At 74.3% G+C, this 55,524-nt stretch carries 53 protein-coding genes and 1 pseudogene (1 of these 54 only partly in view); 43 read left to right on the forward strand and 11 right to left on the reverse strand.

The features are described 5' to 3' along the window. The first annotated feature begins 130 nt into the window (after positions 1 to 130). The 13 genes from fbaA (at position 131) to ACZ6ZN_RS22200 (ending at position 14,239) form a co-directional block, all read left to right on the forward strand. Positions 131 to 1,153: a class II fructose-bisphosphate aldolase gene (gene fbaA / locus ACZ6ZN_RS22140; protein WP_469648664.1), complete on the forward strand. Its 1,023-nt coding sequence runs from the start codon at positions 131 to 133 to the stop codon at positions 1,151 to 1,153. A gap of 67 nt (positions 1,154 to 1,220) precedes the next feature. Further along, a complete protein-coding gene (locus ACZ6ZN_RS22145; RefSeq protein WP_469648666.1) occupies positions 1,221 to 2,717 on the forward strand; it encodes an MFS transporter in 1,497 nt (498 codons plus the stop codon). Positions 2,718 to 2,823: 106 nt separating this feature from the next. Further along, positions 2,824 to 3,237, forward strand: a complete 414-nt coding sequence (locus tag ACZ6ZN_RS22150; RefSeq protein ID WP_369196665.1) for a DUF3151 domain-containing protein — start codon at positions 2,824 to 2,826, stop codon at positions 3,235 to 3,237. Between the two features lie 152 nt (positions 3,238 to 3,389). Further along, entirely contained in the window at positions 3,390 to 4,220 is an 831-nt protein-coding gene (locus ACZ6ZN_RS22155; protein WP_398108999.1) for a tryptophan 2,3-dioxygenase family protein, read from the forward strand. Continuing rightward, the gene (gene kynU / locus ACZ6ZN_RS22160) at positions 4,213 to 5,397 is read left to right on the forward strand and encodes a kynureninase (protein ID WP_451875821.1); all 1,185 of its coding nucleotides are present in this window, start codon (positions 4,213 to 4,215) and stop codon (positions 5,395 to 5,397) included. Before ACZ6ZN_RS22155 ends, kynU begins: the two co-directional genes overlap by 8 nt. Before the next feature lie 187 nt (positions 5,398 to 5,584). After that, positions 5,585 to 6,451 carry an alpha/beta hydrolase gene (locus ACZ6ZN_RS22165; protein WP_469648669.1) on the forward strand — a complete coding sequence of 289 codons (867 nt, stop codon included), beginning with the start codon at positions 5,585 to 5,587 and terminating at the stop codon, positions 6,449 to 6,451. Between the two features lie 245 nt (positions 6,452 to 6,696). Further along, entirely contained in the window at positions 6,697 to 7,614 is a 918-nt protein-coding gene (locus ACZ6ZN_RS22170; RefSeq protein WP_469648944.1) for an alpha/beta hydrolase, read from the forward strand. A gap of 49 nt (positions 7,615 to 7,663) precedes the next feature. Continuing rightward, positions 7,664 to 8,815, forward strand: coding sequence for an acyltransferase family protein (locus ACZ6ZN_RS22175; RefSeq protein ID WP_469648947.1), 1,152 nt, complete (start codon positions 7,664 to 7,666; stop codon positions 8,813 to 8,815). Then, positions 8,808 to 10,184: a sensor histidine kinase gene (locus ACZ6ZN_RS22180; protein ID WP_469648672.1), complete on the forward strand. Its 1,377-nt coding sequence runs from the start codon at positions 8,808 to 8,810 to the stop codon at positions 10,182 to 10,184. The genes ACZ6ZN_RS22175 and ACZ6ZN_RS22180 overlap by 8 nt, the downstream gene beginning before the upstream one ends. Next, complete coding sequence (locus ACZ6ZN_RS22185) at positions 10,181 to 10,864, forward strand: response regulator (protein ID WP_469648674.1); 684 nt, start codon at positions 10,181 to 10,183, stop codon at positions 10,862 to 10,864. Before ACZ6ZN_RS22180 ends, ACZ6ZN_RS22185 begins: the two co-directional genes overlap by 4 nt. 95 nt (positions 10,865 to 10,959) lie before the next feature. Further along, positions 10,960 to 12,294, forward strand: a complete 1,335-nt coding sequence (locus ACZ6ZN_RS22190) for a sensor histidine kinase (RefSeq protein ID WP_398108993.1) — start codon at positions 10,960 to 10,962, stop codon at positions 12,292 to 12,294. Further along, complete coding sequence (locus ACZ6ZN_RS22195; RefSeq protein ID WP_398108992.1) at positions 12,291 to 12,956, forward strand: response regulator; 666 nt, start codon at positions 12,291 to 12,293, stop codon at positions 12,954 to 12,956. The genes ACZ6ZN_RS22190 and ACZ6ZN_RS22195 overlap by 4 nt, the downstream gene beginning before the upstream one ends. A gap of 62 nt (positions 12,957 to 13,018) precedes the next feature. Continuing rightward, on the forward strand, positions 13,019 to 14,239 hold the full coding sequence (locus ACZ6ZN_RS22200) for a cytochrome P450 (protein WP_398108991.1): 1,221 nt from the start codon (positions 13,019 to 13,021) through the stop codon (positions 14,237 to 14,239). A 286-nt stretch (positions 14,240 to 14,525) separates the two neighbouring features. On the opposite strand, the gene ACZ6ZN_RS22205 is transcribed toward ACZ6ZN_RS22200, so the two are convergent. Next, positions 14,526 to 15,410, reverse strand: a complete 885-nt coding sequence (locus tag ACZ6ZN_RS22205) for a diacylglycerol kinase (RefSeq protein ID WP_469648677.1) — start codon at positions 15,408 to 15,410, stop codon at positions 14,526 to 14,528. 184 nt (positions 15,411 to 15,594) lie between these two features. On the opposite strand from ACZ6ZN_RS22205, the gene ACZ6ZN_RS22210 reads away from it, so the two are divergent. Together ACZ6ZN_RS22210 and ACZ6ZN_RS22215 are read left to right on the forward strand one after the other, a co-directional pair. After that, positions 15,595 to 16,878, forward strand: coding sequence for an adenylosuccinate synthase (locus ACZ6ZN_RS22210; RefSeq protein ID WP_376326734.1), 1,284 nt, complete (start codon positions 15,595 to 15,597; stop codon positions 16,876 to 16,878). Positions 16,879 to 17,014: 136 nt separating this feature from the next. Continuing rightward, a complete protein-coding gene (locus ACZ6ZN_RS22215; RefSeq protein WP_398108989.1) occupies positions 17,015 to 17,308 on the forward strand; it encodes a hypothetical protein in 294 nt (97 codons plus the stop codon). A gap of 9 nt (positions 17,309 to 17,317) precedes the next feature. Here the strand turns inward: ACZ6ZN_RS22215 and ACZ6ZN_RS22220 are convergent, their stop codons facing one another. The 3 genes from ACZ6ZN_RS22220 to ACZ6ZN_RS22230 form a co-directional block, all read right to left on the reverse strand. Beyond that, the gene (locus ACZ6ZN_RS22220) at positions 17,318 to 17,968 is read right to left on the reverse strand and encodes a hypothetical protein (protein WP_398108988.1); all 651 of its coding nucleotides are present in this window, start codon (positions 17,966 to 17,968) and stop codon (positions 17,318 to 17,320) included. A 121-nt stretch (positions 17,969 to 18,089) separates the two neighbouring features. Continuing rightward, entirely contained in the window at positions 18,090 to 18,791 is a 702-nt protein-coding gene (locus ACZ6ZN_RS22225; RefSeq protein WP_451875815.1) for a GntR family transcriptional regulator, read from the reverse strand. Between the two features lie 114 nt (positions 18,792 to 18,905). Then, complete coding sequence (locus tag ACZ6ZN_RS22230) at positions 18,906 to 20,261, reverse strand: aminotransferase class III-fold pyridoxal phosphate-dependent enzyme (RefSeq protein ID WP_469648680.1); 1,356 nt, start codon at positions 20,259 to 20,261, stop codon at positions 18,906 to 18,908. A 187-nt stretch (positions 20,262 to 20,448) separates the two neighbouring features. Between ACZ6ZN_RS22230 and ACZ6ZN_RS22235 the strand changes: the two genes are divergently transcribed. The 3 genes from ACZ6ZN_RS22235 (at position 20,449) to ACZ6ZN_RS22245 (ending at position 23,556) form a co-directional block, all read left to right on the forward strand. Beyond that, positions 20,449 to 21,066: a DJ-1/PfpI family protein gene (locus tag ACZ6ZN_RS22235; RefSeq protein WP_469648683.1), complete on the forward strand. Its 618-nt coding sequence runs from the start codon at positions 20,449 to 20,451 to the stop codon at positions 21,064 to 21,066. Continuing rightward, positions 21,063 to 21,542, forward strand: a complete 480-nt coding sequence (locus tag ACZ6ZN_RS22240; RefSeq protein WP_469648684.1) for a MarR family winged helix-turn-helix transcriptional regulator — start codon at positions 21,063 to 21,065, stop codon at positions 21,540 to 21,542. The genes ACZ6ZN_RS22235 and ACZ6ZN_RS22240 overlap by 4 nt, the downstream gene beginning before the upstream one ends. A gap of 79 nt (positions 21,543 to 21,621) precedes the next feature. Next, on the forward strand, positions 21,622 to 23,556 hold the full coding sequence (locus ACZ6ZN_RS22245) for a serine/threonine-protein kinase (RefSeq protein WP_469648687.1): 1,935 nt from the start codon (positions 21,622 to 21,624) through the stop codon (positions 23,554 to 23,556). Between the two features lie 84 nt (positions 23,557 to 23,640). Here the strand turns inward: ACZ6ZN_RS22245 and ACZ6ZN_RS22250 are convergent, their stop codons facing one another. Next, entirely contained in the window at positions 23,641 to 24,402 is a 762-nt protein-coding gene (locus ACZ6ZN_RS22250; protein ID WP_469648689.1) for an SLATT domain-containing protein, read from the reverse strand. A gap of 274 nt (positions 24,403 to 24,676) precedes the next feature. Here ACZ6ZN_RS22250 and ACZ6ZN_RS22255 point away from each other — a divergent pair, with 274 nt between their 5' ends. The 3 genes from ACZ6ZN_RS22255 (at position 24,677) to ACZ6ZN_RS22265 (ending at position 26,364) form a co-directional block, all read left to right on the forward strand. Then, positions 24,677 to 25,018: a YbaB/EbfC family nucleoid-associated protein gene (locus ACZ6ZN_RS22255; protein ID WP_398108958.1), complete on the forward strand. Its 342-nt coding sequence runs from the start codon at positions 24,677 to 24,679 to the stop codon at positions 25,016 to 25,018. Positions 25,019 to 25,112: 94 nt separating this feature from the next. Continuing rightward, complete coding sequence (gene recR, locus ACZ6ZN_RS22260; protein WP_003991835.1) at positions 25,113 to 25,712, forward strand: recombination mediator RecR; 600 nt, start codon at positions 25,113 to 25,115, stop codon at positions 25,710 to 25,712. Further along, entirely contained in the window at positions 25,705 to 26,364 is a 660-nt protein-coding gene (locus ACZ6ZN_RS22265) for a DUF5063 domain-containing protein (protein WP_469648692.1), read from the forward strand. The genes recR and ACZ6ZN_RS22265 overlap by 8 nt, the downstream gene beginning before the upstream one ends. Before the next feature lie 72 nt (positions 26,365 to 26,436). Here the strand turns inward: ACZ6ZN_RS22265 and ACZ6ZN_RS22270 are convergent, their stop codons facing one another. Beyond that, entirely contained in the window at positions 26,437 to 27,276 is an 840-nt protein-coding gene (locus tag ACZ6ZN_RS22270; RefSeq protein ID WP_469648695.1) for a PhzF family phenazine biosynthesis protein, read from the reverse strand. A gap of 260 nt (positions 27,277 to 27,536) precedes the next feature. Between ACZ6ZN_RS22270 and ACZ6ZN_RS22275 the strand changes: the two genes are divergently transcribed. The 4 genes from ACZ6ZN_RS22275 to ACZ6ZN_RS22290 all read left to right on the forward strand — a co-directional run bounded on the left by ACZ6ZN_RS22275 (position 27,537) and on the right by ACZ6ZN_RS22290 (position 32,152). Continuing rightward, entirely contained in the window at positions 27,537 to 28,814 is a 1,278-nt protein-coding gene (locus tag ACZ6ZN_RS22275) for an aspartate kinase (protein WP_398108955.1), read from the forward strand. Beyond that, on the forward strand, positions 28,814 to 29,899 hold the full coding sequence (locus ACZ6ZN_RS22280; RefSeq protein WP_469648697.1) for an aspartate-semialdehyde dehydrogenase: 1,086 nt from the start codon (positions 28,814 to 28,816) through the stop codon (positions 29,897 to 29,899). The genes ACZ6ZN_RS22275 and ACZ6ZN_RS22280 overlap by 1 nt, the downstream gene beginning before the upstream one ends. 523 nt (positions 29,900 to 30,422) lie before the next feature. Beyond that, positions 30,423 to 30,998, forward strand: a complete 576-nt coding sequence (locus ACZ6ZN_RS22285) for a SigE family RNA polymerase sigma factor (RefSeq protein WP_398109345.1) — start codon at positions 30,423 to 30,425, stop codon at positions 30,996 to 30,998. A gap of 116 nt (positions 30,999 to 31,114) precedes the next feature. Next, on the forward strand, positions 31,115 to 32,152 hold the full coding sequence (locus ACZ6ZN_RS22290; protein ID WP_469648700.1) for a hypothetical protein: 1,038 nt from the start codon (positions 31,115 to 31,117) through the stop codon (positions 32,150 to 32,152). 22 nt (positions 32,153 to 32,174) lie between these two features. Here the strand turns inward: ACZ6ZN_RS22290 and ACZ6ZN_RS22295 are convergent, their stop codons facing one another. Beyond that, positions 32,175 to 32,975: an SURF1 family protein gene (locus tag ACZ6ZN_RS22295; RefSeq protein WP_469648701.1), complete on the reverse strand. Its 801-nt coding sequence runs from the start codon at positions 32,973 to 32,975 to the stop codon at positions 32,175 to 32,177. Between the two features lie 181 nt (positions 32,976 to 33,156). Between ACZ6ZN_RS22295 and ACZ6ZN_RS22300 the strand changes: the two genes are divergently transcribed. Then, positions 33,157 to 35,022 (forward strand): S9 family peptidase, encoded by a 1,866-nt coding sequence (locus ACZ6ZN_RS22300; protein WP_469648703.1) that lies wholly within the window; start codon positions 33,157 to 33,159, stop codon positions 35,020 to 35,022. A gap of 140 nt (positions 35,023 to 35,162) precedes the next feature. Here ACZ6ZN_RS22300 and ACZ6ZN_RS22305 read toward each other — a convergent pair whose 3' ends face one another. Further along, the gene (locus tag ACZ6ZN_RS22305) at positions 35,163 to 37,067 is read right to left on the reverse strand and encodes a potassium channel family protein (RefSeq protein ID WP_469648704.1); all 1,905 of its coding nucleotides are present in this window, start codon (positions 37,065 to 37,067) and stop codon (positions 35,163 to 35,165) included. Between the two features lie 182 nt (positions 37,068 to 37,249). Between ACZ6ZN_RS22305 and ACZ6ZN_RS22310 the strand changes: the two genes are divergently transcribed. From ACZ6ZN_RS22310 to ACZ6ZN_RS22320, 3 genes are all read left to right on the forward strand, one after another. After that, a complete protein-coding gene (locus tag ACZ6ZN_RS22310) occupies positions 37,250 to 38,278 on the forward strand; it encodes a permease (RefSeq protein ID WP_469648706.1) in 1,029 nt (342 codons plus the stop codon). Beyond that, complete coding sequence (locus ACZ6ZN_RS22315; protein WP_469648709.1) at positions 38,275 to 38,982, forward strand: TIGR03943 family putative permease subunit; 708 nt, start codon at positions 38,275 to 38,277, stop codon at positions 38,980 to 38,982. The genes ACZ6ZN_RS22310 and ACZ6ZN_RS22315 overlap by 4 nt, the downstream gene beginning before the upstream one ends. Positions 38,983 to 39,060: 78 nt before the next feature. Then, positions 39,061 to 39,420, forward strand: a complete 360-nt coding sequence (locus ACZ6ZN_RS22320; RefSeq protein WP_398108947.1) for a hypothetical protein — start codon at positions 39,061 to 39,063, stop codon at positions 39,418 to 39,420. 40 nt (positions 39,421 to 39,460) lie between these two features. On the opposite strand, the gene ACZ6ZN_RS22325 is transcribed toward ACZ6ZN_RS22320, so the two are convergent. Both ACZ6ZN_RS22325 and ACZ6ZN_RS22330 read right to left on the reverse strand, forming a co-directional pair. Then, positions 39,461 to 40,219 carry a cyclase family protein gene (locus ACZ6ZN_RS22325; RefSeq protein ID WP_469648712.1) on the reverse strand — a complete coding sequence of 253 codons (759 nt, stop codon included), beginning with the start codon at positions 40,217 to 40,219 and terminating at the stop codon, positions 39,461 to 39,463. Further along, positions 40,216 to 41,184, reverse strand: a complete 969-nt coding sequence (locus tag ACZ6ZN_RS22330) for a DMT family transporter (protein WP_469648714.1) — start codon at positions 41,182 to 41,184, stop codon at positions 40,216 to 40,218. Before ACZ6ZN_RS22330 ends, ACZ6ZN_RS22325 begins: the two co-directional genes overlap by 4 nt. A 107-nt stretch (positions 41,185 to 41,291) precedes the next feature. Here ACZ6ZN_RS22330 and ACZ6ZN_RS22335 point away from each other — a divergent pair, with 107 nt between their 5' ends. Further along, positions 41,292 to 42,275, forward strand: a complete 984-nt coding sequence (locus ACZ6ZN_RS22335; RefSeq protein ID WP_451876214.1) for a LysR family transcriptional regulator — start codon at positions 41,292 to 41,294, stop codon at positions 42,273 to 42,275. Here ACZ6ZN_RS22335 and ACZ6ZN_RS22340 read toward each other — a convergent pair. Then, entirely contained in the window at positions 42,253 to 43,197 is a 945-nt protein-coding gene (locus ACZ6ZN_RS22340) for a ScbA/BarX family gamma-butyrolactone biosynthesis protein (RefSeq protein ID WP_469648715.1), read from the reverse strand. The genes ACZ6ZN_RS22335 and ACZ6ZN_RS22340 overlap by 23 nt on opposite strands. Positions 43,198 to 43,338: 141 nt before the next feature. Here ACZ6ZN_RS22340 and ACZ6ZN_RS22345 point away from each other — a divergent pair, with 141 nt between their 5' ends. The 13 genes and pseudogenes from ACZ6ZN_RS22345 to ACZ6ZN_RS22405 all read left to right on the forward strand — a co-directional run. Continuing rightward, positions 43,339 to 44,001 carry a ScbR family autoregulator-binding transcription factor gene (locus tag ACZ6ZN_RS22345; protein WP_398108942.1) on the forward strand — a complete coding sequence of 221 codons (663 nt, stop codon included), beginning with the start codon at positions 43,339 to 43,341 and terminating at the stop codon, positions 43,999 to 44,001. Then, positions 43,998 to 44,951, forward strand: coding sequence for an NAD-dependent epimerase/dehydratase family protein (locus ACZ6ZN_RS22350; RefSeq protein WP_451876215.1), 954 nt, complete (start codon positions 43,998 to 44,000; stop codon positions 44,949 to 44,951). The genes ACZ6ZN_RS22345 and ACZ6ZN_RS22350 overlap by 4 nt, the downstream gene beginning before the upstream one ends. A gap of 540 nt (positions 44,952 to 45,491) precedes the next feature. Next, on the forward strand, positions 45,492 to 46,142 hold the full coding sequence (locus ACZ6ZN_RS22355) for a TetR family transcriptional regulator (protein ID WP_469648719.1): 651 nt from the start codon (positions 45,492 to 45,494) through the stop codon (positions 46,140 to 46,142). Positions 46,143 to 46,190: 48 nt separating this feature from the next. Then, a complete protein-coding gene (locus ACZ6ZN_RS22360; protein ID WP_469648721.1) occupies positions 46,191 to 46,952 on the forward strand; it encodes an SDR family NAD(P)-dependent oxidoreductase in 762 nt (253 codons plus the stop codon). Between the two features lie 46 nt (positions 46,953 to 46,998). After that, positions 46,999 to 47,793 (forward strand): nitrilase-related carbon-nitrogen hydrolase, encoded by a 795-nt coding sequence (locus ACZ6ZN_RS22365; protein ID WP_469648723.1) that lies wholly within the window; start codon positions 46,999 to 47,001, stop codon positions 47,791 to 47,793. Positions 47,794 to 48,091: 298 nt separating this feature from the next. Then, positions 48,092 to 48,778, forward strand: coding sequence for a hypothetical protein (locus ACZ6ZN_RS22370; protein WP_451876219.1), 687 nt, complete (start codon positions 48,092 to 48,094; stop codon positions 48,776 to 48,778). Then, on the forward strand, positions 48,775 to 48,996 hold the full coding sequence (locus ACZ6ZN_RS22375) for a hypothetical protein (protein WP_451876220.1): 222 nt from the start codon (positions 48,775 to 48,777) through the stop codon (positions 48,994 to 48,996). The genes ACZ6ZN_RS22370 and ACZ6ZN_RS22375 overlap by 4 nt, the downstream gene beginning before the upstream one ends. Before the next feature lie 241 nt (positions 48,997 to 49,237). Then, a complete protein-coding gene (locus ACZ6ZN_RS22380; RefSeq protein WP_469648725.1) occupies positions 49,238 to 50,911 on the forward strand; it encodes a GH3 family acyl-acid amido synthetase in 1,674 nt (557 codons plus the stop codon). Positions 50,912 to 50,962: 51 nt separating this feature from the next. Next, a complete protein-coding gene (locus ACZ6ZN_RS22385; protein ID WP_469648727.1) occupies positions 50,963 to 51,844 on the forward strand; it encodes an alpha/beta fold hydrolase in 882 nt (293 codons plus the stop codon). Beyond that, complete coding sequence (locus tag ACZ6ZN_RS22390; protein ID WP_469648729.1) at positions 51,834 to 52,967, forward strand: enolase C-terminal domain-like protein; 1,134 nt, start codon at positions 51,834 to 51,836, stop codon at positions 52,965 to 52,967. The genes ACZ6ZN_RS22385 and ACZ6ZN_RS22390 overlap by 11 nt, the downstream gene beginning before the upstream one ends. A 76-nt stretch (positions 52,968 to 53,043) precedes the next feature. Continuing rightward, positions 53,044 to 53,931 (forward strand): FAH family protein, encoded by an 888-nt coding sequence (locus ACZ6ZN_RS22395; protein WP_469648732.1) that lies wholly within the window; start codon positions 53,044 to 53,046, stop codon positions 53,929 to 53,931. After that, positions 53,928 to 55,208, forward strand: a complete 1,281-nt coding sequence (locus ACZ6ZN_RS22400; RefSeq protein WP_469648734.1) for a hypothetical protein — start codon at positions 53,928 to 53,930, stop codon at positions 55,206 to 55,208. The genes ACZ6ZN_RS22395 and ACZ6ZN_RS22400 overlap by 4 nt, the downstream gene beginning before the upstream one ends. 172 nt (positions 55,209 to 55,380) lie before the next feature. After that, positions 55,381 to 55,524 (forward strand): annotated as a pseudogene (locus ACZ6ZN_RS22405) (IS701 family transposase); its annotated part runs 1,047 nt beyond the window's last position; the annotation flags it as partial.

Consider the following 55,524-nt stretch of genomic DNA (forward strand, 5'->3'; position numbering starts at 1 on the left):
GTGGACAGCGACCTGGACCTCCCGGCCGAGTCTGGGAGGATGGGGCCGACGATGACGTCGCACCCCAAGGTCTAGGTCAGGGCCGTTAGACACAGCAGTACGTCAACCCGCAGATACAAGGAGCGGACGCATGCCCATCGCAACTCCCGAGGTCTACAACGAGATGCTGGACCGGGCGAAGGCAGGAAAGTTCGCCTACCCGGCCATCAACGTGACCTCCACCCAGACCCTGCACGCGGCCCTGCGCGGGTTCGCTGAGGCGGAGAGCGACGGCATCGTCCAGATCTCCACGGGTGGCGCCGAGTTCCTTGGCGGCCAGTACAGCAAGGACATGGTCACCGGCGCCGTCGCGCTGGCCGAGTTCGCGCACATCGTCGCCGAGAAGTACCCGGTGAACATCGCGCTGCACACGGACCACTGCCCCAAGGACAAGCTCGACGGGTACGTACGCCCGCTGCTGGCCCTGTCGAAGAAGCGGGTCGAGGCCGGTCTGGCCCCGCTGTTCCAGTCGCACATGTGGGACGGTTCCGCCGAGACCCTCGCCGACAACCTCTCCATCGCGCAGGAGCTGCTGGAGCAGGCCCGCGCCGCGAAGATCATCCTCGAGGTGGAGATCACCCCGACCGGTGGCGAGGAGGACGGCGTCTCGCACGAGATCAACGACTCCCTCTACACCACGGTCGACGACGCGCTCCGCACCGCCGAGGCCCTGGGCCTGGGCGAGAAGGGCCGCTACCTGCTCGCCGCGTCCTTCGGCAACGTGCACGGCGTGTACAAGCCGGGCAACGTCGTCCTGCGCCCCGAGCTGCTGAAGGAGCTGAACGAGGGCGTCGCCGCCCAGTACGGCAAGGCCGCTCCGTTCGACTTCGTCTTCCACGGCGGCTCCGGCTCCACGGAGGAGGAGATCCGCACCGCGCTGGAGAACGGCGTCGTGAAGATGAACATCGACACGGACACCCAGTACGCGTTCACGCGCCCGGTCGCGGACCACATGTTCCGCAACTACGACGGCGTGCTGAAGGTCGACGGCGAGGTCGGCAACAAGAAGACCTACGACCCGCGCACCTGGGGCAAGCTGGCCGAGGCCTCCATGGCCGCCCGCGTGGTCGAGGCCTGCGGCCACCTGCGCTCGACCGGCACGAAGATCAAGTAGTCCCCGGTCCCGCTCGCGTCGAGCCCGGCACCCGGCAGGGTGCCGGGCTCTTCCGTATGCTCCCTTCATGCCCGACGTCCGGCTGGCCTCCCCGCAGGGCAAGTGGGTCCTGCTCACCACCGTGCTCGGCTCCGGCATGGCGATGCTGGACTCGACCGTCGTCAACGTGGCCCTGCCGCGCATCGGCCGCGACCTCGACGCGGACCTGGCCGTCCTGCAGTGGACGGTCAACGCGTACATGGTCACGCTGGCCGGGCTGATCCTGCTGGGCGGGGCGCTCGGGGACCGGTTCGGGCGGCGGAAGGTGTTCGTCGTCGGCGTGGTGTGGTTCGCGGCGGCGTCGCTGCTGTGCGGGATCGCGCCGAACGCGGGCGTGCTCATCGCCGCGCGGGCCCTGCAAGGGGTGGGCGGCGCGCTCCTGACGCCCGGGTCGCTGGCGCTGATCCAGGCGTCCTTCCACCCCGACGACCGGGGGCGGGCCGTGGGGCTGTGGTCCGGGTTCGGCGGGGTCGGCGCGGCCGTCGGGCCGTTCGTCGGCGGCTGGCTGGTGGACGGGCCGGGCTGGCGCTGGGTGTTCCTGCTGAACGTGCCGCTGGCGCTGGTGTGCGTGCCGGTGGCGCTGCGGCACGTCCCCGAGTCGGGCGGCGGCCCCGCCGGGCCGGAGGCCGCCGGGGGAGGGCGGGCCCACGGGCGGTTCGACGTGGCGGGGGCGGTGCTCGGGGCGCTGGCGCTCGCGCTGGTGACGTACGCGCTGATCAAGGCCCCGGAGGGCGGCGCGGTGGTGGTGGTCTCGGGGGTGGCCGGGCTGGCCGCGGCCGTCGCGTTCGTCGTGACCGAGCGGCGGCGGCCCGACCCGATGCTGCCGCCGGACATCTTCGCGTCCCGGCAGTTCACGGCCGTCAACGTGGTGACGCTGTGCGTGTACGCGGCCCTCGGCGGCTTCTTCTTCCTCGCCGCGCTCCAGCTCCAGGTCGTCGTGGGCTACTCGGCCCTCGCCGCCGGTACGGCCCTGCTGCCCACGACCGCGCTGATGCTGCTGCTGTCCGCGCGCTCCGGGGAACTGGCCGACCGCATCGGGCCGCGGATCCCGCTGACGGTGGGGCCGCTGCTGTGCGCGGCCGGGATGCTGCTGATGCTGCGGGCCGGGCCGGGAGCGTCGTACGTGCGCGACGTGCTGCCCGCGCTGCTGGTGCTCGGGCTGGGGATGGTGACGCTGGTGGCGCCGCTGACGGCGGCGGTCCTCGCGTCGGTGAGCGTGGCCCGGGCCGGGCTGGCGTCCGGCGTCAACAACGCGGCCGCCCGCGCGGCGGGACTGGTCGCGGTGGCGGCGCTGCCGCTGCTCACGGGAATGGGCGAGGAGGCGTACCGGGAGCCGGAGGCCTTCGACGCGGCCTTCGGACGGGCGATGGGGTGGTGCGCCGGTGCGCTGGTGGCGGGCGCGGTGGTGTCCGCCGCGGTGGTCCGCAGGCCGCCGCCGGGGTGCAGGCGCCCGGAGTGCCTGCGCCACGCCGGCGTGACGGCACCGCCCCTGGAGGGCGAGCCGGCGAGGAGGAGGCTGGGGTAGGGCGGGGGCGGCAGTGTTTCTGCGGGGTGGAAGGGGGGCGCAGACGTCCGGGGGCGGTGCCGGGGGTCTTGGACCGCCCTGGTCGCGGATGCCGCAGACTTGGGGCATGTCCATTCACGAGAACCTGCTCGGGGGCCCGCCCCCCACCCATCTGCCCGACGACCCCGGGCCGCGCGAGATGCTCGCGTCGGGTGCCGCGTCCGCCGAGGTCGCCGCCGCGCACCCCACCTCCTCGCTCGCCTGGGCGCAGCTCGCCGACGAGGCGTTCGAGCGGGGCGCGGCCGTGGAGTCGTACGCGTACGCCCGGACCGGATACCACCGCGGTCTGGACGCGCTGCGCCGCAACGGCTGGAAGGGGCACGGCCCGGTGCCGTGGGAGCACGAGCCGAACCGCGGCTTCCTGCGCGCCCTGCACGCCCTCGCCCGCGCCGCGCAGGCGATCGGCGAGCAGGAGGAGTACGAGCGCTGCGCGCAGTTCCTCAAGGACTCCTCGCCCACGGCGGCGCAGGTCCTGGGCTGAACGACCCGCCGGCGGTATGAGGCCCGTCTCTCAGGAGGCGGGCCTTGCGGTTCCGGGGCACGATTGCGGAGTATTCCCCGTGGGGACCGGGGCCCCCGTGCCGGCATCGGCAGGGGCGGACCGCTACCCGGAGTTATCTGCAGGAGACAGCGATGTCCCACGAGGCTCACGAGCCCGAGACCCCGCATCTCGACTTCCACGGCACGACGCCGTACGAGGACTACGTCAAGGCGGACGTGCTCACGCACCTCCAGCACACCCTCTCCGACGATCCCGGGGAGATGGTCTTCCTGGTGACCACCCAGGTGATGGAGCTGTGGTTCACGGTCATCGTCCACGAGTGGGAGACGGCGGCCCGCGCGCTGAGGAGCGACGACGTGCCCACCGCGAGGGCCGCGCTGAAGCGGTCGGTGCGCGAGCTGGAGGCGCTCGACGCGTCCTGGAAGCCGCTCGGCCAGCTCACGCCGGCCCAGTTCAACTCGTACCGCAGTGCCCTCGGTGAGGGGTCCGGCTTCCAGTCGGCGATGTACCGGCGCATGGAGTTCCTGCTCGGGGACAAGTCGGCGTCCATGCTCGTCCCGCACCGCGGCTCCCCGCGCGTGCACGCGGAGCTGGAGAAGGCGCTGCACGAGCCGAGCCTGTACGACGAGGTCGTGCGGCTGCTCGCCCGCCGCGGGTACGACATCCCCGAGGCGGTGCTGAAGCGCGACGTCGCACGGCGCTACGAGCCGGCGCCGGAGGTGGAGGCCGCCTGGACGGCCGTCTACTCGGGGGACGAGAGCGACGAACTGGCCCGGCTGGGCGAGGCGTTGAGCGACGTCGCCGAGCTGGTGTGGCGCTGGCGCAACGACCACCTGGTCGCCACCCGCCGCGCGATGGGCGCCAAGACCGGCACGGGCGGCTCCGCCGGGGTGGCCTGGCTGGAGAAGCGCGCGCAGAAGAACGTGTTCCCCGAGCTGTGGACGGCGCGGTCGTATGTCTGAGCTGAGCATGCGCGCGGAGAAGCTGGACTCCGTCGACGAACTGGCCGCCAAGCGGGCGGAGTTCGTCACCGACGACGTCGTCTACCTCGACGGCAACTCCCTTGGCGCGCTCCCGGCCGTCGTCCCCGGCCGGGTGGCGGACGTCGTGCGCCGGCAGTGGGGCGAACTGCGCATCCGGTCCTGGGAGGAGAGCGGCTGGTGGACGGCACCGGAGCGGATCGGCGACCGGATCGCCCCGCTGGTCGGGGCCGCGCCCGGGCAGGTCGTGGTGGGCGACTCCACCAGCGTCAACGTGTTCAAGGCGCTGGTGGGCGCGGTGCGCCTGGCCGGTGAGGGCCGGGACGAGATCGTCGTGGACGCCACGACCTTCCCCACCGACGGGTACATCGCCGAGTCCGCCGCGCGGATGACCGGCTGCACCCTGCGGCCGGTGACCCCCGCGGAGGTGCCGGGCGTGCTGGGCGGGCGGACCGCCGCGGTCCTGCTCAACCACGCGGACTACCGCACCGGCCGGCTGCACGACCTGCCGGCGCTGACGGCCGCCGTGCACGCGGCCGGGGCGTACGTGGTGTGGGACCTGTGCCACACCGCCGGCGCGCTGCCCGTGGGGCTCGACGAGCACGGGGTGGACCTCGCGGTCGGCTGCACCTACAAGTACCTCAACGGCGGGCCGGGTTCACCGGCCTTCCTGTACGTGCGCGCCGAGTTGCAGGACCGCTTCGACTCGCCGCTGCCCGGCTGGAACTCGCACGCCGAGCCGTTCGGGATGCGGGCGGGGTACGAACCGGCCGCCGGTGCCCTGCGCGGCCGGGTCGGCACACCCGACATCCTCTCCATGCTCGCCCTGGAGGCGGCCCTGGAGGTGTGGGACGGGGTGTCCGTCGACGCGGTGCGGGCCAAGTCCCTCGCCCTGACGGACTTCTTCCTGGAGTGCGTCGCGGAGTACGTGCCCGAGGGACGCGTCGAGTGCCTGACGCCCCTGGCCCACGCGGAGCGCGGCAGCCAGGTCGCGCTGCGCTGCCCCGACGCCGGGGACGTGATGACGTCCCTGATCGAGCGGGGTGTGGTGGGCGACTTCCGGCCGCCGGACGTGCTGCGCTTCGGCTTCACGCCGCTGTACGTGGGCTTCGCCGACGTGGAGCGGGCGGCGGGCGTGCTGGCCCGGACCCTGGGGTGAGCGGCCGGGGCCGGGAACGCGCCGCGCGGACCCGGCCCCACCGCCCGCCGGCGGACCGCCCGTCCCGTCCTCACCGAGCGTGACATCCCCGGGTCCGCGCATGTCACGGGCCTGGTACCGTCCCGGCCAACGGCGCACCCCCCTCGACCGGTTCGCCGTGTACGGCTCATCGCTGGAAGGGTGGAGCATGACGGACGACGCCGCAGCGGCACGGGCCGCCGCCGAGGAGGAGTCGGCCCTCTCCCACGCGCCCGTCGACCCCGACGCCACCGCGGCCTACGGCGACCACCCCGACCAGGTGATCGACTTCTTCGCCCCGGGCGGCGAGGGCGGCCCTGGCGGTCCCGCCCCGGTCGTGGTGGTGCTGCACGGCGGTGCCTGGCGGGCGCCGCACGACCGGCGGCACATCAGCCCGTTCGCCCGGTTCCTGGCCCGGCACGGCTTCGCCGTGGCGAGCGTCGAGTACCGGCGGGGCACCGGCGACGCCTCCGTCGCGGGCCGCTGGCCCGACACCTTCGACGACGTGGCCGCCGCGCTGGACGCCCTGCCCGCGCTGGTGCGGGCGCATCTCCCGCAGGCCGACCCGCGCCGTACGGTCCTCACCGGCCACTCGGCGGGCGGCCACCTGGCGTTGTGGGGTGCGGCCCGGCACGTCCTGCCGGCCGGCTCGCCCTGGCGCAGCGGCACCCCGGCGGCCCTGCGCGGCGTGGTCGCCCTCGCCCCGATCGCGGACCTCGGCGTCGCCGACAAGCTCGGCGTGTGCGACGGCGCCGTACGCCAGCTCCTGGGCGGTGACGAGCACGTCGCCGAGCGGCAGCCGTACGCGGACCCGGCCCTGCTGCTGCCGACCGGCATCGCCACCACCGTCGTCCAGGGCCGCGCGGACCTCGACGTGCCGCAGGCGGTCGCCGAGTCGTACGCGGACGCGGCGGCGAAGGCCGGCGAAGTGGTCGGGCTGACGCTGCTGGAGGACGTGGGGCACTTCCCGCTGATCGACCCGGTGGCCGACGCCTGCGCGGTGGTGGTCGAGGAGATCGCCCAACTGGCCTGGTGAGCAGGGCAGGCGGCGCGCCGGTGAGCCGGCCCCGGTCAGCCCGCCCCGGTCATACCCGTAGTACCTGAGAGCCACCCCGCGGGTGAGCTCCGCGGCGGGACGCGGACGACACCGCCGCCTCCGTACCTTCCCTTCCATGCCGCCCGACCGCCGGGCGCGCGGGAGGGGGAACGAGCGTGGGACGCGCACACGAGGACCGCCGCGGGGCCGGACGGGGGCGGCGGGCGGCGCTCGCGGCGCTGGTCATGGGCGCGCTGGTGCTGCCGCTGACCGGGGCCGTCCGGCCCGAGGTACCCGCTCCGGCCCCCGCCGCCCTCCCCCCGCTCGGCGCGACGACGCTGGAGGCGGCGTACGCGGCCAACCGCGCCAACGCCGCCGAGGCGGCCCGCATGGCCGCCGCGCACCACGACCGGCACCGGGCCGCCGCCGACCGGGCCCTGGCCGCCCCGGCCCGCCGGCTCCTGGCCTTCGACGGCCGCGGCCCCGGCCGGGTGACCGAGGTGCTCGGCGACCTCCGCCGTGCCGAGCGCGTCGCCGTCCTGGTCCCCGGCTCCGACACGAGCCTGGACACCTACGGCCGGTTCCGCGCCACCGCCACCGCCCTGCACGAGCAGCTCGCCCGGCGCGGCGGGCCGGGCGGTCCGCGCACGGCGGTGGTGGCCTGGCTCGGCTACGCGACGCCCGGCACGGTCAGCACGGCGGTCGCCACCACCGGCCGGGCCGAACGGGCGGCCCCGCGGCTGCGCGCCCTGGTCGCGGACCTGCGCGCCGTGACGGGCGGCGCGGCCCGCGTCTCCCTGCTGTGCCACTCCTACGGCTCGGTGGTGTGCGGGCGGGCCGCGCCCGGCCTGGACGTGGACGACATCGCGCTGGTCGGCAGCCCCGGCACCGGCGCCGACACCGCCGCCGCTCTGGGCACGCGCGCCCGGATCTGGGCGGCGCGCGGCGGCGACGACTGGGTGGAGCACGTCCCGCACCTCGACGCCGGCCTGTTCGGCACCACCGTCGGCTTCGGCACCGACCCCGTCGCGCCGGAGTTCGGCGCCCGCGTCTTCACGGCGGGCGACGGCGGCCACAGCGACTACTTCCGGCCCGGGACCGACTCCCTGGCCAACCTGGCCCGGATCGTCCTGGGCGAGACCGGGGCGGTGACCCGTGACTGACAGGCGAGCGGGAGCGATCCGGCGGGTGCTGCACGCGCGCGCCGCGCGGATGGACGCGGCCACACCCGCGGGCCGTGACCGGGCCGTGGACGGCCTGCGCGCGGCCGCCGTCCTCGGGGTCGTCCTCGGGCACTGGCTGGTCACGGCGCTGGTGTCGGACAGCGGCACCCTGCGCGCGGCGAGCCCGCTCCAGCACCTGCCCGCCCTCGCGCCCGTCTCCTGGGTCTTCCAGACCCTCGCCGTGTTCTTCCTGGTCGGCGGGCACGTCGCCACCCGCGGGCACGCCTCGGCGCGGGCGCGCGGGGTGCCGTACCGCCGCTGGCTGGCGGCCCGGCTGGCCCGGCTGTTCACCCCCGTGGCGGCCGTCCTCACCCTGTGGACGGGCGCCGCGCTCGCCCTGCTGCTGTCGGGCGCCGAGTTCGGGACGGTCCGCACGCTGGTGAAGCTCGCCCTGTCCCCGCTGTGGTTCCTCGTGGTGTTCGCGGGCCTGACCGCGGCGACCCCGCTGCTGGCCCGGCTCTCCCCGCTGTGGCCGCTGGCCGTCGTCCTGCACGTGGACCTGCTGCGCTTCGGCCCGGGCGGGCCCTCCTGGCTGGGCTGGGCGAACGTGGCGGCGGGCTGGGCCGTGCCCTACACGCTCGGCGCCGCCTGGAGCCGGGGCGAGCTGGAGGGCCGCCGCGCGGGCTGGATCCTGCTGGTGGGCGGGGCGGTGACGACCACGGCCCTGGTCGCCCTCGCGGGCTACCCCGCGTCGATGGTGGGCGTCCCCGGCCAGGACGTGTCCAACCTGGACCCGCCGACCCTGGCAGCGGTCACCTTCGGGCTCGCCCAGTGCGGCCTCGCCCTCCTGCTGCGCGGTCCGCTGCGCCGCGCCCTGCGCCGGCCCCTGGCCTGGGCGGCCGTGGCGCTGGTGAACCTCTCGGCGATGACCGTCTTCCTGTGGCACCAGACGGCCCTCATGGCCACCACCGCCACCGGCCTGCTCGCCGGCCGCCTCCCCGGGCTGCACACCGTGCCCGACGGCCCCGGCTGGGTCGCGGCCCGGCTGCTGTGGCTGCCGGTGTTCGCCGCCGCTCTCGCCCTGTGCGCGGCCGCGTTCCGGTCCTTCGAGCGGGGCGGCGGGCCGGGCGGTGGGTCACGGGTGGTGCGCGCGCACCGGCCCGCCGACCGGGGTGCGGCGACGGGGGCCCGCCATGTCTAGGCTGAGCCGTGTGACGGACACGGGGGTGGGCCGCGCGCTGCGGGCGCGCGCCGGCGGCTGGCTGCGGGCGCTGCGCGCGGACCTGTGGACCGTCCGCCGCGATCCGCTGCCGCGCTCCCCCTGGCTGCGGTGGCTGCCGCACGGCCTGCTGTGCCTGGCCGCGTTCGGTGTCACGGTCGGGAGCGCGGCCGACCTCCAGGGCAACGGGCACCTGGACTTCGGCCCGGCCCTGCTGGTCGCGATCGGGCAGGGCGGGGCCGTCGTCCTCGGCCTGTGGCGGCCGGTTCCGGCGTGGTGGCTGTCGCTGGGCGTGTTCGTGCTGTGCGCCGCGGCGGTGCGGGCCCGGCTGGGGGACGGCCCGGAGACCTACACCTGGCCCTGGACCGCGGCGGCGATCGTCGCCGGGCTGCTCGTACTGCTGCTGCTGGCGCTGCGGGTGCCCACCCGCGCGGCGGTGGCGGCCCTGGCCGTGACCGCACTGGTCACCTGGCTCGCCCAGGGCGCCGCGGCCGGGGTGGCGCACGACGACACCGGGCCCCTGATGCTGTCCCTGGCGACCGTCGTCGTCGTCGTCGGCACCGCCCTGCGCGGCCGCCGCGTGGCCCGGGCCCAGCTCGTGGAGCAGACCACGCTCACCTCGGAGGAGCGCACCCGGCGCACCCTGCTGGAGGAGCGCACCCGCATCGCCCGCGAACTGCACGACGTGGTGGCCCACCACATGTCGGTCATCTCCATCCAGGCGCAGGTCGCCCCGCACCTCGTGCAGGACCCGCCCGAGGAGCTGAAGGAGAACCTCGCGGGCATCCGGCAGAACGCGCTGGAGGCGCTGACCGAGCTGCGCCGGGTGCTGGGCGTGCTGCGTTCGGAGCACCCCGGGCCCGGGGACGCGCCGGCCGGACCCGGCGAGGAGGCCGTCCCGCACGCCCCGCAGCCCACCCTCGACCGGCTCGGCGCGCTGGTGGAGAACACCCGGGCCGCCGGCCGCGAGGTCACCACCGAGATCAGCGGCGAGCGGCGCCCTCTGCCGCAGGGGGTGGAGCTGTCGGCGTACCGGATCGTGCAGGAGGCGCTGAGCAACGCCCTGCGGCACGCGCCCGGCGCCGCCGTCACCGTCCGGCTCGGCTACCGGCCCGACGGCCTGCGCGTGGAGGTCGTCAACGGCCGCCCCACGGCGCCCCCGCCGCCGTCCTCCGGCGCGGGCCACGGGCTGCTCGGCATGCGCGAACGCGTCGCGATGCTGGGCGGCACCCTGACCGCGCGCCCGGCGCAGGGGGGCGGGTTCGAGATCGCCGCGTTCCTGCCCGGCACCCCGCCCGCGGACACCCCGGGCACCGGCCGCACCACCACCCCCAGGAAAGGACGACCATGACGAGCCGCACCGGCGACCCCATCCGGGTCCTCATCGCCGACGACCAGGCGATGGTCCGGCAGGGCTTCACGGTGCTGCTCGGCACCCAGCCGGACATCGAGGTCGTCGGCGACGCGTGCGACGGCGCCGAGGCCGTGACCCGCACCGCCGAGACCTCCCCGGACGTCGTCCTCATGGACATCCGCATGCCGGGCATGGGCGGCATCGAGGCCACCGGGGTGATCACGGCCGCTCACCCCGGGGTGCGGGTGCTGGTCCTCACCACCTTCGACCTCGACGAGTACGTGTACGAGGCGCTGCGCGCGGGAGCCTCCGGGTTCCTGCTGAAGGACGCCTCCGCCGAGCAGCTCGCCGAGGCGGTCCGGGTGGTGGCGTCCGGGGAAGCGCTGCTCGCGCCGGTCATCACGCGCAAGCTGATCGCGGAGTTCTCCCGGCTCGACGACCGGCCCCGCGCCCCGCTCAAGGACCGCGTCGGGGAGCTGACCGGGCGGGAGACCGAGGTGCTCGCGCTGATCGCGCAGGGCCTGTCGAACGCGGAGATCGCCCGGCACCTGTGCGTCGCCGAGCAGACCGTGAAGACGCACGTGGGACGCATCCTGGTGAAGCTCGGCCTGCGGGACCGGACGCAGGCGGCGGTGTTCGCCTACGAGTCGGGGCTGGTGCGGCCGTCGGGTTACTGACGCCCCGGGGGAGCGCGTAGTACCTGAGAGGGACCCGCGGTGACCCCTCTCACTGGGGACGACCGCGACCCCGGGGTGCCCCTACCGTTCTGTACGTGACCGAGACGACTCACCTGCACAGCACCGCGCCGGGGGACGGGACGCCCTCGCGCAGCCCGGAGTACCGGGTGGCCGTGGACTCCCTGCGCGGACTGCGGCAGGACCTCTTCCACGACGCCTTCGCCTACCGGCCGCTGCCCCGCAGGAGCCCGGACGGCCGGTGGGTGCGGCGGCTGCCGCCACGGCTACGGGAGTACGCGACCTGGACCCCGCACGCGCTGATCGTCACGGCGGCCCTGTTCTGCCTGCTGCTGGGGACCGTCGACGGCCCCGTGCTGTTCATGGCGCTGCTGACCGTGCTGCCGGTGCTGGCCACCATGGTCCGGCCCGTGATGGCGTTCTGGCTGTCCATGGCCGCCACCCCCGTCGCGGGCGCCCTCGGCAGCACCTGGAGCGACTGGCCCTGGCAGGCCGGCAGCTTCCTGTGCCACCTGACGGTGCTGACGGTCGTGGCGATACGCACCCGGCCCCGCACTGCCGGGTGGATGTGGGCGCTGACCGCGCTGTACGCGCTGATCGCGGACGCCGGTATGGGCTCGAGCCACATGTACGGCACCAACTCGGCGCCCATGCTGATCCTGTCGGCCCTGATCCTGCTGTGCGTCACCGTGTGGCACACCCGCAGGAGCGCCGCGCAGGAGGTCACCGCCCAGCAGACGGTCACCGCGCACGAGCGGTCCCGGCGCACCCTGCTGGAGGAGCGCACCACGATCGCCCGCGAGCTGCACGATGTGGTGGCCCACCACATGTCGGTGGTCGCCATCCAGGCCGAGGCCGCCCCCTACCGGGTGGAGAACCCGCCGCCCGAGCTGGAGAAGGCGTTCGTCACGATCCGGGAGAACGCGGTGGCGGCCCTGACGGAGCTGCGCCGGGTCCTGGGCGTCGTCCGCGCCGAGGACTACGAGGCCCCGGACGCCCCACAGCCCACGCTCGCCGACCTCGACGCGCTGCTGGCCAATGTGCGCGAGGCCGGGACGGCCGTGGACAAGGCGGTGACCGGTGCCGTGCGGGAGCTGCCGCCGGGCGTGGAGCTGTCGGCGTACCGGATCGTCCAGGAGGCCCTGAGCAACACGCTGCGCCACGCCCCCGGCGCGACCGCCCGGGTGGAGATCGGATACGTGCTCGGGGGCCTGGGGCTGCGCGTCGTCAACGGCCCGCCGCCCGAGCCGGGCCTCATCAAGCCCTCCCCGGGCGCCGGGCACGGCATCACGGGCATGCGCGAGCGGGTGACGATGCTCAACGGTGAGATGACGACGGGCCGCACGGACGACGGAGGGTACGAGGTGACGGTGTTCCTGCCGGTCGCCCTGCCGGACGAGGACGAGGCATGACGATCCGCGTCCTGATCGCGGACGACCAGATGATGGTCCGCGAGGGCTTCTCGGTGCTGCTGAACGCGATGCCGGACATGGAGGTCGTCGGAGAGGCGGTCAACGGCCTGGAGGCCGTCGCCAAGGTCCGCGACCTCGCCCCCGACGTCGTGCTGATGGACATCCGCATGCCCGAGCTGAACGGCATCGAGGCGACCCGCGAGATCGTCGCGGCGGACAGCGCGGCGAAGGTGCTGGTGCTCACCACCTTCGACCTCGACGAGTACGTGTACCAGGCGCTGCGGGCGGGCGCCTCCGGCTTCCTGCTCAAGGACGCCTCGGCCCGCCAGCTCGCCGACGGCGTCCGCGTGGTGGCCTCGGGGGAGGCCCTGCTGGCGCCCTCGGTGACCAGGCGCCTGATCACGGAGTTCTCCAAGCTCTCCGAGACCCCGCGCCTGATGCCCTCCGCCCAGGCCGCCTACGGGGACCTCACCGAGCGGGAGACGGAGGTGCTGGTCCTGATCGCCCAGGGGCTGTCGAACGCGGAGATCGCCGGGCGGCTGGTGGTCGCCGAGTCGACGATCAAGACGCACGTCAGCCGCATCCTGGTGAAGCTGGGCCTGCGCGACCGCACCCAGGCGGCGGTGTTCGCCTACGAGGCCCGGCTGGTCACCCCGGGCTGACGAGCGGGCGGGGCGGGCGCCACCCCTGGTCACCGCGGGGTGCGCCGGGCTAGCGTCCGTGCATGGCAGCTGTCTCCGACACCGGGTTCGACCCGTGGGACCCGGCGTTCCTGGCCGACCCGTACCCCGCCCTCGCCGAGCTGCGGGCCGCCGGCCGCGTGCACCGGTTCGAGCCCACGAACCAGTGGCTGGTCCCGCACCACGCGGACGTCTCGGCCCTGCTGCGCGACCGGCGTCTGGGCCGGACGTACCAGCACCGCTTCACGCACGAGGAGTTCGGCCGCAGCGCGCCCCCGGCCGAGCACGAGCCGTTCCACACGCTCAACGACCACGGCATGCTCGACCTGGAGCCGCCGGACCACACCCGCATCCGCCGCCTGGTGTCGAAGGCGTTCACCCCGCGCACGGTCGAACGCCTCAAGCCCTACGTGCGGGCCCTGGCCGACCGGCTGGTCTCCGCCCTGGCCGACGCGGGCGGCGGCGACCTGCTCAGGGACGTCGCCGAGCCGCTGCCCGTCGCCGTCATCGCGGAGATGCTCGGCATCCCGGAGTCCGAGCGGGCCCCGCTGCGGCCCTGGTCGGCCGACATCTGCGGCATGTACGAGCTGAACCCGTCCGAGGAGACGGCGGCCAGGGCGGTCCGGGCGTCCGTGGAGTTCTCCGCCTTCCTGCGCGAACTGATCGCCACGCGTCGCAAGGAACCCGGCGACGACCTCGTCTCGGGTCTCATCGCGGCCCACGACGAGGGCGACCGGCTCACCGAGCAGGAGATGATCTCCACCTGCGTCCTGCTGCTGAACGCCGGCCACGAGGCCACCGTGAACGCCACGGTCAACGGCTGGTACGCCCTGTTCCGCAACCCCGCCCAGCTGGAGCTGCTGCGCGCCGACCCCTCGCTCGTCCCCTCCGCGGTCGAGGAACTGATGCGCTACGACACCCCGTTGCAGCTGTTCGAGCGCTGGGTCCTGGACGACATCGAGATCGCCGGCACGACGATCCCGCGCGGCGCGGAGATCGCCATGCTGTTCGGCTCCGCCAACCACGACCCGGCGGTGTTCGACGACCCCTCGGCCCTCGACCTGACCCGCCGGGACAACCCCCACATCTCCTTCAGCGCCGGGATCCACTACTGCATCGGCGCCCCGCTGGCCCGCATCGAACTGGCCGCGTCGATGGGGGCCCTGCTGGAGCGGACCCCCACGCTGCGCCTCGCGGCGGAGCCCGTCCGCAAGCCGAACTTCGTGATCAGGGGGCTGGAGGGCCTGGCCGTCGAGGTGGCGTGACCCGAGCGGGGGGCAGGCGGCTCACGCGACCAGGTCCCGCCGCCGCAGAGCCGCCAGCCCACCCGCAACCAGCACCGCCGCCAGCCCGGTCAGCGGGCGGTACCGCCCGCCGGTGCCGGTGGTTGCTCGCCCAGGGCCCCGCAGCCGGGTCTGCCTCACGCCCCCGCCGGGACCGCCTCACGCCCCCGCCGGGTACCGCCCGCCGGTGGTTGGTCGCCCAAGGGCCCGCGGCCGGGTCCGCCTCACGCCCCCGCCGGGTCCGCCTCGCGCCCCCGCCGGGTCCGCCTCACGCCCCCGCCGGGACCGTCAGGCTCCATGCCCCCTCGCGCACCACCCAGGTGCGCGTGCGCACCGGGCCCGAGACCTGGGTGTCCGCCCGGTAGCGGAAGTGCGCCCCGGAGACCGTGACGGTGCGGCCCTCGGCGAGCAGCGGTGAGGCCTCCGCGCCCACCGACACCGGCCTGACCTCCACCGCTGCCACGCCCGAGGGGGACGGGGCCACCGACACCGCCTCCACCGGCTGGTTCAGATCCACGAGGGTCTCCCCGTCCACCTCGACCCGCAGCCGCGACGGCCCGGGCTCCGGCGGGGACACCGGCCGCGCGGGGCGGGACGCCGGGACCAGGGTGCGCACGAGCGACTGGCAGGTCCGCAGCCACGGCCGCCCCGCGGCGTCCTCCGCGTCGGCCACCGGCTCCCGCTCGCCCGCCCCGCCCGGCGAGGGCGACAGCGGCGGTATGCGCAGCGCGCCCAGCACCACCCCGTCGCTGTCGTCGACCATCAGGTCCATCCGCCGCTCGACCCCGTCGAGCACCGCCCGCGCGGCCGCCACCGTCCCGGTCGGCACCCCCAGGGACCGGGCCAGGGACAGGGCACCCCCGACCGGCACCAGCGACAGTCCGCACGCCGCCAGCTCCCGCTGCCGGTGCAGCACCGACACCGCCCGCAGCAGCGCCCGGTCGTCGCCCACCACCACCGGGCGCCGGGCGCCGCGGCGGGCCAGCGCCCGGGCGAACTCCTCCGGGCCGTCCGGCAGGCACAGCTTCATGCCGGCGCCCGCGCCGAGCACGTCCTTCGCGATCCGGACGGACTCGCCGTCCGACCTTCGGGCGACCGGGTCGACCACCACCAGCAGCTGCTCGGACGTCGTGGAAGTCGCCACCTCGGCCATGCCTCGCTTCCTCGGGTAGCATCTTTGTGCAAGAGCCCCTTGCGCTATTGCGCCAGGGGCTTCGTCTATTCCGGGGCATCCGGTCCGACGGTTGGCGGCCAACGGTGGTCGCGGTGCACGCGGCGGAGACCTCCGCGTACGCCCTCGACCATGGACATGCCCCGCCCGGAAGGGGTGTACGCGCGTGCCCGCACTTGTGCTGCTCGGTGCTCAGTGGGGTGACGAAGGCAAGGGAAAGGCCACCGACCTGCTCGGTGGCTCGGTGGACTATGTGGTGCGTTACCAGGGCGGTAACAACGCCGGCCACACGGTGGTCGTGGGCGACCAGAAGTATGCCCTCCACCTCCTCCCTTCCGGAATCCTGTCCCCCGGCTGCACGCCGGTCATCGGCAACGGCGTCGTCGTCGACCCGTCGGTCCTGTTCTCCGAGCTGAACGGGCTGAACGAGCGAGGCGTCGACACGTCCAAGCTCCTCATCAGCGGTAACGCGCACATCATCACGCCGTACAACGTGACGGTGGACAAGGTGACCGAGCGCTTCCTCGGCAAGCGCAAGATCGGTACCACCGGACGCGGTATCGGCCCGACCTACGCGGACAAGATCAACCGCGTGGGCATCCGGGTGCAGGACCTCTACGACGAGTCGATCCTGACGCAGAAGGTCGAAGCGGCCCTCGACGTCAAGAACCAGATGCTCACCAAGCTCTACAACCGGCGGGCGATCGCCGTGGAGCAGGTGGTCGAGGAGCTGCTGGGCTACGCCGACAAGCTCGCGCCGTACGTCGCCGACACCGTGCTGGTCCTCAACCAGGCGCTGGACGAGGACAAGGTCGTGCTGTTCGAGGGCGGTCAGGGCACCCTGCTCGACATCGACCACGGCACGTACCCCTTCGTCACCTCGTCCAACCCGACCGCCGGCGGCGCCTGCACCGGCGCCGGCGTCGGCCCGACGAAGATCAGCCGGGTCATCGGCATCCTCAAGGCGTACACCACCCGCGTCGGCGCCGGTCCCTTCCCGACCGAGCTGTTCGACGAGGACGGCGAGGCGCTGCGGCGCATCGGCGGCGAGCGCGGTGTCACCACCGGCCGCGACCGCCGCTGCGGCTGGTTCGACGCGGTCATCGCCCGCTACGCGACCCGCGTGAACGGCCTGACCGACTTCTTCCTCACCAAGCTCGACGTCCTCACCGGCTGGGAGCAGATCCCGGTCTGCGTGGCCTACGAGATCGACGGCAGGCGCGTCGAGGAACTGCCCTACTCGCAGACCGACTTCCACCACGCGAAGCCGGTCTACGAGATGCTGCCGGGCTGGAGCGAGGACATCTCCAAGGCCAAGTCCTTCGGCGACCTGCCGAAGAACGCCCAGGCGTACGTGAAGGCGCTGGAGGAGATGTCCGGCGCCCCGATCTCCGCGATCGGCGTGGGCCCGGGCCGCGACGAGACGATCGAGATCAACTCGTTCCTCTGAGCCGCTCCGCGTCCGCCGGCCGCTCCCCTGCCCAGGGGGGCGGCCGGCGCTCTTTCCCGCCGGGTGGCCCGCCCCGAACGGGCATAGGCTGAAAGCGGCACCCCCGCGTGCGTCGACACAGAGGAAGGTGAGTGCGATGCGCGTACTGCTCAAGGCCTGCATGGACACCGAGAAGGCCAACGAGGCCATCCGGAACGGCACCATGGGCAAGCTCCTCCAGGAGTCGCTGGAGCTGATCAAGCCCGAGGCGGCCTACTTCACCTCCGAGAACGGCAGGCGCACGGCCTTCATGGTCTTCGACATGCAGGACAGCGCCCAGATGCCGGTGCTCAGCGAGCCCTTCTTCCTCAACCTCGGCGCGGAGATCACGTACACGCCTGTGATGAACGTCGAGGACGTGCAGAGGGGCCTGTCCCAGCTGGGGCGCTGAGCGCCCGGCTCAGCTGAAGACGATCATCGAGCCCTGCGCGAGGCTGCGGGTCGCGGCCGCGTGCAGGCCGAGCCACACGTGCCGCTCCCGGGCGAAGGGACTCGGGTCGTAGGGCGCCGGGACAGCGGGCTCCTCCAGCTCCGTGGGCGCGAGCGGCGGCCGGGGAGCCACCGGCGGGTTGGCCGGGTCGATGCCGATGGCCGGGCCGACCACCTCCAGCTCCCGCAGCAGCGCGTGCGAGGAGCCCAGCGGGCCGCCGCCCGCGAGGAGGTCGTCGTCGGCGAGCGGACTCGGGAAGTCGACCGGGACGTAGGCGCCCGCGTGGTCGTAGTGCCACACCAGGTGCGACTGCTGGGCCGTCGACTCGAACATCTCCAGCAGCTGCTCGTAGTCGCCGCCCAGTTCGTCCACGGGCGTCACCGGCAGCCCGCACACCTGCAACAGGTAGGCGCGGCGCAGGAAGTGCAGCGCGTCGTAGTCGAAGCCGGCGACCGGGGCCACGTCGCCGGACAGGCCCGGCATGTACTGGTACACCGGCACCGGCGGCAGCCCGGCCTCGGCGAGCACCTTGTCGTATTGCGCGAGTTCCTCGGCGAACGGGTTGTCCGGCGTGTGGCACAGGACGTCCACGAGCGGTACCAGCCACAGGTCACAGGCCAAAGAGGGCTCCTCGCTCAGCGCGGTGGTCGGGTAGCACGGTGGTCAAGAAGGGTAGCGGTGCGGCACGGTCACGGCTCCCGCCGTGCATGTCCCATACCCATACGGACCGCCTCGACGCCGGTCACCGGGGGGCGAGCCGCTCGATCAGCGCGAGCGAGTGCGTGTTGTAGGCCGTGAGGATCGCCCGGGCGGCGTCGTGGTCGCCCGCGATCAGCGCGTCGACCAGCTCGGTGTGCCCCGCCCACAGCGCGCCGCGCAGGTCGGTGAGCCGGCGCAGGTGCTGCACCGCGCACACCCAGGTCTGCACGCGCAGCCGGTTCAGGAAGTCGGCCAGGTAGGGGTTGCCGAAGCAGGCGCCCAGCTCCCGCCAGAAGCGCAGGTCGTACCCGATCAGCACGGTGAGGTCCCCGGCGGCCGCGGCCCGCTGCGCCTCCTCGCCGCGCCTGCGCACCCCGGCGACGACGGAGGCGGCCCGCGGGTCGTCGGGCCGCACGGCGTTGGGGCGGCCCTCGGACAGCGCCAGGAACATCCCCTCGATGACCAGGCCGCGAGCCTCGATCATGCCGCGGAAGTCCTCGGCCGAGTACTCGTGGACCCGGAAGCCGCGATGCTGGTCGGCGTCGAGCAGCCCCTGCGCGGAGAGGTCGACGAGCGCCTCGCGGACCGGTGTGGCGGACACCCCGTACTGCTCGGCGATCTCCTTGACCGTGAACTCCTGCCCCGGCTGGAGCCGTCCGGCCAGCACCTCGTCGCGGAGTGCTTCGGCGATCTGCTGGCGCAGGGTGCTGCGCATCACGGCGCCGTTGCCGGTGCTGCCGGGCATGGTCAGGGCGTCTCCTCGTCGCGGGGGTGGCGTGCTCGTCCTTGACTACGAGCACGCCACCTTACGCGTTCGAACGACGTCCGAGCTTGTCGCCCACTGACGGGTTGTGTCCGTCTACGCGGTGTATTCGTCCGCGACCGACAGCGCCGCGTCCAGCGCCGCGAGCCCTTCCTTCAGCTCCGCCTCGCCGATGTTGCAGGGCGGCACGACGTGCGTCCGGTTCATGTTCACGAACGGCCACAGGCCGTTGCCCTTCGCGGCGGCGGCGAAGGCGGCCATCGGCGCGTTCGCCTCACCGGCCGCGTTGTACGGCACCAGCGGCTCCCGCGTCTCGCGGTCGCGCACCAGCTCCAGCGCCCAGAACATGCCGACGCCGCGCACCTCGCCCACGCTGGGGTGCCGCTCGGCGAGCGCCCGCAGCTCCGGCTCGACGACGGACGCGCCGAGCCGGGCCGCGTGCTCCACGACGCCCTCCCGCGCCATCACGCCGATGGTCGCGACGGCGGCGGCGCACGCCAGGGGGTGCCCGGAGTACGTCAGACCGCCGGGGTAGGGGCGCTTGCCGAACGTCTCCGCGATCGCGCCGGAGATGGCCACGCCGCCGAGCGGCACGTACCCGCTGTTCACGCCCTTGGCGAAGGTCAGCAGGTCGGGCGTGACGTCGAACAGGTCCGCGGCGAACCACTCACCGGTGCGCCCGAAGCCCGCCATGACCTCGTCCAGGACGAAGACGATGCCGTACGTGTCGCACAGCTCGCGCACCCCGGCGAGGTAGCCGGGCGGCGGGACCATGATCCCGGCGGTGCCCGGGACGGTCTCCAGGATGATCGCGGCGATCGTCGCGGGGCCCTCGAAGCGGATCGTCGTCTCCAGGTGCTCCAGCGCCCGGGCGCACTCCTGCTCCTCGGTCTCGGCGTAGAAGCGGGAGCGGTAGAGGTAGGGCGCCCAGAAGTGCACGACGCCGGCCGTGCCGGTGTCGGAGGCCCAGCGGCGCGGGTCGCCGGTGAGGTTCACGGCCTGCTGGGTGCCGCCGTGGTACGAGCGGTACGCCGAGAGCACCTTGGGGCGGCCCGTGTGCAGCCGGGCCATCCGGATGGCGTGCTCGACGGCGTCGGCGCCGCCGTTGGTGAAGAAGATCTTGTCCAGGTCGCCCGGGGTCCGCTCGGCGATCAGCCGGGCCGCCTCCGAGCGCGCCTCCACCGCGAAGGCGGGCGCGAACGTCGTCATCCGCGCCGCCTGCTCCTGGATCGCGGCGACGACCGCGGGGTGCTGGTAGCCGATGTTGGTGTAGACGAGCCCGCTGGAGAAGTCCAGGTAGCGGCGGCCTTCGTAGTCCCAGAAGTACGACCCCTCGGCACCGGCGACGGCGAGCGGGTCGATCAGCTCCTGCGCGGACCAGGAGTGGAAGACGTGGTCACGGTCGGCGGCCTTGACGGCGGCACCGGCCTCGGGGTTCGGCTGAGGGGTCATGCGGGCGAGCGTAGGCGCCGGGGGGCGGGCGGTGACATCGGCGGCCTGTCTGCCGTCGGCGGCAATTGGCGACAGGTTGTCCAGGCGGACCGTCCGACGATTGACAGTGTCCTGTCTTGATGGCAGCCTGCTGTCAAGAGAGCGCGGTCGCAGGGCCGCACTCCCAGGCAGGGTCCGAGGAGGAGCCATGCAGCCCACCGCAGAGCACAAGCCCGTCCATCTCGCCGTCTACGACACCCTGGCCGACTGGGAGACGGGCCACGCCACGGCCCAGCTCGCCCGGGCGGGCCGGGAGATCCGCACGGTCGGACCGACCACCGCCCCCGTCCGCAGCACCGGCGGGCTGCGCATCCTGCCCGACCTGGCCCTCGACGACGTACGGCCCGAGGACAGCGCGCTGCTGATCCTGCCGGGCGCCGACCTCTGGGACACGGGCGACGACCTGGCGCCCTTCGCGCGCACGGCCCGGTCCTTCCTCGACGCGGGTGTGCCCGTCGCCGCGATCTGCGGCGCCACCGCCGGACTCGCCCGCGAGGGCCTGCTCGACGACCGCGCCCACACCAGCGCGGTCTCCTTCTACCTGGCCGCGACCGGCTACGCGGGCGCCGGGCGGTACGTCGAGGCGGACGCCGTCACCGACCGCGGCCTGGTCACCGCCGGACCGACCGAGCCGGTCGCGTTCGCCCGGGAGATCCTGGGCCTGCTCGGGGTCCACGAGGGCGAGGTATTGGACGCCTGGTACCGGCTGTTCCACGACTCCGACGCCGCGGCCTACGGCGTGCTGGAGAGGGCCGGGGCGCTGTGAGCGGCGAGCGGCAGGACCTGCTCAGCCGCAGTGCCCTCGGGGTGTTCCGGCTGAACGGCCAGTTCCTGGGCGTGGCGGAGGAGCTGGCCCGGCCCGCCGGGCTCACCGCCGCCTGGTGGCAGGTGCTGGGCGCGGTCCTCGGCGAGCCGCTGCCGGTCTCCGGCATCGCCCGCGCCATGGGCATCACCCGGCAGAGCGTGCAGCGCGTCGCCGACCTGCTGGTGGAGCGGGGGCTCGCCGAGTACCGGCCCAACCCGGCGCACCGCCGCGCCAAGCTCCTCGCACCCACCGGTGAGGGCCGGGCCGCGGTGGCCCGGATCGACCCCGGGCACGCGGCCTTCGCCGACCGGCTGGCCGAGGCGTTCGGGGAGGCGGAGCTGGCCCGGGCCGTGACCCTGCTGGAGCGGCTGTCCGAGGTGCTCCAGCAGGTGGGGCCGCCCCGGGGCCCGGCCACCGCGCCTGTTACGGAACCGTAGAGATCGCCCGGGCCGCCCCGGCCCGGCCCGGCACTATTCTCGATCCGTTGCTCGCGTGTGGGGGGAAGGCGGCTGAGCGATGGAGAAGCTGGGGGGCGCCGATCCGCAGCGGATCGGCGCGTACCGGTTGCTGGCGCGGCTCGGCGCGGGCGGCATGGGGCACGTCTACCTGGCCCGCTCGGAGCGCGGCCGGACCGTCGCCGTGAAACTCGTGCGCGAGGAACTGGCCGCGCAGGAGGAGTTCCGGGAGCGGTTCCGCCAGGAGGTCCGCTCCGCGCGGCGGGTCGGCGGGTACTGGACCGCGCCGGTGCTGGACGCGGACACCGAGGCCGCCGTGCCGTGGGTCGCCACCGGGTACGTCGCCGGGCCGAGCCTCCAGCAGGTCGTCGGCCACGACCACGGGGCCCTGCCCGAGCGGTCGGTCCGCATCCTCGCGGCCGGGCTCGCGCACGCGCTCGAGGACATCCACGCGGCCGGCATCGTCCACCGCGACCTCAAGCCGTCGAACGTCCTGGTCACCATCGACGGCCCGCGCGTCATCGACTTCGGCATCGCCCGCGCCCTGGAGACTGTCACGGACGGCGGGCTCACGCGGACCGGCGCGCTCGTCGGATCGCCCGGCTTCATGGCGCCCGAGCAGGTGCGGGGCGACCGCATCACCCCGGCGTGCGACGTCTTCTGCCTCGGCTCGGTCCTCGCCTACGCCGCGACCGGCGCCCTGCCCTTCGGCACCGCCAACAGCGGCGTCCACGCGCTGATGTTCCGCATCGCCCAGGAGGAGCCGGACCTGGAGGGCGTCCCGGAGGGCATCGCCGACCTGGTCCGCGACTGCCTGCGCAAGGACCCCGCCGCCCGGCCCACCCTGGACCAGGTCCTGGAACGCACCGGCGCCGACGACACCGTCGCGGACGGCCGCGCCCTGGACCCCTGGCTGCCGAGCGCGCTGGTGGCCCAACTGGGCCGCCACGCCGTGCGGTTGCTGGACGCGGAGAACCCCGAGGCCGACCCGGCGGCGGGAGGAGCCGCCGGCGCCCTTCCGCCGGCCGGCCACGGCGGCGACGCGGGGCAGTCCGGTCCCGGCGGGCACCCCGTCGCCGGCGGTCGCCCCGCGCCCGGCCCGTCCCCCGAGCACGCCGCCGTGGCCGACGAGCCGTCCCGGCCCGCCCTGCCCCCGGCCCCCGCGCTGCCCCCCGGGGCCGCGGCCGGAGCCGCCGTGCCGCCCCCGGCGGGCCGGCCCGGCGACGGGCCGGCGGTGAACCATCTGCCGACCTTGGTCGCGGGGCCGGGCACGACCCCGCCGCCGCACCCCGCCTACGGCTACCCGCAGCAGCACCCCCAGCCGGGCGCCCCGGCGCACCCCGGCTACGGCGGACCCGGCTCGACGCCGCCGTACGGGCCGCCGCCCCACGGCCCCACCCCGCCGTACGGGCCGCCCCAGCCGGCGCGCAGGGACGGCCGGTCCACCGCGCTGCTCGTCGTGATCGCCCTGGTCGTCGCGCTGGCCGCGGGCGGGTCGGTGTACGCCCTGATGCAGGGCGGCGGCCACGACACGTCCGGCGGCGACCCGTCCCCCACCCGGAGCACCGGCGCGCCCCCGACCACCCCGGGCCCCGGGCCGACGACCACCCGGCCGGACGGCTCGGCCTCCCCGCAGGACGGCACGATCCCCACCGGGTACCTGGGCACCTGGACCACGACCATCGACAACGCCGACGGGCAGCACAGCCGTTCGCTCACCATCGAGCAGGGGGAGCCGGGCGACACGGTGCTGTCCCTCGTGGCCGACGGCCCCACCCGGGGCGGCGGCTCCTACCACTGCGTGTTCGAGGGCGAACTGGTCACGGCCCCGGGAGCGGGCGGCTCCCTGAGGATCGGCCCGTCCACCGTGACCGTCGGACAGCCGCGCAGCGCCTGCACCCCGGGCGCCGCCACCGAGGTGACCCTCCTGCCGAACGGCACGCTGGAGCGCCTCAACACGAGCAGCGGCGAACGGCTGACGTACACGAAGCAGTAGCCGAACCCCGGTGCCCGGCACGCCGGTCGACCATCCGGCGGCGGTCACCGACGGCCGGGCGACGACGGGGTCGGTCCCGTCGTCTCACCTCGGCTCGGGCGGACGCTGCCGGGGCATGTTCGGCCGGGCGCCGCCCGCCGGCGGAACAGCGAAGCGGCCGTTCACGCTCCCCGCCTCCACCGGGCGGCCCGGCCCCGGGAACACCACCGTGTGCAGAGCGGCCGTCGTGGCGCCCCCGGTGCGGAACTCGCCCATCCAGTCCGCCGTCTCCACCCGCACCAGCTCGGTCACGTCCTCGGAGAACCTGCGCAGCACCCCCAGGCATCGCTCCGCGGCCTCACCGGCCGTGCCCTCCGCCGGACCCAGCACCTCCCGCACGCTCTCCGCGGCCCAGTCGAACTGGAGCGCCTGGAGCCGGCGCTGCACGGCCTGCGCGGTGGCCACGTCCCGCATCCAGCCGGACGTCACCCCGAAGTACCGGTCGACGGCCACGCACGCCACGCACAGCAGCAGCGCCAGGCACCCCCAGGACGCGATCCCGCCCGCCACGCCCGTCAGGTCCAGCAGGGGCAGCGCCAGCCCGGTGACCGCGCCGGCCAGCGCCCCGCAGCGCAGCACCCGCGCGCAGCGCCGCTTCCACATCCGGTCCGCCAGGTACCAGGCCACCGTCCGCAGCGCCCCCCGCTCCGCCCACCGGTACAGCTCGTCCAGCCGGACCGCCGGCTCGCCCCAGTCCCCGAGCGGGAAGGCCCGGCCGGTCAGGTCGCCCGGCCGCAACCGGGCCGCCGCCCCCTCGCCCCGCCCGTCCTGAGGTGGCCCCTCGGGCTGCATCTCCGGCTGACCCACCCGGCACTCCTCACCGACCACGAATGACCACGTACGGTTCACTCACCGATCACGCTGCGCGACGGACGGCCGCGGCGTGCTGCCGCGCCCGACCCTTCCTACCCCCCAACGGGTGGCGAAGATGAAGCTTTCGCCGGTTTTCCGCCCGGAAGTATTCCTTGATCGGTTATGGGGCGCGAGAGGGCATCACTCGAAAGAGTGCTGGGGCGGTGGCAGGTCGGACCACGTAGGCTCGTGCCGAGCGGGAAAACCCGTACCGAGCAAGGAGCTGATCGTGATCCCCGGTGGTGGCCAGCCCAACATGCAGCAGCTGCTCCAGCAGGCCCAGAAGATGCAGCAGGACCTGGCGAGGGCGCAGGAGGAACTGGCGCAGACGGAGGTCGACGGGCAGGCCGGCGGCGGCCTGGTGACCGCGACCGTCACCGGCGCCGGCGAGCTGCGCGCCCTGAAGATCGACCCGAAGGCGGTGGACCCGGAGGACACCGAGACCCTCGCCGACCTCGTCGTGGCGGCCGTCCAGGCGGCCAACGAGAACGCGCAGGCGCTCCAGCAGCAGAAGCTCGGCCCCCTCACCCAGGGTCTCGGCGGCGGCGGGATCCCCGGTCTGCCGTTCTGACCCGGCGCACCGCCTTCCTCCGGGAGGCGGCTGACAACTACGGTACGTACGGGTGGGTGCGTACCGACCCCGAAGACCCAGGAAGGGCAGTCCGTTGTACGAAGGCGTGGTCCAGGACCTGATCGACGAGCTGGGGCGGCTGCCCGGCGTCGGTCCGAAGAGCGCCCAGCGGATCGCCTTCCACATCCTCCAGGCGGAACCGACGGACGTACGGCGGCTCGCGCAGGCGCTGATGGAGGTCAAGGCGAAGGTCCGCTTCTGCGCGACCTGCGGCAACGTCGCGCAGGAGGAACTGTGCAACATCTGCCGCGACACCCGCCGCGACCCGGCCGTCATCTGCGTGGTCGAGGAGCCCAAGGACGTCGTGGCGATCGAGCGCACGCGTGAGTTCCGGGGCCGCTACCACGTGCTGGGCGGCGCCATCAGCCCGATCGACGGGGTGGGCCCGGACGACCTGCGCATCAGGGAGCTCCTGGCCCGTCTCGCCGACGGCACGGTCACCGAGCTCATCCTCGCCACGGACCCGAACCTGGAGGGCGAGGCGACGGCGACGTACCTCGCCCGCATGATCAAGCCCATGGGCCTGAAGGTCACCCGCCTGGCCAGCGGCCTCCCGGTGGGTGGCGACCTGGAATACGCGGACGAGGTCACCCTCGGACGCGCCTTCGAGGGGAGACGACTCCTAGATGTCTGACGCCACGCTGCACGCGACCGACCGGAACCCGGACGACTTCGCGGTCCAGATCGCGGACCAGGTCGAGAGCTTCCTCGTCGCCGTGACGGAGGTCGCCAAGGGCGACGAGCCGGAATCGGCCGTCCCCTTCCTCCTTCTGGAGGTCTCCCAGCTCCTGCTCGCCGGGGGCCGGCTCGGCGCGCACGAGGACATCGTGCCCGACGAGCGCTACGAGCCCGACTCGGGCCCCGAGGCGGACGTCGACGAACTGCGCGAGAACCTGGCGCGGATGCTCGACCCCATCGACATCTACTCCGAGGTCTTCGACCCCTACGAGCCCCGCAAGGCCCCCGTCCCGGCCCGGATCTCCGACGACCTGGCCGACGTGATGGCCGACCTGCGCCACGGCATGTCCCACTACCGCGCGGGCCGCACCACGGAGGCCCTGTGGTGGTGGCAGTTCTCCTACTTCTCCAACTGGGGCTCCACCGCGTCGGCCACCCTGCGCGCCCTGCAGTCGGTCCTCGCCCACATTCGCCTGGACCAGCCCCTCGCCGAGCTCGACGGGCTGGACACCGACCAGGGCATGGGCGACGACACGCTGGAGTTCGAGGCGGGCCGCGTGATGGTGGAGGAGATCGCCCGCCCCCTGGGCCTGCGGCAGACCAAGTGACCCGCCGTCAGGCCCGGCCCGCCGGATCCGCCGCACCGGCCGGATCCGCCGCAACCACCGGCTGACGACCCGTCAGATCCGGATGGCCTTGCCCGTCACGCCGATGCCCTCCTGCGGGCCGGCCGGCACCGACACGGTGAGGGTGCTCGGCCGCCCCAGGTCCTCGCCCTGGCGGATCGTCAGGGTCGCCGGGGGAGTGACGAGTCCGAGCTCCCGCAGGTAGCCGCCGAACGCGGCCGCCGCCGCGCCCGTGGCCGGGTCCTCCACGACACCCCCGGGCGGGAACGGGTTGCGGGCGTGGAACACGGTGGGCGACTCCCGGTGGACCAGGTCGACCGTCGTCCAGTCCCTGCGGGCCATCAGGCCGGCCAGGGCGGCCATGTCGTAGTCCAGGCGGGCCAGCCGCTCCCGGCTCGCGGCGGCGATCACGGGGTGCCAGGCCCCGGCGTAGGCGACGCGGGGCGGCAGCAGGGGGTCCAGATCCTCCGGGGACCAGCCCAGGAGCGACAGCAGCGTGTCGAGGTCGGCCTGTTCGAGCGGGACCGTGCGCGGGGCCACGCTGACCAGGGTGGCGACGAGGCCGCCGTCGGCCGTCCGGTCGGTGGTCACCGGGACCGGCCCGGCCGGTGTGCGCAGCAGCAGGCGGCCGGTGCCGTGCCGCTCCGCGTGCCCCACGGCCGTGGCGATCGTCGCGTGCCCGCAGAAGGGGACCTCGGCGAGCGGGCTGAAGTAGCGCACGGCCAGGGAGCCGTCGTCGCGGGCCTCCGTGACGAACGCGGTCTCCGAGTAGCCGACCTCGGCGGCCGCCGCCAGCATCGCCGCGTCGTCGGCCCCGGCGGCGTCCAGCACCACCCCCGCCGGGTTTCCGCCCTCGGGATCCCCGCTGAACGCCACATAGCGCAGTATCTCCATGCCCGCACGGTAGCGCCCGCCCCGCGGCCGTACGCCGGCCTCGCGTGGACTCGGCAGCGGGCCGGAGCCCTTGACCAGCGGTTGTGACGCCGGGCACTTTCCGCGTGGCCCGTGCCCAGATGGGCATGAGCCACTCTGGACGGGCGCCGGGGTCTCACCATGCGATATCGCGGAGGGGATTTTCGGACGCTCGTTAGACTGAGCCGACCGCGGTACGAATGCGTATGAGCGGACAGAGACGGATTGAGCGAGGAGCGCACGTGGGCCTTGTCGTGCAGAAGTACGGAGGCTCCTCCGTAGCCGATGCCGAGGGCATCAAGCGCGTCGCCAAGCGGATCGTGGAAGCGAAGCAGAGTGGCAACCAGGTGGTTGCCGTCGTTTCCGCGATGGGCGACACGACGGACGAGCTGATCGATCTCGCCGAGCAGGTTTCCCCGATGCCTGCCGGGCGCGAGCTCGACATGCTGCTGACCGCCGGAGAGCGGATCTCCATGGCCCTGCTGGCGATGGCGATCAAGAAACTGGGCCACGAGGCGCAGTCGTTCACCGGCAGCCAGGCAGGTGTCATCACCGACTCGGTCCACAACAAGGCCCGGATCATCGACGTCACGCCGGGCCGCATCAAGACCTCGGTGGACGAGGGCAACATCGCGATCGTCGCCGGTTTCCAGGGCGTCAGCCAGGACACCAAGGACATCACCACCCTCGGCCGCGGCGGCTCCGACACCACGGCGGTGGCCCTCGCGGCCGCGCTCGACGCCGACGTCTGCGAGATCTACACCGACGTGGACGGCGTGTTCACCGCCGACCCGCGCGTGGTGAAGAAGGCGAAGAAGATCGACTGGATCTCCTTCGAGGACATGCTCGAACTGGCGGCGTCCGGGTCCAAGGTGCTCCTCCACCGCTGCGTGGAGTACGCCCGCCGGTACAACATCCCGATCCACGTCCGGTCCAGCTTCAGCGGACTTCAGGGCACGTGGGTCAGCAGCGAGCCGATCGATCAAGGGGACAAGCAGGTGGAGCAGGCTCTCATCTCCGGTGTCGCGCACGACACCTCCGAGGCCAAGGTCACGGTCGTCGGCGTGCCGGACAAGCCGGGCGAGGCGGCCTCGATCTTCCGTACGATCGCCGACGCCGAGATCAACATCGACATGGTCGTGCAGAACGTGTCCGCCGCCTCCACGGGCCTGACGGACATCTCCTTCACGCTGCCGAAGACCGAGGGCCGCAAGGCCATCGACGCGCTCGAGAAGAACAGGGCCGGCATCGGCTTCGACTCGCTGCGCTACGACGACCAGATCGGCAAGATCTCCCTCGTCGGCGCCGGCATGAAGACCAACCCGGGCGTCACGGCCGACTTCTTCACGGCCCTGTCCCGGGCGGGCGTGAACATCGAGCTGATCTCGACCTCCGAGATCCGCATCTCGGTCGTCACCCGCGCCGACGACGTCCCCGAGGCCGTCCGCGCCGTGCACACGGCCTTCGGCCTCGACTCCGACAGCGACGAGGCCGTCGTCTACGGAGGCACCGGCCGCTGATGACCGGCCTTGGAGGGGCCGGCCGGACCGGCCGGTCCGGCCGGCCCACGCTCGCCGTGGTGGGGGCGACCGGCGCCGTCGGCACGGTCATGCTGCGGATCCTGTCCGAGCGCGCCGACGTCTGGGGCGAGATCCGGCTCGTCGCCTCCGCGCGCTCGGCCGGCCGCAAGCTGGCCGTGCGGGGCGAGGAGACCGAGGTCGTGGCGCTCACCGAGGAGGCCTTCGACGGGGTCGACGTCGCGCTGTTCGACGTCCCCGACGAGGTCGCCGAGCAGTGGGCGCCCGTCGCCGTGGCCAAGGGCGCGGTGGTGGTCGACAACTCCGGCTCGTTCCGGATGGACCCGGACGTGCCGCTCGTCGTGCCCGAGGTGAACCCGCACGCCGTGCGCATGCGCCGGCGCGGCATCATCGCCAACCCCAGTTGCACGACGCTCTCCATGATCGTGGCGCTGGGCGCGCTGCACGCCGAGTTCGGCCTGCGCGAGCTGGTCGCCTCCTCGTACCAGGCGGTCAGTGGCGCCGGGCGCGAGGGCGTGGCGACCCTGCGCCGCCAGCTGTCCCTGGTGGCCGGCACCGAGCTGGGCACCCACCCCGGGGACGTGCGGCGGGCCCTCGGCGACCGCACCGGGCCGTTCCCGGAGCCCGTCGCGCTGAACGTCGTGCCGTGGACCGGTACGGCGTGCGAGGACGGCTGGTCCTCGGAGGAGCTGAAGGTGCGGGGCGAGACCCGCAAGATCCTCGGGATGCCCGAGCTGCCGGTCGCCGTCACCTGTGTACGCGTCCCCGTGATCACCACGCACTCGCTGACCGTGCACGCCCGCTTCGAGGGCGAGGTCACCGTCGACAAGGCGCGCGAGATCCTCGCCACGGCGCCCGGGGTGGTGCTGTTCGACAACCCGGCCGCGGGGGAGTTCCCGACCCCCGCCGACGTCGTGGGCACCGACCCGACCTGGGTCGGGCGGGTGCGCCGGGCCCTGGACGATCCGACCGCGCTGGAACTCTTCGTGTGCGGGGACAACCTGCGCAAGGGATCCGCGCTCAACACCGCCCAGATCGCCGAACTGGTGGCCCGGGAACTGTCCTGAGGGCGGCCGCCACGCCCCCGTGACCGCCCGCCGGCCCGGAAACTCCCGGGCCGATGTCGGTGCCGGTTTGTAGGATCGGTGCACCCCGCATGTGATCCGGTCGATGATCCGGACCACTTGTGGCCTGGGGCTTTCGCGACGGAGGATTTATCTCCCCGCTCTCCGCAACCACGCGGAGGGCGGGGAGCGTCTTTGCGGTCGCCCTTCGGGCCGTGAGAGCGCTTGTCAGGCGTGGGGACGCCTGGAACCGGACGTGGGGACGCCCGGTCACATCTGGACATAGGGGAAGAGCGGGACGCATGAGGGCATTTGATGCACCATCGGTTGTGCTGCCTGACGCGGGTAGACCGTCGGTGGCGGCGGTCGGCACGAAAGTGACGCCCGGCACGTACAACCCTCACCGGGGTGAGCGTGTCCAACAAGCGTGGCAGAGGTACTCGACTTCAGCGCGGCACGCGGCACGGTCCTCAGACCGCCCCGTCCGGCGGCTCTCCGACCCCGCATGCCCGGCGCGCCCGGTGGCATGCCGGTGATCGCGCCCGTGCCCGCAGCGCGGCCGGCCCGCATCCCCAGTCAGCGTGACGGCGCCGAGGACTCGGTCGCGGCCGGGACGACCGTCGATCACCTCACCGAGACCTACCGCGCGCACTACCGCTCGCTGCTGGGTCTCGCCGCCCTCCTCCTCGACGACACGGCCTCCTGCGAGGACGTCGTCCAGGAGGCGTTCATCCGTGTCCACTCCGCCCGCAAGCGGGTCCGCGACCCCGAGAAGACCCTGGCGTACCTGCGCCAGACCGTCGTGAACCTCTCGCGTTCGGCGCTGCGCCGCCGCATACTCGGCCTGAAGCTGCTGTCCAAGCCCATGCCGGACATGGCCAGTGCCGAGGAGGGCGCCTACGACCAGCTGGAGCGCGACTCCCTCATCACGGCGATGAAGGGCCTGCAGCGCCGCCAGCGCGAGGTGCTCGTGCTGCGCTACTTCGCGGACATGACCGAGGCGCAGGTCGCCGAGACGCTCGGCATATCGCTGGGCTCCGTCAAGGCGTACGGCTCGCGCGGGATCGCGGCGCTGCGGGTCGCCATGGAGGCGCCGGCATGAGCGACGGCGACGGCGCGCCCCGCGACGGGCGCGACCGGCACGAGCCCTTCGAGTGGCACGAGCCGACAAGGCTGCACGGGCAAGATCCGAAGCAATCGCACGCTGGGAACGGAACTGTGAACCACGGCCCCGACGACCAGAGCCCGGACCGGCTCGACTCGGACGAGCTGGACCTGCGCAGGCTGCTGCAGCAGGCGGTGCACGAGGTGGAGCCGCGCGACGGCACCCTGGACTACCTGCGCAAGGCGGTGCCGCAGCGGCGCGCCCGCAAGCGCCAGGCCCTGGTGGGCATGGCGGCGGCCGCGCTGTTCGTGGGCACCGCCGTCCCCGCGCTGGTGCACGTCTCCAACGCCACCGGCTCCGACGCCAACCCCTCCGCCATCGGCCACGCCTCCGAGACGCCCGGCGGCTCGGGCGGGGGCAAGGACCCGGACGGCGGTGAGAACTCCTCGGGCAAGCCCTCCGACAAGGTCGAGGAGAAGGAGAAGCACGGCAAGAAGGACAAGGACAAGGGCAAGGGCTCCGGCGCCTCCAAGGGTGCCTCCACCGGCGGCACCGGCCCCTCCTCCACGACCGGCGCCGGCGTCGCGGCCTGCACCGCCGCCCAGCTCGGCCCCGCCTCCGGCAGCAGCGGCGCCCCGGACTCCACCGGCGCGGTCTCCGGCTCCTTCCGCGTCGTGAACGTCTCCGGTGCGGCCTGCACGGTCACCGGCCCCGGCTCGGTCTACGCCGCGGCGCAGGGCGGGGCGGACCCGGCGAAGGTCGGCACGCTCCGGCACGCCGCGGGTGACGCGGCCGCCGGTCTGCTGCCCGACCCGTCCCTGGAGGCGGCCGGGCTGGTGCTCCAGCCGGGCACCGGCTACGAGGTGAAGTTCGCCTGGGTCCCCTCGGAGACCTGCGGTACCCCGGGCGGCGGCACCGGCGGCCCCGACCCGAGCCCCGACCCCACCCCGTCGGGCGACCCGGCGGCCACGGCGGGCACCTCGACCGGCGGCGACACGGGCACCGGCACGCAGCTCCTCCGGGAGGACGGCACGGCCGACGGCAGCGTGGCGGTGACGTACACCCCGGGCACCGGCTCGGGCGCGGGCTCGGTCACGGTGTCGAACGCGTGCGCGGGGACCGTGTACTGGACGGGGGTCCTGGCGGGGTGATCCCTGCCGGGCCCGGCCGGGGCTACTTGGCGGCGGCGGCGGTCTCCACGGTGGCCGCTTCCCCGTCCGGCACCAGGCCCAGCTCCAGGTCGCGCGCGAGTTCGGTCTCGCGGCGCAGCAACCGGAACCACATGAAGATCACGAACCCGACGAAGGCGAACCACTCGGCGGTGTACCCGAGGTTCTGGAACGCCTTCAGGTCGAGCCCGGAGTCCGGCGGCGCGGCGGCGGGCACCGCCTTCATCCCCGCGTCGCCGTCGGTCAGCGTCACCCACGCGTCGTACACGTCGTAGGAGACCAGGTTCACCAGCGACGCCGCGCTGATCGCCGCGGTCTGCCCCGCGGGCAGCCCGCCCCGCGCGCTGACCCCGTTGTCGCCCGGGGTCTCCGACGCCTGGAGCACGCCGGTGACCGTGACCTCGCCGCGCGGCGGGGCGGGCGCCTTCGCCGCGTCGGCGGTGCCGGGCAGCCAGCCGCGCACCACCGGAAGCGCCTCACCCGCGTCGGTGCGCAGCAGCGTCAGCACGTAGAAGCCCTGCCGGTCGTCGAGCTTGCGGTCCGGGACCAGCAGCTGCTTGCCGTAGCGGCCGGTGGCGGTGACCGGCTTGCCGGACGTCGCCTTGGTCACCGGCAGCATCTCGCCGAGCGGCCGCGGCGCCTCGCTCCCCGCCCGGGAGACCTGCTCGGTCGCGGTGCGGTGGTCCTGCACACGGTCCTCGAACCGGCCCAGCTGCCAGGACCCCATGAAGATGCAGAAGGGGATGGACAACAGCACGAAGACGTTGATCCCCCACCATCGGGGCGTCAGCAGAAACCGGTACACACCCCCACGGTACGGGGCCGGGGGGCGTCCCCGGCCCGCGGGGTGGGCAACGGGGGTCCCGCCGCGGGGACGCTTCGGCGGGTGCCGCGGCCGGGCGGGCGCCGAGGGGGACCGTCGCGGGTTTTCCACAGGCTGGGGACCTCGTCGGCGAACAGGCGGCCTGTGCGTGCACTATGGGGCCATGACTGAGAGCAACGGGTCCGAAGCGCGGGATCAGCGGGACCAGCAGCGAGGGGCGGCGTCGGGGCAGCAGGAGCCGATGCCGGACTGGGAGAAGCGCTTCCGGGCACCCCGGGTGTCCCTGCCCGACTGGGCGCTGGACGCGCCGGAGCGCTCCCTGTTCGTGTCCAACGCGACGGGGACCTACGAGCTGTACGCCTGGGACCGGGCCACGGGCGAGCAGCGCCAGGTGACCGACCGGCCCAACGGCACGACGGACGGCGTGCTGACGCCCGACGGCGCCTGGATCTGGTGGTTCGACGACAAGGACGGCGACGAGTTCGGCGTCTGGCGCCGCCAGCCCTTCGAGGGCGGCGCGGACGAACCGGCCGCCGACGGCCTGGACGCCTCCTACCCGGCGGGCCTCGCCCTCGGCCGCGACGGCCGGACGGCGGTCGTGGGCCGCTCGACCGACGAGGACGGGACGACGATCCACCTCGTGCGCACCGGCGAGAGCCCCGTGGAGATCTACCGCCACCGCGAGTCGGCCGGCGTCGGCGACCTCTCCCACGACGGCTCCCTGATCGCCGTCGAGCACACCGAGCACGGCGACGCGATGCACTCCGCGCTGCGCGTGCTGCGCCCCGACGGCACGCGGGTCGCCGAGCTCGACGACACCGAGGGCGGCACCCGCGAGCTGGGCCTGGAGGTCCTCGGCTTCGCGCCCGTCGACGGTGACACGCGTCTGCTGATCGGCCACCAGCGCCGCGGCCGCTGGGAACCCCTCGTGTGGGACGTGGCCACCGGCGAGCAGACGGACCTGGCGCTGGAGCTGCCGGGCGACGTCGGCGCCGAGTGGTATCCGGACGGCAGCGGCCTGCTCATCGTCCACAGCTTCGAGGCGCGCAGCGAGCTGTTCCGCTACGACCTGGCGGGCCGCGCCCTGTCCCGGATCCCCACCCCGCCCGGCACGGTGTCCGGGGCGACGGCCCGCCCGGACGGCAGCGTCGAGTTCCTGTGGTCCTCAGCCGCCGAGCCCCCGGCCGTGCGCTCCACGACCGGCGGTGTGGTGCTCGACCCGCCCGGCATGAAGTCGCCCGGCTCGGTGCCCGTGCGGGACGTGTGGGTGGAGGGCCCCGGCGGCCGCATCCACGCCCTGGTGCAGAAGCCCGAGGGCGCCACCGGCCCGCTCCCCACGGTCTTCGAGATCCACGGCGGCCCCACCTGGCACGACAGCGACTCCTTCGCCGCGGCCCCGGCCGCCTGGGTCGACCACGGCTACGCGGTGGTCCGGGTCAACTACCGCGGCTCCACGGGCTACGGCCGGGCCTGGACGGACGCCCTGAAGCACCGCGTGGGGCTCATCGAGCTGGAGGACATCGCCGCGGTGCGCGACTGGGCCGTCGGGTCCGGCCTCGCCGACCCCGACCGCCTGATCCTCACCGGCGGCTCCTGGGGCGGCTACCTCACCCTCCTCGGCCTGGGCGTGCAGCCCGGCATGTGGGCCCTCGGCATCGCCGCGGTCCCCGTCGCCGACTACGTCACGGCGTACCACGACGAGATGGAGGCGCTGAAGGCGATGGACCGCACGCTTCTCGGCGGCACCCCGGAGGAGGTCCCCGACCGCTTCGAGGCCTCCTCACCGATCACGTACGTCGACAAGGTCACGGCCCCGGTGTACATCTCGGCCGGCGTGAACGACCCGCGCTGCCCGATCCGCCAGATCGAGAACTACGTCGCGCGCCTGGAGGCGCGGGGCGCGGTCCACGAGGTCTACCGCTACGACGCCGGCCACGGCTCGCTGGTCGTGGACGAGCGGATCAAGCAGGTGCGGCTGGAGCTGGAGTTCGCGGAGCGGCACCTCAAGGAGGTGACGGGCGCCCGGTAGCCCGGGAGGCGGGGGTGGTGCGGCGGCCGCGGGCGGGTGCCGGCCGGCCGGGCGGTGCCCCGGCCCCCTCGGATCGGTGCGCTCCCCCGGGCGTCCGGGCGAAGGGCGGGCACCGCCCGGCGTCACGCCCCCGCCCGGCGTCACGCCCCCGCCCGCTCCCGCCGTCTGCGTCCCAGCAGCTCCGCGAGGCCCCGCCGGGTCGCGGCCAGCACCACCCGGTCCCCGGCCCCCAGCACGTACGAAGGAGGCAGGTCCCACACCAGTCCCGAGGTCGCCGCACCGTCGTCCTCGGCGCCCTCCCGCTCACCCCGCCGGCCCCCGGAGGACGCGGTGTTGAGCGCCAGCACCCGCCAGGCCCCCGGCCGGAACGCCTCGCCGACCGTGCGGCCCTCCAGTTGCGGGTGCCCGCCCACCTCGATCTCCGCGAAGAGCAGCACCCGCCGCTCCACCGGGATCGCCCCGAGGATCTGCCGCCCCATCATCGCCCCGGCGAAGGCGGGCGCGGCCAGGTGGGACACGCTGCGGCTGCGCGTCAGGGCGGACGGGTGCGCGGCCCGCAGCGTGCGGTAGACGGCGGTGGCGAAGTCGTCGTCGTACAGGCGCAGGACGACGCGCAGGTCGGGCCGCAGGGACCGGGCGTACAGCGACGCCTCCAGGTTCGTGGTGTCCGCGCTGGTCAGCGCCAGCAGGGCATGGGCCCGGTGGATCTTCGCCGCCTCCAGCACGCCCTCCTGCGTGACGTCGCCGAGCACCACCGGAACCCGCAGGCGCCGGGCAGTGGCCATGCCGCGTGCCTCCGGGTCGGACTCCACGCACACCACGGGGATGTGCAGCTCCCGCAGCCGCGTCAGCACGCGGGTCCCGATCTTGCCCAGTCCGAGCAGCACCACGTGACCGCCCAGCCCCCGCGGGGGCTTGCGCAGCGCCGACGCGCTGCGGAAGGTGCCCAGGGCCTCCAGGACCGCGGCCAGCAGCACCGGCAGCAGCAGCAACCCCACCAGCCCGGACAGCAGTTGCAGCACCTGCTGCCCCGTCGGCTGGTGGAACGCGGGGTCGTTGATACCGAACAGGTCGAGCAGGGTGACGTAGGTGGCGTACAGCGGGTGCTCGCCGGTCACCAGCGTCAGCGCGACCGCGAGGGCCAGCACGCACCCGATCAGCCCGGCCAGCGACCACCGCAGCCGCCGCGAGAACAGCGAACCCAACGGCGGTACGCCGCCGCGCCCGTTGGCCAGGGCGGGGCCGGAGTACGACACCTGCTCCAGGACGACGGTCCCGCGCCCCGTCGCCGCCGCCACCGCGGCCTCGTCCGGCAGCAACTGCGGCCCCTGCTCCCCGCTGCCCTCCGAACCGTCGGCCCCGGCCGGGTCGTTGCTCGTCGCGGACAGCAGGGCCAGCGTGCACAGCCCCGGGTCGGCCACCTCGCCCGGCCGGGGCGGCTGCCGTTCGACGGCGCGCAGGACGAGCCCCTCGGTCTGCACGACCTTGCTGGTGCCGACCAGGGCGGTGGCGGCCAGGGCGGGCGCGGCCGTGTCGGCGTCCGACAGCACGGTCGTCGACGTGTCGAAGCCCGCCCCGCCGCCCGGGCCCGAGCCGGAGGCCAACGCGGCCGTCTGGTCGAGGAGTTCCTCGATGTGCTGCCCCAGCCGGCGGTTGTACAGCCGCAGGACCAGCCGCAGCCGGGGGTTGAGGCGGCGGGCGGTGAGCGCGGCACGGATGTTGGTCTCGTCGTCGTCGTACACGAGGGCCAGGGCCGCCGCCCGTTCCGCCCCGGCCTCGCCGAGCACCGCCTCGGTGACCTCCGCGGCCTCCACGACCGGTTCGTTCCCGGCCGGTTCGCCCCCGGCCCCGCCCGTCCCCGCCCGGTTGACGGCGGCGCTGACCCGGTCGAGCAGGGCGGCCGAGGCGGCCCGAGCCCGTCCGACCACCGGCTGCCGCACCCGGCGCCCGGAGGGCGGCACGACGAGGGTGACCTGTTCGCCGTACACACCCCGCAGTTCGGCGGCGAGGCGGTGTGCGAGACCGTCGTCGCCGCACACGATCATGTGCGTGGCCGGTTCACCTGGCTGACCTTGGTTCGGAACGCTCCCCACGGGGAGAAGACTGCCCCACCCGGCCGGACGGTTCCAGAAGGGGCCGCCGGTGCGTGAACGCACGGGCCCGCCGGCACGTACGCACGGGGAGGAAACGGGGAACGCCCCCGCGCACCACCGGAGGTACCGGGCCCGTGACCACCACGAAGAGCGCCCCCCGCGACGGCGGCGAGCGCGCGTCCACCGCGCCGGACGGGAGCACCCCGCCGGCGACCCGGCGGCTCGACTCCCCGCTCCTGCTGACCCTGCTGCTGATCACGGCGGTGATGTTCCAGGACCCGGTGCGCGGGGTGCTGGCCGCGCCGGTGATGCAGAGCTGGATGACGGTGTTCGTCGCGGTCCTGGTCCAGGCCCTGCCGTTCCTGGTGCTGGGGGTGCTGCTGTCCGCGGCGATCGCGGTGTTCGTGCCGCCGTCCTTCTTCGCCCGCGCCCTGCCCCGGCATCCGGTGCTGGCCGTGCCGGTGGCGGGCGCGGCCGGTGCGGTGCTCCCGGGCTGCGAGTGCGCGTCCGTGCCGGTGGCCGGTGCCCTCGTGCGCCGCGGGGTCACGCCGGCGGCGGCGCTGGCGTTCCTGCTGTCGGCGCCCGCCATCAACCCGATCGTGCTGACGGCGACGGCCGTGGCGTTCCCCTCGAACCCGGAGATGGTCCTGGCCCGTTTCGCGGCGAGCCTGCTCGTGGCCTGCGCCATGGGCTGGCTCTGGCACCGGCTCGGCCGAGCGGACTGGCTGCGGCCCCCGGCCCGGGCCTCCTACGAGGGGCAGGGCAAGGGGGCGGCTTTCTGGGGCTCGGTCCGCCACGACATTGTGCACGCGGGCGGATTCCTCGTCGTCGGCGCGATGGCCGCGGCGACGCTGAAGGCGGTGGTCCCGGCGCACTGGCTGGGGGCGGCGGCCGGCCACCCGGTGCTGTCGGTCCTGGTCCTCGCGGCGCTGGCCGTGCTGCTGTCCCTCTGCTCCGAGGCGGACGCGTTCGTCGCCGCGTCCCTCACCCAGTTCTCCCTGACGGCCCGGCTGACGTTCCTGGTCGTCGGCCCGATGATCGACCTGAAGCTCTTCGCGATGCAGGCGGGCACCTTCGGCCGGGCCTTCGCGCTGCGCTTCGCCCCCGCGACCTTCGCCCTGGCCGTGCTGGTGTCGGCCCTGACCGGAACGGTCCTGCTGTGAACCGCCTCGCCCAGTCGGCCCTGCTGTTCCTGCTCGGCGCGACGCTCCTGCACGCCGGCACGACCGACCTCTACCTCCGCTACGTCAAGGAGGGGCTGCGCCCCCTGGTGCTGCTGGCGGGCGCGGTCCTGATCGCCACGGCGGCGGCGACCCTCTGGTACGACCGCCGCCGCTCCCCGGCGGACGAGCACGGGCACCGCGAACCCCGCGTCTCCTGGCTGCTCGTCCTGCCGGTCTTCGCCCTGATCCTGGTCGCACCGCCGGCCCTCGGCTCCTACAGCGCGACCCGCACCGGCACGGCCCTGACCGAGCCCCTCGGCTTCCCGCCCCTGCCCGCCGGCGACCCCCTGCGCCTCGCCGTGGCGGACTACGCCGGCCGGGCCGTCTACGACGACGGCCGCTCCCTGCGCGACCGCGAGGTGCGGATCACCGGCTTCGTCGCCCTCGACCGCGCGGGCACCCCGTACCTGGTCCGCATGGGCCTCAACTGCTGCGCGGCGGACGCCCAGCCGGTCAAGATCGCCCTGACCGGGGACATCCCGCCGGTGCTGCGCCCGGACACCTGGCTGGAGATCACCGGCCACTACACCCCGCGCCGCACGGAGGACCCGGTCAACGGCGGCCCGATCCCCTACGTCGACGTCACGGCCTCCCGTCCCGTCCCGGCGCCGAAGGATCCCTACGACGAGACACCGAACGGCTGAACTCCGGTGTGGCGGGCCCCGATCGGGGTACTCGGACCTGCCGCACTCGGATCTGCCGCTGATCAGCGAGGGGGGCTGATGACCACACTCGAGACCCGGCGAGCGGGAAGCGGAGTCACCGCGTCGGCGAGGCGCGAGCGGGCGAGGGCCGACGGCCGGGCGAACCTGGTGCTGGCCACCCTGGGCGCGGCGCTGACCGCCCTGCTCACGGCGATCACCACCGGCGTCCTCACGCCGGCCCAGTACGCCGTGCTGCCTCAACTCCTGCTGTGGACCGGCTGCGCGGCCTGCGCCCCGTCCCTGTTCCTGCTGAACCTGGCCGCCGGCCCCGGCCCGACCGTCACGGCGAAGCACCGCCGCACACGGCACGCGATGCTCTGGGGCGCGGCCTTCCTCGCGCTCACCGCGGCGGGCACGCTGACCGGGACGCTGACCTGACCGCCGGCCGTCACACCGCCCGACGTCATACAGCCGGTCGTCACACCGCCGGATGGATGGCGAACACCCGGGCCGGGAAGCCGGAACCGCCGTGCGGCCGGGGCCAGGAGGCGACGAGCAGCGAGCCGGCCTCGGGGACCCGGTCCAGGTGGGCGAGCAGTTCCAGTTGCCAGCGGTCGCGGGCGAGCACGTACTCCTCCAGGCCGTGGTCCCCCGCGGAGGCGGCGAGCCCCGGGTCGGTGTCGGCCTGCTCGTGACCGATGGCGGTCACGCCCGCGTCCTCGAACAGGTACCGCAGGACCTCACGCGACCAGCCCGGGGTGTGGCGGACGCCGTCGCCGTCCCGGTTGTCCATCGCCTCCGGGTCCGGCCAGCGCCGGCTCCACCCGGTGCGCAGGGCGACGAACGAACCCGCCGGGACGCGCCCGTTGCGGCGCTCCCAGGACGCCACGTCGTCCAGGGTGGGGGTGGCGTCGGGGTCGGCGGAGACCCGGGCGGTGATGTCGAGCACGACCAGCGGCAGGACCATCTCCCGCACCGGGATGCGGTCCAGGGTGCGGGCCCCGGCCACGAAGTGCGAGGGCGGGTCGACATGGGTGCCCCACTGGCCGGCGAGGGTGTAGCGGTGCACGGTGAAGCCGTCGCCGCGTGCCAGGTCGAAGAGGGTCTCGCGCCGTTCGTCGCCGAAGCCGGGGAAGTGGGGCTGGCCCGGGCGGAAGGCGTGGGTGAGGTCGGTGAACACGGTGCCCTCGGTCAGCTCACGGTGCAGTGACCACAGCCGGGGCTCCTCGCCGCTCACCGCGATCCCCCCGCCGCGCCCTGCCGCTGCGCGGAGGCGGGCGCGGAGTGCGGGACGGTCCCCGGGCCGTCGCCACCGGCCCTGCCGGCGCCGGCCCGGGTCATGGCGACACCGGCCAGGACCACGGCCATGCCGAGCACCACGCGGACACCGACCTGCTCGCCCAGGACGACCACGCCGAGGAGGACGGAGACCACCGGCAGCAGGTAGCCGACCACGGCCGCGTTGGTGGCGCCCTCGTCGTTGATGATGCGGTACGTGAGGTGGAACGTGACGGCGGTGCAGAACACGCTGAGGACCACGGCGGCCACCAGCACCACCGGCGAGAGGTCCACCGGCTCCGCACCGCCCACCGGCAGGGCCACGGCGGTCAGTCCGCCGGCCGCCAGCAGCTGGGCGGACGACAGGGAGAGGGTCGGCGTGCCCCGGCGGACCAGGGTGCGGCCCATGTAGGTGAACGCCACGGCGTAGCTGGCGGCCGCGCCGAGGATGGCCAGGGCCCCCCAGCCGATGGCCCGGGAGGTGTGCCAGGGGGCGAAGATGACGATCGTGCCGGCGAAGCCGAGCAGCAGCCCGCCGAGCCGGACCGGCCGGATCCCGCGTTCCGAGCCCAGGACGAGACCGAGCAGCACCGACCACAGCGGGGTCGTGGCGTTCAGGACCCCGGCGAGTCCGGAGCCGACGGTCTGCTGGCCCAGGCTGAACAGCGCGAAGGGGAGGGCGTTGCAGAAGAAGGCCGCGACGACCAGGTGACGCCAGACGGCGGCGCCTCGCGGCAGCCTCCGGCCCGTCGCCCGGGCCGCGCCCAGGAGCACGAGCGCGCCGAGGAAGCAGCGGACGAACGTGACCTGGAGCGGGGAGAGCCCGCGCAGCGCCAGTTCGATCCACAGGAAGGTCGAGCCCCACAGCAGGGCGAGCACGGCCACCCGCACCCCGCCCCGCAGGCCCCTTGTCCCACCGTCCACCACGGCCCTCCTTCGCCGGGCCCCGGCAGGCCCGCACATTCGACGGTGCCCCAGTAATGGATTGAGCACAAGCAAATGGTTCTGCACATTCTGTTAAGCTGCACTACATGCTCGACGTGAGGCGACTCCAGGTCCTGCGCGCGGTGGTCACCAGCGGCACCGTCACCGCCGCGGCGGCCCACCTCGGCTACACCCCGTCCGCCGTCAGCCAGCAGGTCGCGGCCCTGGAGAAGCAGGCCGGCACGGCGCTGCTGGAGCGGGTCGGCCGGGGCGTGCGGCCCACGCCCGCCGGTCTGCTGCTCACCGAGCACGCGGCGCTGATCGGTTCGGCGGTCGCCCGGGCGGAGTCCGCCCTGGCCGACCTGCGGGCCGGCCGCACCGGACGCCTGGCGGTGCGCTACTTCGCCACCGCGGGCTCCACGCTGGTCGCCCCGGCCCTGGCTCGGCTGCGGGCCGAGCACCCCGGCGTCCGGGTCGACCTGCGGCTCACCGACCCGGAGGACCCGTTCGAGGACGTGGCGCGCGGCCGGGCCGACCTGGCCGTCGTCGTGCAGGCCCCGGGCCGCTCGGGCGAGGGCTTCGAGCTCGTACGCCTCCTCGACGACCCGTACGCGGCGGTGCTTCCCGCCGGCCATCCGCTCGCCGGCGAGGACGTCGTCGACCTGCACGAGCTGGCCGGCGAGCACTGGGTGGGCAGCGAGCCGCCCGGGCCGTGCCTGGAGCCGGTGACCGAGGCCTGCGCGGCGGCCGGCTTCAGCCCCGACTTCGTCATCCAGAGCGAGGACTACGCCACCGCGCAGGGCTTCGTCGCGGCCGGTCTCGGCGTCGGCCTGATGCCGCGCCTGGGGCTGCGCACCCTGCACCCCGGTGTCGTCGTGCGCCCGGTCCGCAACCCCGAGCCGGTCCGGGTGATCTCGGCCGCCGTCCGGAGCACCGCGCTCGAACAACCCGCCCTGCGCGGGCTGCTGGACGCGCTGCGGGACGCGGCCACCACCGCCGATCCGCCCCTCGACGGCCCGGACCGGGCGCGCGTGCGGGGGGAGCGGGCGGTGGCGGACCACGCCCGTGTCACGCGGCGCGGCCGGCGGTGACGGCCGGTACCGCGGCGAGGCTCACCACGCTGGAGAAGATCTCCCGGTCGTGCTGCCAGGCGCCGACGCGCACCAGCCCCGGCTCCGGCAGCCGCTCGGTCTCCAGCCGGCACGGGGCGTCCATCTCCGCGTACTTGACGAAGTCGGAGTCCATGCCGGTGACGACGGCGGAGTGCGGATGGGCCGTGGCCAGGGCCGCCTGCCGGGCGGCTTCGAGCAGCAGCATCCCCGGGGCGTGGTCCACGACATGGTCGAAGAAGAAGGGGTGGGTGGTGTCGACGCGCAGCTGCCAGCGGTCGGGCAGGTCCGTCGCGGCCAGCACCACGTCCTCGAACCGGTCGCGGCCGAACGCCGTGAGACCGGCCGGGGGCGGCAGCGGAACGGCCCGCGCGGTGGCCGCGGCGGCGTCGGCGTAGGCGCCGCGCAGCCGGTTGTAGACGGTGCGGTCCTGGATGGTGAACCGCGAGCGCGCGGTGGCCAGTCGGCGGCCGTCGCGCTCCACCTCGGCGCGCAGCGAGATGCCGGCCGCCCGCTCACGACGGTAGGTCACCTCGTCGCAGGTGATGTGCACGTCGAGCTCCGCCGGGTCGCCGTCGGCGTACGCGGCGCCGGGGTCGAGCGTCCAGTCGAAGTCCTTCCACAGCAACTGGTGCCCGAACGGCACCTGGTAGGCGCCGTGGGACAGCAGCGGCAGCGTCTGGCGGACCGTCTCGCAGAGCAGGAGCGGATCGTGCAGGCCCAGGCGGTTCCCGTAGAACGGGTGCGCGGCGGGCCAGACAGCGGTGACCGTGAAGGAGTCGGACGCGGTCCGCCGCCAGGTGCGCAGCAGCACTTCACTCTCGTTCGTCTTGTGGGTGAAAGACGGAGATATCACGTTAAAACGGCTGTCGTCGAGGCAGTGCTGGGCGATGTCGATGGACACGAGGTCCCCCCTGGATGCGGTGGCTCTGCGAATGGGCACGCGCAACTGAAGCGGCGTCGTTGGTCGTGACAGGCCGACGCCGACGTGAATAAAATAGAGGTCGTTCTTTTTGTTTGTCTACGGGTACTAGGGAGACTGCCGATGGCACGGCAACGGCAGGAACGCGCGGAACGCACCCGCGCCACACTCATCCGCGCGGCCGCCGAGGTGTTCGACCAGGCCGGTTACCGCGGTGCGGGGCTGAACACGATCCTGCAGCGAGCCGGCATGACCACCGGAGCCATGTACTTCCACTTCAAGTCGAAGGAGGAACTGGCGCGCGCCGTCATCGTCGAGCAGGCCGCCGGGCTGCGCTGGCCCACCGGGACGAAGGGCCTCCAGCAGCTGATCGACGTCTGCCGGTACCTGGCGGTGCAGATGCGCTCCGACGTCCTGTTCCGGGCCGGTGTCCGCCTCGCCGTCGAGCAGAGCGAGGTGAACCTCCTCGACTACTCGATCTACGACTGGTGGGCCGAGCGGTTCGGGATCTACCTGGCCGAGGCCCGCGAACTCGGCCAGCTGCACCCGCAGGTCGACGAGGCCGCCTTCGCCCAGGTGCTGGTCGCCTCCTACACCGGCACGCAGATCATGTCCCGCCTGGCCAACAACCGCGACGACCTGCCCGGACGCATAAACGAGATGCTGCGCTGCCTGCTCCCGGCCATCGCGCCGCCGGACGTCGTCGCCACGCTGCGGTTCCCCGCCGACGACGGCCGGCTGCCGGAAGAGGCCGCCGCCGACGTCGCGGACGGGGCCGCTTCATGAGACCGGTCCGGGTGCTGCTGACGGGCTCGACCGGCTTCGTCGGCCGGGCCGTGCTCGACCGGCTGCGGAAGGAGCGGGCGTTGGGCCGCGACCTCGAGGTGCGGGCCCTCGCCCGGACCGTGCCGGAGGGGCCGCGGGAGCCGGGGGTGGAGTGGCTGCGCGCGGACCTGTCCGACCCGGACGCGGTGGCCGGGGCGGCGAGCGGCACGGACGTCCTCGTCCACCTGGCCTGCCGGGTGGACGGCAGCGACGAGCAGTGCGAGCGGACGAACGTCGACGGCACCCGCGCGATCGTCCGTGAGGCCCGCCGCGCCGGCGTGGAGCGCATCGTCCAGCTCTCCACGGCGGCGGTGTACGGCCCCGGACCGCACCGCGGCATCCCCGTGGACGGCGTCGTGCCCGCTCCCGTGTCCGCCGCCAGCAGGACCCGGCTGGCGGCCGAGTCGATCGCCCTGGAGGCGGGCGCCGTCGTCCTGCGCCCCGGGCTCGTCCTCGGTGCGGGGGACCGCTGGGTCGTGCCCGCGATCGGCGAGCTGCTGCGGCGGGTTCCGGCCCGCTGGGACGGCGGGCGCGCGCTGTTGTCCCTGGTGGCCGTCGAGGACCTGGCCCGGCTCGTCGCGGCCCTGGCCACCGGACCGGAACCGGCCGGCCCGGGCGTCTTCCACGCGTCCCACCCGGTGCCCGTGCGCAACGGCGACCTCATGACGAGGCTCGCGGAGCTGGACGTGCTGCCCGCGGCCGGGCCCGACTGGCCCTGGGACCGGTGCGTGGAACGGCTGCGGCAGTCACCGGGCCGCATCAGCGAGCGGCAGTTCGCCCTGCTGGCCCGTGACCACTGGTACGCCAGCGAGGAGATCTGGCGACTCACCGGCTGCGCCCCGGGCCCCGGTCCGCTCTACCGCCTGGCAGCGGCGGCCCCCTGGTACCGCCGGCAGGCACCGGCGGCCTGAGGGGGCCCCGGCGGGGCTTCGGCGACACCCCGGTTCCGGCGACCGCCCGCCGAGGACCTCGGTGACGCCCCGGCTACGGCGGTGCCAGGCGGCGGAGTTCGGGAGCCCTGGTGCGACGGAGCTGGCGCGCTCCTCACGGTGCCCTGGTTCGGCGACGCGGAGCCCGGGGTCCGGCGGCGGGTCGGCGGTGGCGCGGCGGACGGTGGCAGTCGGTGCCTGTTCGCCGCGGCGCGGCGGCTTGCCGGGGTGTGGTGGTCGGCCTCGCCCGGGGTGTGGTGGCGCGGGCCGGGACGGTGCTGGCCGGGGGCGTGTGCGGGGGCCGTGGGGAAGTCGCGGAGATGGCCGTCGACTTGGTCAAGCCGTTCCGGGTTCGTGCGCGGTGGGAGTCCGCGGCGGCGCCCGGCGGTACGTTCGCAGGACCGGGCCCATGGGGCGTCCGCCGCCCCCCGTGCGGGCGGGCCGGAGCCCTCGCCGGGCCCTCCCCGGGCACGTGGAGCGCGCACCCGCGGTCCGGGCGGCCCGTGGGATTCAGTCCCCGCGATGGATACCGAGGTCAAGCCCATGGTGAAGCAGGTGAGAGCGGAACGCACCCGTCAGGCGCTGATCGCGGCGGCGGCCGAGGAGTTCGACCGGCAGGGATACGCCGGTACCTCGCTGTCCGCCGTGCACCGGGCCTGCGGCGTGACGATGGGGGCACTCACCTTCCACTTCCACGCCAAGGCCGACCTGGCGGCCGCCGTCTGCCGCGAGGCCGAGGACCTCACCCGGCGGGCCCTGGCGTGTCTCACGCCGGCCGAATCGCTCCCGCCGGTCGCCGAGTTCACCTTCGTCGTCGCCCGGCTGCTGGAGGAGGAGGTCACCGTGCGCGCCGCGGCCCGGCTCGCCCGGGAACAGGCCGTCACGCCGTGCTGGCAGACCGTCTGGCGGAGCGCCCTGCGGGAACTGGTCGCTCCGACGCGGCGGATGGCCGCGGGCGGCGGCGAGGCCCTCGCCGACCGGCTGGAGCTGCTGGCGGTCTACCTCACGGCGGGGGCCGAGGCGGCGCTGCGGGCGGGCCGCCCGGGCCGGGACGTGCAGACCGAACTGGTCCGCCTGTGGGCCCTGGTGCTCGTGCCCGGACCGCTCCCCGGCATGGACCGGCGCCCGGCCGCCGTCACACCCCGCCCCGAGCCCTCCCGGACCCCGTCGTAGGGCCCGCCCTCGCACCGCCGTTCATCCCTTCACGAAAGAGCTCACTCCATGACTCGACGCTGCGCGCTCGTCACCGGTGCCTCCCGGGGCATCGGCGCCGCCATCGCCCTCGAACTCGCCGCCGCCGGGCACCGCGTGGCGGTGCACTGCCGGGCCGACACGACCGCCGCCAAGGCCGTGCTCGACTCCCTGCCCGGGACCGGCCACGCCCTCGTCACGGGCGACATCGGCGCGCCCGGCGCGGCCCGGGAGGTCATCGGCTCCGCGGTCGAGCAACTGGGCACGGTCGACGTGCTCGTCAACAACGCCGGGCTGTACGCCGAGCAACCCGTGGCGACGACGTCGTACGAGGACTGGCAGGCCGCCTGGCGGCGCCTGGTCGACGTCAACCTGCTCGGGCCGGCCGACCTGATCTGGTGCCTGGTCGACCATCTGCGCCACCGGATCCAGGGGCCCCAGGGCGCCTGCGTCGTCAACGTCGGCTCCCGCGGCGCCTACCGGGGGGAGCCCGACGCCCCCGCCTACGGCGCGACGAAGGCCGGCCTGCACGCCCTGACCCAGTCGCTCGCCCAGTCCCTCGGGCCGCTGGGCATCGCCGTGTCCGCCGTGGCCCCGGGCGTCGTCCGCACCGACCTGACCGAGCCCATGCTCGCCGGTGACGCCGAGGAGGCGATCCGCCGGCAGAGCCCGCTCGGCAGGATCGCCGTTCCCTCCGACGTCGCCGCCGCGGTGGCCTGGCTGAGCAGCGCTCCCGCCGAGTGGTGCAGCGGCGCCGTGCTCGACGTCAACGGTGCTTCCCACCTGCGCTGACCACCGGCCCACCCGACCACGCACCCCTCGAGGAAACGGAGACACCGTGCGCGCCGCACTCCTTCAGATCGCCGTACGACCCGGGGAGCCGGCTGAGGAGCGGCGGCTCCGGGCGGCCGCCCTCGTGCGCGAACAGCGCACCGCCGACCTGGTGATGCTGCCCGAGCTCTGGACGGTCGGCGCGTTCGCCTTCGAGGCGTTCGCCGCGCACGCCGAGCCGCTGGACGGCACGACGGCCCGGGCGATGGGCGCCGCCGCCGCCGACGCGCAGGTCTGGCTGCACGCCGGCTCGATCGTGGAACGCGACCCGGCGGGCGGCCTGTTCAACACCTCGCTGGTCTTCGACCCGGCCGGCCGGCTGCACCGCACCTACCGCAAGATCCACCGCTTCGGCTTCGACCGGGGCGAGGCCGCCCTGCTGGGCCGGGGCGAGGAGGCCGTCACGACCCCGCTCGGCGCGGGCCCGACGGCCGGTCTCGCCACCTGCTACGACCTGCGTTTCCCGGAGCAGTTCCGGCTGCTCGTGGACGCGGGGGCCGAACTGCTCCTCGTCCCCGCCGGGTGGCCCGCCGCCCGCCGGGCCCACTGGTCGCTGCTGGCGCGGGCCCGGGCCGTGGAGTCCCAGGCGTACGTCCTGGCCTGCGGCACGGCGGGGGAGCACGCCGGGGTGGCACAGGCCGGCCACAGCGTCGTCGTCGATCCCTGGGGCGAGGTCGTGGCCGAGGCGGGCGCGGGGGAGGAGACGCTCCTCGCCGAGCTCGACCCCGCGCTCGTGGCCAGGACACGGGCCGAGTTCCCGGCTCTCGGTGATCGGGTGCTCGGTGTGCCGGCGCCCCGCTGACCTGCCCCCGGCCCCCGGTGCCGTCCTCCCCGCACTGAGCGGGGAGGACGGCATCTGCCGTCCGGGCAGGCGGAGTTGGTGTTTCTCCGGCAACCTCTTGCGGCTGATGCGGCAGACGTGTAACACTCTTTCGCGAAGGAGTGTGTCCGCTTCCGGTCCCCTTCGCATCGTCACCGCGTCGCCCTCGGGCGGCGCTTTTTTGTTGCCCGCGCGCGCTGTCGCCGCGGTGCCCGTTCCCTCGCACGGTGCCCCTTCCCGCACCCTGCCCGACCCTCTCCCGGTGAGGCGACCAGTGACCATGGCAGACCCGACCACCTCCGACTCCCCTTCCGGGGCGTGCACGTCACGCCGATGCCGCCGTACGGCCGGCTCCGGCGCGCTGCGGCGCAGGCCCGCCCTGTCCGGCGCCCGGCTCTGCGGCTCCTGCGCGCGCGCCCTGCGCGCCGACCTGGCCGCACTGCCGGAACTCCACCAGGACAGCGAGGAGCACTTGGTCCTGCCCGCCCGGCAGGCCGGACTGCCCCGGGTGACCGGCCACCGGCCGCAGGCGCCGCCCGTGAGCGAGGAGGCGCTCCAGGCCCGGCACGACACCGTCGTGCGCCTGGCGTTCTGGGCCCGGCTGGTCCTGGAGGAAGCCGAGCCCGCCCCGGCGCCGCCGGAACGGACCGTGTCCGCGCTGGCCGCCTTCCTCGGCCGGCACGCCGACGTCCTGGCCGCCCTTCCCGCGGCCGGCACGGCGGCCGACGAGATCGCGCACACGGCCACGGCCCTGCGCCGGATCGTCGCACCGCCCCGGCCCGCCCTGGTACCGCTCGGCCGGTGCGTCGAGCCGGGCTGCGAGGCCGAGGTGTCGCTGCCCGGGCGCGGCGATGACGGACTGGTCCTGCGCGGACCGATGTGCGCGGCCGGTCACGTACTGACCCCGCGCCAGTGGCTCCTGCTGAGCCGGCGACAGCAGAACTCCCCCGACAAGGAGACGGCATGACCGGCGACCGGACCACCCGCGGCGCACGTGTTCCCACCTCGCTCGCGGCGCTCGCCCTCGGCGTCCGTGAGGGCACCATCCGCCAGTGGGCGCGCCGCGGCAGGATCACCCGCTACGGCACCAGGCGCCAGGCGCTGTACGACCTGAACGAGCTGGCCGCACTGGTGGCCGCGGAAGACGCACCCGCGAACGGCGTCCCCCCGGCCCGCACCGCCTGACCGGGCGGAGCCCCTTGGCCCGCACCGCCTGACCGGGCGGAGGCCCTCGGCCCGCACCGCCTGACCGGGCGGCACCACCCCGCCCGGCAGCGCCCGCACCCCGTCCCACCCCGGGCGGCACCAGCCCGCCCGGCAGCACCCGCACACCATCCCACCCCACCGTCCGGCGCATGCGCCGCGCGGCGCCGACGCATGCCCGGAAACGGGCCGCCGGCCCCTTCCACCGAGGAGTGAACCAGCAGTGGAGACCTCGCACACGTCACCGTGGCAGCAGAACTGGCAGGCACGGCGCGACCCCTTCGCCGAGGAGTGCTTCGCGGCACGCGACAGCCTGCTCGCCGACCTGAAGGACCCGGCCGCCGCACAGGCCCGCGTCCTGGACGACCTCATCGACATCGGCGTGAGCGCGCTGCACTGGAAGGAGCGCGGCTACGACGTGGTCGCCGCCGACCCGTCCCGCTTCCGGTCGGTCCTGCCGGTCATGCGCTACGACGACTTCGCCGAGCAGATCGACCGGGAGACCCGCACCAAGGGCGGCATCCTGTCGTGCAGCCCGGTCCTGCGCTGGCTCAAGACCAGCGGCACGACCGGCGACCCCAAGCGGGTCCCGTACACGCTGCACTGGCTGCTGACGTACCGCATCCCCGCCATGAAGGCCATGTGGGGCACCTACCTCCAGCACCACCCCGAGATCCTGGCCCACCCCTGGGCCACCCTGGACACGCAGACCGTCCGCGAGGACGTCTACGACTTCGTGCACGGGGTCGAGCACCAGGCGATCAGCAACCGGCACCCGCAGATCAACAGCCGGGACTGGAACCCGCCGTGGTACGACTCGCCCTGGTTCGGCCCCGGCACGCCCGCCGGCCACGCCGAACGGATGTACCACCGCGTACGGCACCTCGTCGGCAAGGACCTGCACTACATCTCGGCGATCAATCCCAGCACCCTCGTGTCGCTGCGCGACCTCATCGCCGAGCACGGTGACCGGCTGGTGCGCGATCTGCGCGACGGCACCCTGGACGGCCGGCCCTGCGCCGAGCCCGACGAGGAGGCGGCCGGTCACCTGGAACGGGTGCTGGCCCAGGGCGAGTTCAGCCTGGTCGACATCTGGCCGTCGCTCACGCTGTACAGCTGCTGGCTCTCGGCGTCTGCCGAGCTGTACCGGCCGCGGCTGGACGCCGTGCTGCCCGGCGTGGCCAAGCTGCCGTTCATGAGCTGCGGGACGGAGGGCGTCACCACCATCCCCGTGGACGACACCCTGGACAGCCAGCCGCTCGCCGTCAGCCAGGCGTACTTCGAGTTCGTCCCCGCCGAAGTGCCCCTCGGCACCCTGCTGGACACCGGTGAGGAGATCGAGACGCTGCTCCACCACGAGGTGGAGGCGGGCCGCGACTACCACCTGATCATGTCGCAGGGCAACGGCCTGTACCGCCTGTGGACCGGCGACATCTACCGGGTCGACCGCATCGTGGACGGCACGCCCTGGATCCACTTCACCCACCGGGACGGGGTCTTCCACTCCTTCACCGGCGAGAAGATCACCGAGAGCCAGGTCACCCAGGCCATCCGGCAGGGCCTCGCGGCGAGCGGTCTGGACACCGGGCTGTACATGTGCGGTCCGCGCTGGGACGAACTGCCCTCCTACACCGTCGTGGTGGAAGTGCCTGAGCCGAGTGCCGCGCTGGACGGCGCGCTGTCCGCGGCGATCGACCGCGAACTGTCCGTCATCAACATCGAGTACGCGTCCAAGCGGGACAGCGGCCGCCTCGCCGGGCTGACCGTGCGGACCGTGGCACAGGGCGCCATCGCCGGGTACGTCGAGTCGCGGCGCCAGCAGGGCAACGCCACCCAGTACAAGTACAAGCCCTTCCAGAAGGACACGGACTTCGCCGACGAGATCCTCGCCGGCTGACCCCGCGCGGCACGGCCCCACCGACCACCCTTCACCTCAGGAGAACCCGTCATGATCGAGACCCTCAGGCCCCCGCAGAACACCCGCCGGGAGATCGTCGACCTGCCGTGCGGCGACACCCGCCTCGCCCTGCACGTGTGGCGGCCCGAACGGATCAAGGGAGCCGTCTTCTACTTCCACGGACTGCAGAGCCACGCCGGGTGGCTGTGGGAGGTGGGGCCCCGGTTCGCCGACAACGACATCGCCTTCTTCGTCCTCGACCGGCGCGGCAGCGGCATCAGCCCCGGCCCGCGCGACGGGATACCGGACGCGGACACCCTCCTCGGCGACTACGCGCAGGCCGTCGCCCACGTACGGGAGATGATCGGCGACCGCGTGCCGCTGTCCCTCTTCGGGCACTGCCTCGGCGGCTCCTTCCTGGCCGCCCTGCTGTGCCACGAGGAGTTCACCACCTCCTACGACGCGGCCGTCTTCTGCTCCTCCTGGCTCGGCCGGATGCACGCCACCCTCGACGCGGACGCCCGCGCGGCCGTCGCCGAGGACACGAGCGAGGAACCCTGGGACGCGGGCCTGAAGTCCGCCGACTTCACCGACGAGGTGAAGTACCAGCACTTCATCGACCACGACGACCTGGCCGTACGGCAGTTGACGCGCCGCTCGCGGGCCGTCCTGCTCGACCTGGAGCGGCGCTACCTGAGCCGGGGCCGCGCCAACCCGGACGTGCCCGCGGCCACCTTCGTGTCCGGCATGACCGACCCGATCGTCGACCTGGACGCCGCCCACCGCGTCTTCCAGGACCTGGTGTCCGGGCGCGGGGCGATCGTGAAGTTCCCCACCGACCGGCACTACCTCTTCTACACCGACGTCAGCGGCGACCTGGTCGACTGGACCTCGACGTACACCCTGCTCCGGGGCGTGAACCGTGGCGCCTGAGGGCGGCCGGGCCCGGCTGTACCACGTGCGGCTGCCGATGCGGACGCCCTTCGACCACCCCGCCGCCCGGCGCCGCAGCTCCGACAGCCTGGTGCTGAGGCTGTCGGCGGACGGCACGGACGGCATCGGCGAGTGCGCGCCCCGGTCCTACGTCACCGGCGAGACCACCGCGAGCGTGCGCACCGCGCTGGGCCAGGTGGACCTCGGAGCCCTGTCCCGGCTGCTGACGGGCCGCCCGCCCGAGGAGACGCTGGGGCTGCTGCACCGCGACGGGTTCGCGCGGACCTTCGGTGTGGACGGCGGGAACAACCTGCTGTGCCTGCTGGAGACGGCCGTCCTCGACTGGCTGGGCCGCCGCACCGGCGCGGGCGCCCGCGCGCTGCTGCCCGGGACGTCACCGGGGCCGGCGACCCTGCCGGTGTCGCAGGTGCTCGATCTCAGCCTGGACGCCGAGGAGTTCCTCGCCGGCCGCGGTCCCTTCCACTTCGTGAAGATCAAGGCGTCGGACGACATCGAGCGCGACGCCCGCACGGTCCGCACGATCCGCGACAAGCTCGGCGACGGCGTACCGGTCATGGTCGACGCCAACATGAGCTGGAGCCCCGACGACTGCGTCGGCCACGCCCGCCGGCTGGGCGAGGCCGGTGCCGACTGGGTCGAGGAACCGCTGCCCCGCAAGTCCTGGCAGGCGCTGCGCCGGCTGCGCCGCGAGGGCGGGGTGCGGATCATGCTGGACGAGTCGGTGTGCACGGAACGCGACGCCCGGGCGGCGGTCGAGTCCGGTGCCTGCGACGCGTTCAACGTCCGCGTGTCCAAGAACGGCGGACCGCTGCCCGCCGCCCGGCTCGTCGCCCGGGCCCGGCAGCACGGTCTCGGCTTCCAGTTCGGCGTCCAGGTGGCCGAGGTCGGGCCGCTGATCAACGCGGGCCGGGCCCTGGCCTTCGGCCACCCGGACGCCCTCACCGTCGAGGCCGGTCAGTCCGACCGGTTCTTCCCGGAGATGATCGTGGTCCCGCCCCCGGCCGTCGACCGGCACACCAACACCCTGTCGCCCGCGGGCGGCACCGGCTGGGGCATGGACCTCGCCCCGTACGCGGAGCGCTGGGCCGTCGCCGACCTCTGAGACCGGCCACCTCCCGCACCCTTCCGCACCCCTTCAGCGCCGCGCCCCTCACCCCTGCCCGAAAGGCTGGACAACCATGACCGTCCTGTTCGAATGCATCTATCGGGGCCGCCGCCTCGCCGGCCTCGGCCTGCCCCGGGCCGGTGAGCCCCTGCGCCTGGCCGCACTGCCGGACGGGGAGCCGGCGCGGGCCCTCGCCGAGGGCCGTGACCTCACGGCCCTGTCCGCCGGCGCGCAGGAGGTGACCGTCCCCGCGGAGGAGCTCGACGAGGTGTCCTTCCGGCCGCCGCTGCTGCCGGAGCACCCCGGGGACGCCATGGTCGGCGGGTTCATGCAGACCCACAACGTCAAGGTGGACGCGGACACCCCGTCCCAGCCGAACTGGTTCCTCAAGGGCCTCGGCGACGTGCTGCGGACCTCCGGTGAGGATCTGCGGGCCCCCGCCGGTGCGGTGGCGCTCACCGAGGAGGCCGAGATCGTCCTCGTTTATGTCACGGCCGCGGACGGCACGCCCCGGTACGTCGGCCACACCTTCGGCAACGACCTCACCGACATCGGCCGCTTCCGGCGCCACCGGGGCCACCTCTCCTACGCCAAGCTGTGCGACGCCGCCGTCGCGCCGTGGCTGTTCCTCGGCGAACCGCCGCGCCACGTCACCGGCCGCGTGACCGTGGAGCGGGACGGCGAGACGCGCTACCGGGGCGAGTTCACCACCGGCACGAAGGCCCTGCACTACGGGCTCGACGCCATCATGTCCGAGCTGTTCGCCCACGACGCCCTGCTCGCCCCGGGCCGGGTGCACTACGTCTACATCGGCGCCGACCGCAGCAGCTTCCACGGCGGCTACCGCATGACCGACGGGGACCGGGTCACGCTGGACTTCACCACCCACGGCGTCACCCTGTCCAACACCGTGCGATGTGCCTCGCCGGCGCTCGCGGCCGCCGCACGCGAGGCATCGTGAGGCGGGACGGCCAGGCCCCCGGGGCCGGTGACCGCGTCCGCGGACTCAGCGACACGGAGGCCCTGTTCGCCTACGCCCACGCCCTCACCGGGCAGGGCCGGATCACCACCTCCTTCACGGTGGACGGCCGGTTCTCCCGGGGAAGGGTCGAGCGGGCCGTGCGGCAGTGGACGGGCCGGCTGCCCCTGCTGTCGCTGCGGATCGCCGGCACCGGGGACGGGCTGTGCTTCCGCGGCCCGGCGTCCGGGCAGGGCACCGAGGGCGCCGAGGCCGCCGAGGACGTGGCGGGGTCCGGCGGCGGGGAGCGGCTGTGGGACCTGCGCGTCGGTCACGGACCGTCCGGGGACACCCGGTTCGCCCTCACCCTGCACCCGGCGATCGGTGACGCGTACTCCACCGGACGGCTGGTGAGGCTGCTGCTGGACGCCCTGCTCGGCGCCCCGCACACGGGCTCCGCCGGTCCCGCCCGGGAGGCCCTGCCGCCCGACACCGACGCGTTGACCTACGAGCCCGGCGTCGGCTGTGCGTGCGGCGGCTGCGGGTCCGCCGTGCCCGCCGTGCCCGGTCGGGTCCGCGGTACGGCACCGGCGCGGCACGGGGTCGGGCCGGTGCCCGGCGGCCGTGCGGACGATGCCGTGACGCTCACGCTGACCGCCCGGGAGAGCCGCCGGCTGCGGGACTGGTGCGCGCAGCGGCGGGTGACGGCCGGCGGGTACCTCACGAGCGTGCTGGCCGAGGCGCTCGCCCGGGAGACCGGTCGCGGCGAGGTCGCCGTGGCCACGGCGATGTCGCTGCGGCGGCGGTACGCCGAGCGGACGCTCATCACCGAGCCGGGGTGCGTCCAGACCATGGTCGGGGCACGGTTGCGGGCAGGCACCGGCGGAGAGCCCCTGGGGCGGGCCCGGGCGCACACGACCGCCCTGTGCGCGGCCCGGCGTGCCTGGCGTCCCGCGCGGTGCGGGCACGCCGCGGTCCGCCGGGCGGTCGAGCGGGCGGCGGAGGCCGGCGTGCCGGAGCTGCGCGTCACCGACGCCGGATGCGTCGACACGGCGCTCGGCGCGCACGCCGCGCGGGTCACCGCGCTGCGTACGACGGCCGGCCACGGCGGCGCGGGGCCGGGCGGCTCGCTGTATCTGTCCACGTTCAAGGGCGGGTTGACGCTGGCCCTGTCCTCGCGCGGACTCGGTGAGGGGTGGGCCGCGCGGGCCGAGCGGGAGCTGTGTGCGGCGCTGCCGCCGCTGTCAATGCTCTCCGCCCCGGTGGGCGGCCGTCCGTGACACCGCAGGTGAGAGCGTCGGCTACAGCCGGACTCCACTAAGTCGCAAGCGTGGCCGGACTTCTGCTTTGAAAACAAAGAGATCACTCTTTATTGTTTTGGAGCGGGCCTCGCACCGGGGGGTCCGAGCGCAGCGACCACGACCCGTCAGACCAGAGGAGGGGGAACGCGTCATGGTGAGAGCGTTGTCCACGCCCGCGTCACGTCCCCGGGCCGGTTCCGTCGCACGGCACGCCGCCTTCAACGGCTTCACCGCGGAGCTCTTCGGCCGGCTGCCGCGCGCGGACCAGCGCAGATGGGCGCAGGCCTACATTCGG

This window comes from Streptomyces sp. NPDC053665 (genome assembly GCF_055585285.1).

What these genes read in the sequence shown, in the direction of transcription:
- fbaA (WP_469648664.1), top strand. Translation starts at nt 131, where the DNA reads ATGCCCATCGCAACTCCCGAGGTCTACAACGAGATGCTGGACCGGGCG.
- ACZ6ZN_RS22145 (WP_469648666.1), top strand. Translation starts at nt 1,221, where the DNA reads ATGCCCGACGTCCGGCTGGCCTCCCCGCAGGGCAAGTGGGTCCTGCTC.
- ACZ6ZN_RS22150 (WP_369196665.1), top strand. Translation starts at nt 2,824, where the DNA reads ATGTCCATTCACGAGAACCTGCTCGGGGGCCCGCCCCCCACCCATCTG.
- ACZ6ZN_RS22155 (WP_398108999.1), top strand. Translation starts at nt 3,390, where the DNA reads ATGTCCCACGAGGCTCACGAGCCCGAGACCCCGCATCTCGACTTCCAC.
- kynU (WP_451875821.1), top strand. Translation starts at nt 4,213, where the DNA reads ATGTCTGAGCTGAGCATGCGCGCGGAGAAGCTGGACTCCGTCGACGAA.
- ACZ6ZN_RS22165 (WP_469648669.1), top strand. Translation starts at nt 5,585, where the DNA reads ATGACGGACGACGCCGCAGCGGCACGGGCCGCCGCCGAGGAGGAGTCG.
- ACZ6ZN_RS22170 (WP_469648944.1), top strand. Translation starts at nt 6,697, where the DNA reads ATGGGCGCGCTGGTGCTGCCGCTGACCGGGGCCGTCCGGCCCGAGGTA.
- ACZ6ZN_RS22175 (WP_469648947.1), top strand. Translation starts at nt 7,664, where the DNA reads ATGGACGCGGCCACACCCGCGGGCCGTGACCGGGCCGTGGACGGCCTG.
- ACZ6ZN_RS22180 (WP_469648672.1), top strand. Translation starts at nt 8,808, where the DNA reads ATGTCTAGGCTGAGCCGTGTGACGGACACGGGGGTGGGCCGCGCGCTG.
- ACZ6ZN_RS22185 (WP_469648674.1), top strand. Translation starts at nt 10,181, where the DNA reads ATGACGAGCCGCACCGGCGACCCCATCCGGGTCCTCATCGCCGACGAC.
- ACZ6ZN_RS22195 (WP_398108992.1), top strand. Translation starts at nt 12,291, where the DNA reads ATGACGATCCGCGTCCTGATCGCGGACGACCAGATGATGGTCCGCGAG.
- ACZ6ZN_RS22200 (WP_398108991.1), top strand. Translation starts at nt 13,019, where the DNA reads ATGGCAGCTGTCTCCGACACCGGGTTCGACCCGTGGGACCCGGCGTTC.
- ACZ6ZN_RS22205 (WP_469648677.1), bottom strand. Translation starts at nt 15,410, where the DNA reads ATGGCCGAGGTGGCGACTTCCACGACGTCCGAGCAGCTGCTGGTGGTG.
- ACZ6ZN_RS22215 (WP_398108989.1), top strand. Translation starts at nt 17,015, where the DNA reads ATGCGCGTACTGCTCAAGGCCTGCATGGACACCGAGAAGGCCAACGAG.
- ACZ6ZN_RS22225 (WP_451875815.1), bottom strand. Translation starts at nt 18,791, where the DNA reads ATGCCCGGCAGCACCGGCAACGGCGCCGTGATGCGCAGCACCCTGCGC.
- ACZ6ZN_RS22230 (WP_469648680.1), bottom strand. Translation starts at nt 20,261, where the DNA reads ATGACCCCTCAGCCGAACCCCGAGGCCGGTGCCGCCGTCAAGGCCGCC.
- ACZ6ZN_RS22235 (WP_469648683.1), top strand. Translation starts at nt 20,449, where the DNA reads ATGCAGCCCACCGCAGAGCACAAGCCCGTCCATCTCGCCGTCTACGAC.
- ACZ6ZN_RS22245 (WP_469648687.1), top strand. Translation starts at nt 21,622, where the DNA reads ATGGAGAAGCTGGGGGGCGCCGATCCGCAGCGGATCGGCGCGTACCGG.
- ACZ6ZN_RS22265 (WP_469648692.1), top strand. Translation starts at nt 25,705, where the DNA reads ATGTCTGACGCCACGCTGCACGCGACCGACCGGAACCCGGACGACTTC.
- ACZ6ZN_RS22270 (WP_469648695.1), bottom strand. Translation starts at nt 27,276, where the DNA reads ATGGAGATACTGCGCTATGTGGCGTTCAGCGGGGATCCCGAGGGCGGA.
- ACZ6ZN_RS22280 (WP_469648697.1), top strand. Translation starts at nt 28,814, where the DNA reads ATGACCGGCCTTGGAGGGGCCGGCCGGACCGGCCGGTCCGGCCGGCCC.
- ACZ6ZN_RS22285 (WP_398109345.1), top strand. Translation starts at nt 30,423, where the DNA reads ATGCCGGTGATCGCGCCCGTGCCCGCAGCGCGGCCGGCCCGCATCCCC.
- ACZ6ZN_RS22300 (WP_469648703.1), top strand. Translation starts at nt 33,157, where the DNA reads ATGACTGAGAGCAACGGGTCCGAAGCGCGGGATCAGCGGGACCAGCAG.
- ACZ6ZN_RS22305 (WP_469648704.1), bottom strand. Translation starts at nt 37,067, where the DNA reads ATGATCGTGTGCGGCGACGACGGTCTCGCACACCGCCTCGCCGCCGAA.
- ACZ6ZN_RS22320 (WP_398108947.1), top strand. Translation starts at nt 39,061, where the DNA reads ATGACCACACTCGAGACCCGGCGAGCGGGAAGCGGAGTCACCGCGTCG.
- ACZ6ZN_RS22335 (WP_451876214.1), top strand. Translation starts at nt 41,292, where the DNA reads ATGCTCGACGTGAGGCGACTCCAGGTCCTGCGCGCGGTGGTCACCAGC.
- ACZ6ZN_RS22345 (WP_398108942.1), top strand. Translation starts at nt 43,339, where the DNA reads ATGGCACGGCAACGGCAGGAACGCGCGGAACGCACCCGCGCCACACTC.
- ACZ6ZN_RS22350 (WP_451876215.1), top strand. Translation starts at nt 43,998, where the DNA reads ATGAGACCGGTCCGGGTGCTGCTGACGGGCTCGACCGGCTTCGTCGGC.
- ACZ6ZN_RS22355 (WP_469648719.1), top strand. Translation starts at nt 45,492, where the DNA reads ATGGATACCGAGGTCAAGCCCATGGTGAAGCAGGTGAGAGCGGAACGC.
- ACZ6ZN_RS22360 (WP_469648721.1), top strand. Translation starts at nt 46,191, where the DNA reads ATGACTCGACGCTGCGCGCTCGTCACCGGTGCCTCCCGGGGCATCGGC.
- ACZ6ZN_RS22370 (WP_451876219.1), top strand. Translation starts at nt 48,092, where the DNA reads ATGGCAGACCCGACCACCTCCGACTCCCCTTCCGGGGCGTGCACGTCA.
- ACZ6ZN_RS22375 (WP_451876220.1), top strand. Translation starts at nt 48,775, where the DNA reads ATGACCGGCGACCGGACCACCCGCGGCGCACGTGTTCCCACCTCGCTC.
- ACZ6ZN_RS22385 (WP_469648727.1), top strand. Translation starts at nt 50,963, where the DNA reads ATGATCGAGACCCTCAGGCCCCCGCAGAACACCCGCCGGGAGATCGTC.
- ACZ6ZN_RS22395 (WP_469648732.1), top strand. Translation starts at nt 53,044, where the DNA reads ATGACCGTCCTGTTCGAATGCATCTATCGGGGCCGCCGCCTCGCCGGC.